General features: G+C 59.3%; 51 protein-coding genes and 1 tRNA gene (2 of these 52 cut by a window edge). 31 read left to right on the top strand and 21 right to left on the bottom strand.

All coding sequences use genetic code 11. The annotated features are described in order from the left end of the window. From ACZ5D1_RS01255 to ACZ5D1_RS01220, 8 genes are all read left to right on the top strand, one after another. Nucleotides 1-518, top strand: the 3' portion of a protein-coding gene (locus ACZ5D1_RS01255) for a TIGR00282 family metallophosphoesterase (protein ID WP_011366382.1). 262 nt of this gene lie to the left of the window's left edge; the window shows 518 of its 780 coding nt (coding positions 263-780); the start codon falls outside the window, past its left edge; it ends in the stop codon at nucleotides 516-518. Between the two features lie 105 nt (nucleotides 519-623). Further along, a complete protein-coding gene (gene tyrS, locus ACZ5D1_RS01250) occupies nucleotides 624-1817 on the top strand; it encodes a tyrosine--tRNA ligase (protein ID WP_273194770.1) in 1194 nt (397 codons plus the stop codon). Between the two features lie 282 nt (nucleotides 1818-2099). Then, nucleotides 2100-3569: a carbon starvation CstA family protein gene (locus tag ACZ5D1_RS01245; protein ID WP_011366380.1), complete on the top strand. Its 1470-nt coding sequence runs from the start codon at nucleotides 2100-2102 to the stop codon at nucleotides 3567-3569. A gap of 276 nt (nucleotides 3570-3845) precedes the next feature. After that, nucleotides 3846-7631 (top strand): DUF748 domain-containing protein, encoded by a 3786-nt coding sequence (locus ACZ5D1_RS01240; protein WP_011366379.1) that lies wholly within the window; start codon nucleotides 3846-3848, stop codon nucleotides 7629-7631. A 436-nt stretch (nucleotides 7632-8067) separates the two neighbouring features. Then, the gene (locus tag ACZ5D1_RS01235; protein WP_011366378.1) at nucleotides 8068-8667 is read left to right on the top strand and encodes an RrF2 family transcriptional regulator; all 600 of its coding nucleotides are present in this window, start codon (nucleotides 8068-8070) and stop codon (nucleotides 8665-8667) included. A 164-nt stretch (nucleotides 8668-8831) separates the two neighbouring features. Further along, on the top strand, nucleotides 8832-10073 hold the full coding sequence (gene sqr / locus ACZ5D1_RS01230) for a type III sulfide quinone reductase, selenoprotein subtype (RefSeq protein WP_011366377.1): 1242 nt from the start codon (nucleotides 8832-8834) through the stop codon (nucleotides 10071-10073). 15 nt (nucleotides 10074-10088) lie between these two features. Beyond that, complete coding sequence (locus tag ACZ5D1_RS01225) at nucleotides 10089-10757, top strand: DUF1641 domain-containing protein (RefSeq protein WP_011366376.1); 669 nt, start codon at nucleotides 10089-10091, stop codon at nucleotides 10755-10757. Nucleotides 10758-10839: 82 nt separating this feature from the next. Then, entirely contained in the window at nucleotides 10840-11196 is a 357-nt protein-coding gene (locus ACZ5D1_RS01220) for a response regulator (protein WP_011366375.1), read from the top strand. A 202-nt stretch (nucleotides 11197-11398) separates the two neighbouring features. Here the strand turns inward: ACZ5D1_RS01220 and ACZ5D1_RS01215 are convergent, their stop codons facing one another. The 5 genes from ACZ5D1_RS01215 to ACZ5D1_RS01195 form a co-directional block, all read right to left on the bottom strand. Then, nucleotides 11399-12115, bottom strand: a complete 717-nt coding sequence (locus tag ACZ5D1_RS01215; RefSeq protein WP_011366374.1) for a tetratricopeptide repeat protein — start codon at nucleotides 12113-12115, stop codon at nucleotides 11399-11401. A gap of 460 nt (nucleotides 12116-12575) precedes the next feature. After that, on the bottom strand, nucleotides 12576-14513 hold the full coding sequence (locus ACZ5D1_RS01210; RefSeq protein ID WP_464555647.1) for a methyl-accepting chemotaxis protein: 1938 nt from the start codon (nucleotides 14511-14513) through the stop codon (nucleotides 12576-12578). A 414-nt stretch (nucleotides 14514-14927) separates the two neighbouring features. Further along, complete coding sequence (locus ACZ5D1_RS01205; protein WP_011366372.1) at nucleotides 14928-15998, bottom strand: aminopeptidase P family protein; 1071 nt, start codon at nucleotides 15996-15998, stop codon at nucleotides 14928-14930. Then, complete coding sequence (locus tag ACZ5D1_RS01200) at nucleotides 15998-17356, bottom strand: protoporphyrinogen/coproporphyrinogen oxidase (protein ID WP_027182530.1); 1359 nt, start codon at nucleotides 17354-17356, stop codon at nucleotides 15998-16000. The genes ACZ5D1_RS01205 and ACZ5D1_RS01200 overlap by 1 nt, the downstream gene beginning before the upstream one ends. Before the next feature lie 94 nt (nucleotides 17357-17450). Then, the gene (locus tag ACZ5D1_RS01195) at nucleotides 17451-19199 is read right to left on the bottom strand and encodes a glycosyltransferase family 2 protein (RefSeq protein WP_464555643.1); all 1749 of its coding nucleotides are present in this window, start codon (nucleotides 19197-19199) and stop codon (nucleotides 17451-17453) included. 139 nt (nucleotides 19200-19338) lie between these two features. On the opposite strand from ACZ5D1_RS01195, the gene ACZ5D1_RS01190 reads away from it, so the two are divergent. The 3 genes from ACZ5D1_RS01190 to ACZ5D1_RS01180 are packed head-to-tail and all read left to right on the top strand — an operon-like array spanning nucleotide 19339 to nucleotide 21403. Next, nucleotides 19339-20367: an aminoglycoside phosphotransferase family protein gene (locus ACZ5D1_RS01190; RefSeq protein ID WP_464555641.1), complete on the top strand. Its 1029-nt coding sequence runs from the start codon at nucleotides 19339-19341 to the stop codon at nucleotides 20365-20367. Further along, nucleotides 20343-20663 (top strand): ATP-binding cassette domain-containing protein, encoded by a 321-nt coding sequence (locus tag ACZ5D1_RS01185; protein ID WP_464555639.1) that lies wholly within the window; start codon nucleotides 20343-20345, stop codon nucleotides 20661-20663. The genes ACZ5D1_RS01190 and ACZ5D1_RS01185 overlap by 25 nt, the downstream gene beginning before the upstream one ends. Next, nucleotides 20597-21403 carry an ABC transporter ATP-binding protein gene (locus tag ACZ5D1_RS01180; RefSeq protein ID WP_464555637.1) on the top strand — a complete coding sequence of 269 codons (807 nt, stop codon included), beginning with the start codon at nucleotides 20597-20599 and terminating at the stop codon, nucleotides 21401-21403. The genes ACZ5D1_RS01185 and ACZ5D1_RS01180 overlap by 67 nt, the downstream gene beginning before the upstream one ends. Here the strand turns inward: ACZ5D1_RS01180 and mutY are convergent. After that, nucleotides 21400-22506 (bottom strand): A/G-specific adenine glycosylase, encoded by a 1107-nt coding sequence (gene mutY, locus ACZ5D1_RS01175; RefSeq protein WP_011366367.1) that lies wholly within the window; start codon nucleotides 22504-22506, stop codon nucleotides 21400-21402. The genes ACZ5D1_RS01180 and mutY overlap by 4 nt on opposite strands. Before the next feature lie 116 nt (nucleotides 22507-22622). Here mutY and ACZ5D1_RS01170 point away from each other — a divergent pair, with 116 nt between their 5' ends. Continuing rightward, nucleotides 22623-24539 (top strand): sensor domain-containing protein, encoded by a 1917-nt coding sequence (locus ACZ5D1_RS01170; RefSeq protein ID WP_464555635.1) that lies wholly within the window; start codon nucleotides 22623-22625, stop codon nucleotides 24537-24539. A 66-nt stretch (nucleotides 24540-24605) separates the two neighbouring features. On the opposite strand, the gene ACZ5D1_RS01165 is transcribed toward ACZ5D1_RS01170, so the two are convergent. Further along, nucleotides 24606-26258: an FAD-dependent oxidoreductase gene (locus tag ACZ5D1_RS01165; protein WP_011366365.1), complete on the bottom strand. Its 1653-nt coding sequence runs from the start codon at nucleotides 26256-26258 to the stop codon at nucleotides 24606-24608. A 160-nt stretch (nucleotides 26259-26418) separates the two neighbouring features. Here ACZ5D1_RS01165 and ACZ5D1_RS01160 point away from each other — a divergent pair, with 160 nt between their 5' ends. Together ACZ5D1_RS01160 and ACZ5D1_RS01155 are read left to right on the top strand one after the other, a co-directional pair. Next, a complete protein-coding gene (locus ACZ5D1_RS01160) occupies nucleotides 26419-26928 on the top strand; it encodes a peptidylprolyl isomerase (protein WP_011366364.1) in 510 nt (169 codons plus the stop codon). Between the two features lie 381 nt (nucleotides 26929-27309). Then, a complete protein-coding gene (locus ACZ5D1_RS01155) occupies nucleotides 27310-29019 on the top strand; it encodes a Na+/H+ antiporter NhaC family protein (RefSeq protein WP_464555634.1) in 1710 nt (569 codons plus the stop codon). A gap of 194 nt (nucleotides 29020-29213) precedes the next feature. Here the strand turns inward: ACZ5D1_RS01155 and ACZ5D1_RS01150 are convergent, their stop codons facing one another. From ACZ5D1_RS01150 to ACZ5D1_RS01135, 4 genes are all read right to left on the bottom strand, one after another. After that, nucleotides 29214-29669 (bottom strand): hypothetical protein, encoded by a 456-nt coding sequence (locus ACZ5D1_RS01150; RefSeq protein WP_464555632.1) that lies wholly within the window; start codon nucleotides 29667-29669, stop codon nucleotides 29214-29216. 42 nt (nucleotides 29670-29711) lie between these two features. Further along, entirely contained in the window at nucleotides 29712-30098 is a 387-nt protein-coding gene (locus ACZ5D1_RS01145) for a hypothetical protein (RefSeq protein ID WP_464555631.1), read from the bottom strand. A gap of 123 nt (nucleotides 30099-30221) precedes the next feature. Then, nucleotides 30222-30710: a YchJ family protein gene (locus tag ACZ5D1_RS01140; RefSeq protein ID WP_455696480.1), complete on the bottom strand. Its 489-nt coding sequence runs from the start codon at nucleotides 30708-30710 to the stop codon at nucleotides 30222-30224. Nucleotides 30711-30738: 28 nt separating this feature from the next. Then, nucleotides 30739-31104 (bottom strand): NifB/NifX family molybdenum-iron cluster-binding protein, encoded by a 366-nt coding sequence (locus ACZ5D1_RS01135; RefSeq protein WP_011366359.1) that lies wholly within the window; start codon nucleotides 31102-31104, stop codon nucleotides 30739-30741. A gap of 193 nt (nucleotides 31105-31297) precedes the next feature. Between ACZ5D1_RS01135 and ACZ5D1_RS01130 the strand changes: the two genes are divergently transcribed. Next, complete coding sequence (locus ACZ5D1_RS01130; RefSeq protein ID WP_011366358.1) at nucleotides 31298-31702, top strand: PilZ domain-containing protein; 405 nt, start codon at nucleotides 31298-31300, stop codon at nucleotides 31700-31702. Between the two features lie 51 nt (nucleotides 31703-31753). Then, nucleotides 31754-32185, top strand: a complete 432-nt coding sequence (gene arfB, locus ACZ5D1_RS01125; RefSeq protein ID WP_011366357.1) for an alternative ribosome rescue aminoacyl-tRNA hydrolase ArfB — start codon at nucleotides 31754-31756, stop codon at nucleotides 32183-32185. Nucleotides 32186-32349: 164 nt separating this feature from the next. On the opposite strand, the gene ACZ5D1_RS01120 is transcribed toward arfB, so the two are convergent. Next, nucleotides 32350-33330 (bottom strand): hypothetical protein, encoded by a 981-nt coding sequence (locus ACZ5D1_RS01120; RefSeq protein WP_464555628.1) that lies wholly within the window; start codon nucleotides 33328-33330, stop codon nucleotides 32350-32352. Between the two features lie 496 nt (nucleotides 33331-33826). Here ACZ5D1_RS01120 and ACZ5D1_RS01115 point away from each other — a divergent pair, with 496 nt between their 5' ends. From ACZ5D1_RS01115 to ACZ5D1_RS01100, 4 genes are all read left to right on the top strand, one after another. Beyond that, on the top strand, nucleotides 33827-34225 hold the full coding sequence (locus tag ACZ5D1_RS01115; RefSeq protein WP_011366355.1) for a hypothetical protein: 399 nt from the start codon (nucleotides 33827-33829) through the stop codon (nucleotides 34223-34225). 194 nt (nucleotides 34226-34419) lie between these two features. After that, the gene (locus tag ACZ5D1_RS01110) at nucleotides 34420-35772 is read left to right on the top strand and encodes an ISNCY family transposase (RefSeq protein ID WP_011366651.1); all 1353 of its coding nucleotides are present in this window, start codon (nucleotides 34420-34422) and stop codon (nucleotides 35770-35772) included. A gap of 164 nt (nucleotides 35773-35936) precedes the next feature. Continuing rightward, a complete protein-coding gene (gene serS, locus ACZ5D1_RS01105; protein ID WP_011366354.1) occupies nucleotides 35937-37220 on the top strand; it encodes a serine--tRNA ligase in 1284 nt (427 codons plus the stop codon). Nucleotides 37221-37306: 86 nt separating this feature from the next. Next, nucleotides 37307-37382: transfer RNA gene (locus tag ACZ5D1_RS01100), tRNA-Lys, on the top strand. Nucleotides 37383-37762: 380 nt separating this feature from the next. Here ACZ5D1_RS01100 and ACZ5D1_RS01095 read toward each other — a convergent pair. Next, nucleotides 37763-38068 carry a Dabb family protein gene (locus tag ACZ5D1_RS01095; protein WP_011366353.1) on the bottom strand — a complete coding sequence of 102 codons (306 nt, stop codon included), beginning with the start codon at nucleotides 38066-38068 and terminating at the stop codon, nucleotides 37763-37765. A gap of 158 nt (nucleotides 38069-38226) precedes the next feature. On the opposite strand from ACZ5D1_RS01095, the gene ACZ5D1_RS01090 reads away from it, so the two are divergent. The 4 genes from ACZ5D1_RS01090 to ablB all read left to right on the top strand — a co-directional run bounded on the left by ACZ5D1_RS01090 (nucleotide 38227) and on the right by ablB (nucleotide 43725). Then, nucleotides 38227-39921, top strand: a complete 1695-nt coding sequence (locus ACZ5D1_RS01090) for an AMP-binding protein (protein ID WP_011366352.1) — start codon at nucleotides 38227-38229, stop codon at nucleotides 39919-39921. A gap of 494 nt (nucleotides 39922-40415) precedes the next feature. Continuing rightward, entirely contained in the window at nucleotides 40416-40898 is a 483-nt protein-coding gene (locus ACZ5D1_RS01085) for an adenosine-specific kinase (protein ID WP_011366351.1), read from the top strand. Nucleotides 40899-41459: 561 nt separating this feature from the next. Further along, complete coding sequence (gene kamA, locus ACZ5D1_RS01080) at nucleotides 41460-42824, top strand: lysine 2,3-aminomutase (RefSeq protein WP_011366350.1); 1365 nt, start codon at nucleotides 41460-41462, stop codon at nucleotides 42822-42824. A gap of 4 nt (nucleotides 42825-42828) precedes the next feature. Continuing rightward, nucleotides 42829-43725, top strand: a complete 897-nt coding sequence (gene ablB, locus ACZ5D1_RS01075; RefSeq protein WP_011366349.1) for a putative beta-lysine N-acetyltransferase — start codon at nucleotides 42829-42831, stop codon at nucleotides 43723-43725. Nucleotides 43726-43851: 126 nt separating this feature from the next. Here ablB and ACZ5D1_RS01070 read toward each other — a convergent pair whose 3' ends face one another. Next, nucleotides 43852-44424, bottom strand: coding sequence for a flavin reductase family protein (locus ACZ5D1_RS01070; RefSeq protein WP_027182539.1), 573 nt, complete (start codon nucleotides 44422-44424; stop codon nucleotides 43852-43854). A gap of 56 nt (nucleotides 44425-44480) precedes the next feature. Next, entirely contained in the window at nucleotides 44481-44669 is a 189-nt protein-coding gene (locus ACZ5D1_RS01065; RefSeq protein ID WP_148204092.1) for a hypothetical protein, read from the bottom strand. A gap of 91 nt (nucleotides 44670-44760) precedes the next feature. Here ACZ5D1_RS01065 and ACZ5D1_RS01060 point away from each other — a divergent pair, with 91 nt between their 5' ends. The 6 genes from ACZ5D1_RS01060 (at nucleotide 44761) to ACZ5D1_RS01035 (ending at nucleotide 49806) form a co-directional block, all read left to right on the top strand. Then, complete coding sequence (locus tag ACZ5D1_RS01060; RefSeq protein WP_011366347.1) at nucleotides 44761-45516, top strand: ABC transporter substrate-binding protein; 756 nt, start codon at nucleotides 44761-44763, stop codon at nucleotides 45514-45516. Between the two features lie 260 nt (nucleotides 45517-45776). Further along, nucleotides 45777-46445, top strand: a complete 669-nt coding sequence (locus ACZ5D1_RS01055; protein ID WP_011366346.1) for an amino acid ABC transporter permease — start codon at nucleotides 45777-45779, stop codon at nucleotides 46443-46445. 13 nt (nucleotides 46446-46458) lie between these two features. After that, nucleotides 46459-47226 (top strand): amino acid ABC transporter ATP-binding protein, encoded by a 768-nt coding sequence (locus ACZ5D1_RS01050; RefSeq protein ID WP_011366345.1) that lies wholly within the window; start codon nucleotides 46459-46461, stop codon nucleotides 47224-47226. Next, nucleotides 47226-47897 (top strand): amino acid ABC transporter permease, encoded by a 672-nt coding sequence (locus ACZ5D1_RS01045; RefSeq protein WP_011366344.1) that lies wholly within the window; start codon nucleotides 47226-47228, stop codon nucleotides 47895-47897. The genes ACZ5D1_RS01050 and ACZ5D1_RS01045 overlap by 1 nt, the downstream gene beginning before the upstream one ends. A gap of 160 nt (nucleotides 47898-48057) precedes the next feature. Then, entirely contained in the window at nucleotides 48058-49452 is a 1395-nt protein-coding gene (locus tag ACZ5D1_RS01040) for an FAD-binding oxidoreductase (protein WP_011366343.1), read from the top strand. A 51-nt stretch (nucleotides 49453-49503) separates the two neighbouring features. Continuing rightward, entirely contained in the window at nucleotides 49504-49806 is a 303-nt protein-coding gene (locus tag ACZ5D1_RS01035; RefSeq protein ID WP_455696474.1) for a DUF4911 domain-containing protein, read from the top strand. Nucleotides 49807-49985: 179 nt separating this feature from the next. Here ACZ5D1_RS01035 and ACZ5D1_RS01030 read toward each other — a convergent pair whose 3' ends face one another. The 5 genes from ACZ5D1_RS01030 to ACZ5D1_RS01010 all read right to left on the bottom strand — a co-directional run bounded on the left by ACZ5D1_RS01030 (nucleotide 49986) and on the right by ACZ5D1_RS01010 (nucleotide 55443). Then, nucleotides 49986-50807 carry a response regulator gene (locus ACZ5D1_RS01030; protein WP_464555622.1) on the bottom strand — a complete coding sequence of 274 codons (822 nt, stop codon included), beginning with the start codon at nucleotides 50805-50807 and terminating at the stop codon, nucleotides 49986-49988. A gap of 86 nt (nucleotides 50808-50893) precedes the next feature. Further along, nucleotides 50894-52357, bottom strand: coding sequence for a deoxyribodipyrimidine photo-lyase (locus ACZ5D1_RS01025; RefSeq protein WP_464555620.1), 1464 nt, complete (start codon nucleotides 52355-52357; stop codon nucleotides 50894-50896). Beyond that, on the bottom strand, nucleotides 52357-53175 hold the full coding sequence (locus ACZ5D1_RS01020; RefSeq protein WP_011366339.1) for a response regulator: 819 nt from the start codon (nucleotides 53173-53175) through the stop codon (nucleotides 52357-52359). The genes ACZ5D1_RS01025 and ACZ5D1_RS01020 overlap by 1 nt, the downstream gene beginning before the upstream one ends. Nucleotides 53176-53265: 90 nt before the next feature. After that, a complete protein-coding gene (locus tag ACZ5D1_RS01015; protein ID WP_011366338.1) occupies nucleotides 53266-54156 on the bottom strand; it encodes a DNA polymerase III subunit delta' in 891 nt (296 codons plus the stop codon). Nucleotides 54157-54159: 3 nt separating this feature from the next. Further along, nucleotides 54160-55443 carry an adenylosuccinate synthase gene (locus tag ACZ5D1_RS01010; RefSeq protein WP_464555618.1) on the bottom strand — a complete coding sequence of 428 codons (1284 nt, stop codon included), beginning with the start codon at nucleotides 55441-55443 and terminating at the stop codon, nucleotides 54160-54162. A gap of 200 nt (nucleotides 55444-55643) precedes the next feature. Here ACZ5D1_RS01010 and ACZ5D1_RS01005 point away from each other — a divergent pair, with 200 nt between their 5' ends. Beyond that, a complete protein-coding gene (locus tag ACZ5D1_RS01005) occupies nucleotides 55644-57122 on the top strand; it encodes an MltF family protein (protein ID WP_027182544.1) in 1479 nt (492 codons plus the stop codon). Here the strand turns inward: ACZ5D1_RS01005 and ACZ5D1_RS01000 are convergent. Continuing rightward, nucleotides 57033-57265, bottom strand: the 3' portion of a protein-coding gene (locus ACZ5D1_RS01000) for a hypothetical protein (RefSeq protein ID WP_011366335.1). 127 nt of this gene lie beyond the right edge of the window; 233 of the gene's 360 nt are visible here — the last part of the coding sequence; its start codon lies beyond the right edge, outside the window; its stop codon occupies nucleotides 57033-57035. The genes ACZ5D1_RS01005 and ACZ5D1_RS01000 overlap by 90 nt on opposite strands.

Here is a 57265-nt window from a genome sequence, read left to right as displayed (position 1 = left end):
CCGCCAACTATCCTGCAGGCGCTCCGGGCAACGGGCTGACCGTCCGGCAGAGCGCGGACGGGCACAAAATAGCCGTCATCAACCTGCTGGGCAGAACATTCATGGAAGCTGTGGACTGCCCTTTTCAGTGCGCAGAGACGCTGCTGGCATCGCTGCCCGGCGATGTCGTCATACGCCTGCTGGACTTTCACGCCGAGGCCACCAGTGAAAAAAAAGCCATGGGCTGGTATCTGGACGGCCGCATAACCGTGCTGGGCGGCACGCATACCCATGTGCAGACCAACGACGCACAGATTCTGCCGCAGGGCACCGCATATATGACCGACCTTGGCATGTGCGGCGTGGAAAGCTCTGTTCTGGGTATGGATCATGCCTGCATTGTGGAAAAAATGGTCACCAGGCTGCCCCGCCGGTTTGTACCGGCCAAGGGCCGCGGCGGTCTGAACGGACTGCTGACGGAACTGGACCCCGCCACAGGCAAAGCCGTGCAGGTTGAAATTATACGCATTGAACCGTAAAAGCGTGCTGATGCGGGGCAGGTGCGCGGCAGACGGCGTCTTTGACATCAGTGCCGTTCTCTGCAACACCAGCCCGATCAAATACAACTACATGGAAGTGTGACAATGGACATGGATCAACAACTCAAGACGATTCTGCGCGGCAGTGCGGAGTTCATCGATGAAGAAGAACTGAAAAAGAAGCTTGCCAAAGGCAGACCGCTGCGCGTCAAGGCCGGATTCGACCCCACCGCGCCCGACCTGCATCTGGGACACACCGTCCTTATTCACAAGCTGCGTCATTTTCAGGAGCTGGGCCACACGGTCATCTTTCTCATCGGCGACTTCACCGGCATGATCGGCGACCCTTCGGGCCGTTCCGAAACCCGCCCGCCGCTCACCCGCGAACAGGTTCTGCAGAACGCCGAGACCTATAAAAAACAGGTCTTCAAAATTCTGGATCCTGAAAAAACCGAGGTGCGGTTCAACTCCGAATGGATGGACAAATTCGGCGCAGCCGATTTCATCCGTCTTGCTTCGCGATATACCGTTGCCCGCATGCTGGAACGCGACGACTTTGAAAAGCGCTATCGCAGCAACATGACCATTTCCATCCATGAATTTCTGTATCCCCTCGTGCAGGGCTATGACTCCGTGGCGCTTGAAGCCGATGTGGAACTGGGCGGCACCGACCAGAAATTCAACCTGCTGGTGGGCAGACATCTGCAGAGCCAGGAAGGTCAGGAACCGCAGTGCGTGCTCACTGTGCCCATCCTCGAAGGGCTTGACGGCGTCAAAAAGATGTCAAAGTCGCTGGGCAACTATGTGGGCATAGATGAACCGCCCGCCGACATGTTCGGCAAGCTCATGTCCGTTTCCGACGAACTGATGTGGCGCTATTACGAACTTATCACCACCAAAACTCTGGACGAAATTGCCGAGCTGCAGCGCAGGGTGGAAAGCGGCGAGCTGCATCCCAAAACAGCCAAGGAAGAGCTGGCCGAACACATCACCGCGCAGTACCACGGCAGCGATAAAGCCGCCGAAGCGCGTCAGGGCTTCAATGCCGTGTTTGCGCAGGGCTGTGTGCCCGACGACATGCCCGAGTTCTCGTGCTCCTGCGGCGAAGACAGTACTCCGCCGGCGTTTCTGGCCGATTCCGGGCTTGCCGGTTCACGCGGCGAGGCAAAACGCCTCATCAAACAGGGAGCCCTTTCGCTGGACGGCGAAAAACTGGACGACCCCAACACGCCCCTGACTGCCGGCGAGTATGTCGTGCGGCTGGGTAAAAAACGTTTCCTCAGACTTATTGTGCGCTGAGCAGCCTTTACCGGCAGCATATGACACAAAAAACGGAGCATCCGCCCATGGCGGATGCTCTTTTTTATGCACCGATGCAACTGACACCCCTTGACCGGCAATTCATCCCCTGCAAGTGCAATTCGTGCCTGCACGTTTGCAGCGCTCCGGAATAAGAGTATAACTTTCTACAATCAGACCATCGGGCACCGGACGGCTGGCCTGCCGCTGCAGCCCGTTTTCTGGCGGAGGAGGGATGCGCCCCCGCGCATCGAACCGGAGTTTTGAAAAAGGAGTGGAGTCATGCTGTACTTTTTTCTGGCTGTTGCAGCACTGCTGGTCGGCTACGCCGTATACAGCAAGGTAGTGGAACGCGCCTTCGGCGCGGATGAATGCCGGGCCACACCGGCCTGCACCATGGAAGACGGTGTGGACTATGTGAAGATGGATCCCAAAAAAATCTGGCTGATCCAGCTTCTGAACATTGCCGGTCTGGGTCCCATCTTCGGCCCCATTCTGGGTGCGCTGTACGGTCCCGCGGCCCTGCTGTGGATTGTCATCGGATCTATTTTCGCGGGTGCTGTGCACGACTACTTCGCAGGCATGATGTCGGTGCGCTACAGCGGCAAATCCATCCCCGACGCCGTCGGCTACAACCTTGGTTCTTTCGCCAAGCACTTCATGAACGTGTTCGCCGTCATTCTGCTGCTGCTTGTGGGCGTCGTGTTTGTTCTCGGTCCGGCAAAGCTGCTGGCAGTCAAGCTGGGCTTCGGCCTTGAAGGCGACGGCGCCGTGGCCACCGCCACCATGATCTGGACGGGCATCATTTTCTGTTACTACTTTATCGCCACCGTACTGCCCGTGGATAAAATCATCGGCCGGTTGTACCCCCTGTTCGCCGTGGTGCTGCTTATCATGGCGTTCGGCCTGACCATCATGCTCATCGCCAAGGGATACGAATTCTATCCGCAGGGTCTCACGCTTGAAAACCTGCATCCCAAAAACCTGCCCATGTGGCCGCTGATGTTCATCACCATCGCCTGCGGTGCCATTTCCGGCTTCCATGCCACGCAGTCTCCGCTGATGGCCCGCTGCGTGCCCGATGAAAAATGCGGACGCCCCATATTCTACGGCGCCATGATCGGCGAAGGCATCATCGCCCTTATCTGGGCAACTCTGGGCATGAGCTTTTTCCACACCCCCGGAGAACTGCAGGCCGTGCTGGATAACGGCGGCCCCGCAGCCGTGGTGGATACTGTATCCATGACCCTTATGGGGCCCATAGGCGGCTTCCTTGCCATCATCGGCGTGGTGGTTCTGCCCATCACTTCCGGTGACACGGCTTTCCGTTCCGCCCGTCTCATCATTGCCGACTTCATCAAGCTGCCTCAGAAGGCACCGGTCAAGCGTCTGTTCATTGCCGTGCCGCTGTTCGCAGTCGGCTACGCCATCACGCTCACGCCGTTTGCAGTCATCTGGCGCTACTTCGGCTTTTCCAACCAGCTGCTGGCCACCATCGTGCTGTGGGCGGGCGCCATGTATCTTGTCCGCCACGGCAAGGCACACTGGATGGCATCCATCCCCGCCACATTCATGACGGCAGTATGCGCAACCTACCTTGCCTACGCCAAAATCGGCTTCGGCCTTTCCATGGATATCGCACAGGTTTTCGGCATTGCCGTGGCTGTGCTGTGCGCCGGTTTCTTCCTGGTGAAGATCCGCAGCGTGCCCGTGGAGCCCGACGCCGCCGACGGTCCCGGCCGCATCGGCTGATCCGTCACAGCACTCAGAGCCCCCGCCGCAGCGGGGGCTTTTTTATGCGGCGCCGCATGCCGGTCCGACCACAGGCCCTGCCGATCACCCCGCGCAATTCCCTGCAGCCCTTGGGTGCCACGGCGCAACCTTTGCCGCAGCACCCAAGGGAAACGCGCAGCCTTCCGCCGCCCCGTTCCGTCAGCATCTCTTTTCGGGAAAAGCAGATACGCTTCTGGAAAAGAGCATCTGCTTGCGCTATGGTGCGGGCATCACGTCATATGACCGGAGGCTCCCATGAATCTGTCACAACGCTGGAACACCCTGCCGCGCAAAGCAAAACTTGCCATACTCTGGCTGGCCGGACTGCTTGCCGTCTGGACAGCCGGCGGTTTTTTTCTGGTACCGCACATCGCGCGCGACGCTGTGGAAAGCAACCTGTCGCAGGCTCTGGGACGCAACTGTTCCGTGGGCGGCATGTCGTTCAACCCGTTCACGCTTTCCGTCGAGCTGCGCGATACCGCCGTGCTGCGCAAAGACGGCTCCGGTCCGTTCATCTCCTTCCGCTCCGTCAGGGCGGCACCGGATATCACCACCATATTCTACCGGGCGCCGGTCATCCGCTATATATCCATCGACCGGCTGGCGGTGTCTCTCGAATTCATGGGCAAGGGGCAATACAACTTCTCCGACCTTATGCCTCCTTCCGCCGAAGCCCGGCCGGAAGACAGCGGGCAGGACGACGCGGTATTTCCTTTTGCCGTACGCAATTTCATGCTGACAAACAGCTCCATCGTCTTCCGTGACACGCCCCACGGCATCACCCACACCGTGACGGACCTCAATCTGCAGGTACCGTTCACCTCCAGTCTGGCCGGAGACAGGGACGCTCCCGTGGAACCGCGTATGAACGCCACCGTCAACGGCAATGCCGTCGACTTCGAGGGGCGCATAGTTCCTTTCGGCAACAAACTGCGCACCGACTTCATCTTTGCCGCAGACAACATCGAACTGAAGGATTACTGGCAGTATATTCCCGCCGGAATTCCGCTGGAACTCGCCAGCGGACGGCTTTCAACCGCTGTCAATTTCTCTTTCGCCGAACAGGCTTCGGGTTCGCTGCTGCATATCAGCGGCAACGGCACACTGGCCGATGTGGCTTTGTACGACGGCAAAAAGAAAGTCCTTGGTTTTGATGCATTCTCATACGACATCGGCAGGTTTTCCCTGTTTGAACAGCTGCTGCACGTCCGCAGCGCCGTACTGACAAAACCTTTTGCGGACATCACGCGCAGCGCGTCGGGGCAGCTGAACTGGCAACGCTATGCGGCGGCGCTGCTCACTCCTCCTGCTGCCGCGCAGGAAAACATGGCGCCGGTGCAACGTTCAGCAGCTGCCGCAAACGCCACCGTGCCGAAAAACACAGACGGACAGACCGCAAAGCAGGCAGACGGCTTCGGCTTCAGCATACAGCTTGATGCGGCATCGGTTACCGGCGGTTCGGTGGCCCTGCATGACAACATGGTCGAAGGCGGCTTCAACCACACCTTCGGCCCGCTGGACATAACACTGAACAATCTGAGCACAACCGGCGGCAAAGGCTCTGTGGGCATCTCTATGCAGGGAGCCGGAACCGCCGCGCTGAAAGGCACTCTGGGACTGAACCCCCTGAGCGGCGAGATACAGGCATCTCTGAACAACACCGACCTGCGTCTGTTCACCCCGTATATACATCAGGCACAGCCCCTGCTGCTGGACAGCGGCAGGCTGAGTGCCCGTGCCCGCGCTTCATTCAGCGCGGGCGCAACCCTGAACGCCACCGTGCAGGATGCGGGGATTACCCTTTCTGCACTGGAACTGCGCAAACAGGGCAATAAAACACCGAGCATCCGCATACCCGAACTGACCGTTTCCGGCGTGCAGATACGTCCGGACAGCCGTCAGGCACAGGTGGCGGATATCACGCTGCGCGACGGCTTTGTCCGCATGGTGCGGGAAAAAAGCGGCAGTATGGACCTGCAACGGCTGTTTACAGAACACAGCACGGCCGGAACGGCAGAGGACACCGCCCCGCAGGAAAACGACGGCAGTCCGTGGTCGTTCACCGTGCAAAAGGCCGCACTGCAAAACAGCGAATGTGTGCTGCTGGATGAAACCCTGCCCCGCGCCGCACGGCTGACGGTCACCGGCATCAATCTGGATGTGACGGGTGCCGGCAGCGATGCCGCCGCGCCGGTGGAGTTCAGTTTTTCCGGCAACTGGCTGCCGCACGGCAGGCTTGCCGCAGAAGGTTCCCTGACCCGCGACCCGCTGCGTGCCGACGTACGCTCCTCCACCCGCAACATGTCGCTGGCGGCCTTTGATCCGTACCTTGCAGCCGTCACCGACATGGTGCTGGCCAAAGGCGGTGTGGACAGCGACCTGCGCGTTTCCGTGCGGGGCAACGGCATGCAGGGCATCCGTGCCGGCGGCAGCGTGGCAGTAAGAGATGTACTGGTACGCGACGCCATGCACAAAGACGGCATCGCATCGCTGGGCAGTCTGGCCGTCAACGGCATCGCCTTTGACGGCGCGGCCGAAACTCTTTCCGCAGAGACCGTGCGCCTTGAAAAGCCGAAACTGGATATCCTGCGGGAACAGGACGGCATGCTGAACCTGCAGCGGGTACTGCGTGCCGGACCCGTGCAGGTCAACGCCACCGCCGTGGCAGACGCCACCGTTACCGCAGACGTAACCGGCATTCCGGAAGAAGAATCAGTGCTGCCGCAAACCGGTGCAGACGGTGATGTGCAGATGCGTGTGGCCGTCAATGCCACCATGCCCGGAGCACCGGCATCAGACAAAGACAGCGCATCCCCTGCCGGTCTGGAAAAGCACTTTTCAGACGTACGGCTGGGCGGCGCCTTCATCAGCGACGGCACGGTGCATTTCCGCGACGTCTCTGTTTCGCCGCCCTTTGAACTGACACTGGCCGGGCTCAATGCCACCCTCTCGTCAGTTTCCCTTTCCGCGGCTTCACGCCCCGACCTGAGGGTCGACGGCAGGCTGAACGGTGTTCCGCTGACACTGCAGGGAGCGCTCAACCCGCTGGTTTCACCACCGTATTCCGATCTGGCCCTGCGCATAGCCAACCTCGACCTTGTGGCGTTTTCGCCGTACTCGCTGCAGGGCATCGCCTATCCCGTCAAACGGGGCAGGCTGGATGTCGAATCACGCTTTAAAACCGAGGACTGGCTGCTTACATCCGACACCCGGCTGCATGTGGCACGGCTGGCGCTGGGAGAAAAAGACAGACGCCCCGACGCCCCCAATTACCCTGTGGAGCTGGGTATAGCCCTGCTGCGCGGCCCCGGAGGCGACATCGACATTTCGCTGCCGGTCCGCGGCCGGCTGGACGACCCCAACTTCCGGGTGGGCGGCATAGTGCTGCAGGCCGTGGTGAATCTGGTCATGAAGGCCATGACATCGCCCTTTGCGCTTATAGGCGGACTCTTCGGCGGCGGAGAAGATCTGGACTTTGTGGCAATGTCTGCCGGAAGCACCGCACTGGATGCCGCGGCAGAGCAGAAAATATCATCCATCGCCACCGCACTGGCCGAAAGGCCGGGACTGGAGCTGGAAATACAGGGGCTGGCCGACGCCGTACGCGACAGGCAGGCGCTGGAAAAAGCCGCCTTTGACCTGCGCATAAAAACCCGCAAATATCTGGACCTGCCGCGCAGCGAAAGGGCGGCGACGTCTCCCGCGGAAGTCATGGTGACCGCCGAGGAATATCCTGAATATCTGCGCTCCGCATACGAAGAAGAGCCTTCCGACGACCCTGAAGCCAAACCCACAGGGCTCTTCGGCATCGTAAAAGACCAGCCGGTTGAATTCATGGAGGCTTTTCTGCGCCGCAGCACCGCCGTAAGCGATGCAGACCTCGGCGCTTTTGCACTGGAACGGGCCAGAGCCGTGCGTCAGGCCATCCTTGCCCTCCGTCCCGATGTGGCCGGCAGGCTGCTGCTGGTACAGCCTGATATCACCGGCAGACAGGGCGGAAAAGCCGCACAGAAACCCGGAGTTTCGCTGACCTTGCGCTAGCAGCATCCGGCTGACACAAAACACCGCAGACAGGCGGCCCCGATGGGCCGCCTGTTTTGTATGCATCCGGCGCGGTGCAATGCATGCGTCTGTCACAGGGTGAGCGACCGCCCGCGTAATCTCCTCCTGTTCCGGTATATATTCAAGCCGGCAACGCTATAGCAGCACTCTCACACCCCCTGCAAAGCAGATTGAACACCCACTCAAAAAAAGACTTTTTTTCACAAATATCAATACCCTGCAATTTACTGACATTTTTTTAATCTCCTCCCTTGACAGGGGGGATTCGATTGTCTTAATCAGACCAAACAAGTCTGGATTTTGGGGGTCTGCTTTTGCTTAATCCAGACTGTATTAATCTAGATAAATTAAATCCGCTTTACACAATCCACGCCGCCGTCCGCGATGCCGGCATGGATGGAACCGGGAGAGACACATGCGCATTTCTGCATCGTCACACTACGCATCGAGAATTCTCGTCATGCTTACACGCCATGCCGACGAAGCCCCCATTCCTGCAGCCGCTCTGGCAGATCGTTCCGGTATCTCCATCAAGTTTGTGGAAAAGCTCATCCGCCCGCTGAAGCAGGCCGGTCTGGTGGAAAGTGTCCGCGGCGCCACCGGCGGTCACATGCTGGCCATGCGCCCTGAACAGATCAGTCTGGGCGATGTGGTACGCGCCATGGAAGGCGGCATAGACCTGACACACTGCTGCGACGATCCGGAACGCTGCCGTTCCAAGGAATCGTGCCGTACCCGCCAGATGTGGTCAGGCGTCAGCCGCGCCCTTGAACGCACACTGGACGCCATAACCCTGCTGGACCTGCTGAACGACCCCGCCCCCGAATGCACCAGCCTGCCCGAACCGCCCCAGAAAAACAGCCGCCCCGCCAAAGCACAGCAGGCGGAATCCGGTCCGCATACCGGCCGCGAAAAGCTGCTTTCTTCCCGCGGGATGAACACCGGGCGCTGCTGCGACACGCTGCTTACCGCCAAGGGGCAATGCTCATGCAGCCACGGCTGCCCTGCCCCGTAGCGGAACAACCATAAGGAAACGCTCGCCCGCCTTTTCCGCCGGGCGTTCGACAACGCCCACGGATATCCGGGGGCCGGAAGGATACCCGCCGCTCCATTTTGCCACTGGAGGGGCGTAACAAGATTACACGCTTCCTGACTGGAAGCGCCATAAAGGAGAACGGCATGAAAAAGTTGCTCATTCTTGGTGCTGGTGCCGGCGGTACCATGATTGCCACCAAAATGAGGAAAAAGCTGTCGGAACGCGAGTGGGAAATCACTATCATCGACCGCGACCTCACCCATCATTATCAGGCGGGCTGGCTGTTTGTGCCCTTCAGCATATACAACCTGAAGGACTGCGAGCGCCCCAAAAAGTCGTTCATTCCCCGTGGCGTGGAATTTGTGCAGGACACCATCGTCAACGTGGATCCTGTTAAAAAAGTGGTTACCTGCGAAAACGGCAAGCACACCTATGACTGGATCATCGTATCCACCGGCTGCCGTATTGCGCCCGAAGAAGTCGACGGCCTCATGGACGACTGGCACGGCGACATCCACGATTTTTACACACCCAACGGCGCAGTGGCCCTTGAAAAAAAGCTCAAGCAGTTCAAAAAAGGGCGTCTGGTTCACCATATCTGCGAAAGCCCCATCAAGTGTCCGGTTGCACCGCTTGAATTCGTCTACATGGCCGACTGGTACTTCACCAAAATGGGCGTGCGCGACGATATCGAGATAGAGCTTGTCACTCCGCTGACAGGTGCCTTTACCAAGCCGGTGGGCGCCCGCATTCTGGGCGAACTGTGCGACAAGAAAAACATCAAGGTGACCACCAACTATGTGGTGGACAACGTGGATGCCGAGCGCAAGGTCATCGAATCCGTCATGGGTGACGAAATCAACTACGACCTGCTTGTCTCCATTCCGCCCAACTTCGGCCCCACCTATGTGGTGGACAGCGAAATCGGCAACGAAGTCGGCTTCCTGGAAACCGACAAGGGCACTCTGAAGTCCAAGCGCTGGGAAAATATGTATATCCTTGGTGACGGCACCAACGTGCCCACCTCCAAGGCCGGCTCGGTCGCACACTTCGAAGCGGACATCGTCGCCGAAAACCTGATGGCGGACCTCACCGGTTCCGGCCACTACCACCATTTTGACGGGCACTCCACCTGCTTCATCCTGACCGGCTACGAAAAAGCCTCGCTCATCGACTTCAGCTACGATGTGGAACCCCTGCCGGGCATGTTCCCCTTCCCGGGTGTGGGCCCCTGCGAACTGCTGGCCGAAAGCCACATCAACTACTGGGGCAAGCTCATGTTCAAGTGGGTGTACTTCAACCTGATGCTGAAGGGTCACGACCTGCCTCTGGAGCCCAACATGTACCTGCACGGCAAGGATATTTCCCTGCTGCGCAAGAAATAGGTCGGGGGGTAAGACATGACCAACGAAGAACGCATTCTCGAAAAGCTCGAACGTATGGAGGAGCGCCTTGACGAGCTGCAAGAGCGCGGCACCGCCATGCGCGAGCTTGTCGAAGACATGAATCCCATCATCAAGCACATGTTCCTGCTGAGCCTTGAAACCTGTCAGGACCTGCAGGGTGATGTGAATCTGCATGATATAAAAGAACTCGGTTTCCGCGGGCTCAAAAGCGTGCGCAACATCAACTACACGCTTGATCAGCTTGAAAACCTGATCGACCTGTGGCGCACCATCCATCCCGGCATTGCGCCCACATGGCCCCATGTCATCGCAGGACTGGGCCGGTGGGAACAGGAAGGCGTGTTCAAAAAAATGGGTGCGCTGAAAAACGCCGGCGGCAACATTCTGGCCGCCAACAGCCCGGAAGACTTTGAGCGCATGGGCGAATCGCTTGTGTATCTCACCCGTCTGCTGCAGCAGCTGGCCGACCCCAATGTCCAGCGTTTCCTTTCCAACGCAGTGGAAATGCTCGGCGCGCTGGATATGGAAAAAGCCAAGCCCTGCGGCGTATTCGGCGTGGTGGGAGCTCTGGGTTCCAAAGAAGCCAAAGAAGGCCTCGGCGTGGTTGTGGAACTGCTGCGCAACCTCGGCAAACTGAAAGGACAGACTCCGGCGGCTGCCTGATTCTGCCCGCAGAACAACCAACCCCCGCCGTCCTGAGCGACGGCGGGGGTTTTAACCAGCATGCCTTGTGAAGGAAATAACAATGAGCAAGCGAATTCTTGTTGTGGACTGCAACACCGAAGAACGCCGGTCTCTTTGCGATGTGCTTTCCGCCAACGGGTATCAGGTGACCGTCACCGCGTGCACCCGCGAAGGGCTGGATGTCATACGCACACAAAAGCCGGATCTCGTGGCGCTGGAAATGGACATGCCCAGCCCCGGCGGAACCATTTTTTATGCCCGCATGCGGCGCGACCCTGAACTGCGACATACTCCGGTGGTCGTGGTGAGCAGCGTGGGACCGCGTCCCGCCGCCCTGCGCAAAGGGGTACCCGTGGTGCAGAGACCGGCTGCAACCGGTGTTCTGCTGGATACCGTATCCCGTGCCATGGCTGTGTGATACCGGCCCCGCGGCAGAACAGCTCTGCAAAGCAGTCTGCCCGTCAACCGTTACAGCATCGCAGGCGAGTCCGGCATGCGGCCCGTACAGCCGCAGCCGCCGCACCCGTACTCACCAGGACCGGAAAAGACCGGACTCGTCTGTGCCGCACCCGCCGCCCCGCCCGCGGACAAAAGGCGCAAAGCGCGGCACCGCCGGCGGCTTACGCCGCAGCAGCCAGTTCCGTATCGGCAGGATATACACGCAGCCAGCGGCGCATCAGTTTTTCCGCACGCTCAAGCTCTGCCTGCTGCATGCCCGCCTCAAGCGCGGCGCGCGCTTCGCGCGCCTTGGCCAGTCCCGCACGGTCTGCCAGCATAAACCACATAAGCGCACGGGTTTTGCTGGCGCGTACGCCCTGACCGTCACGACACATCACACCCAGCGAGTACATGGCTCTGCCGTTGCCCAGCGCCGCGGCCGACCCGAAAAGCCCCCGCGCCGCATGGCTGACGGCAGTCTCCGCAGCGGTGCCGCACAGACCCGAGCCGATACCGTACCGTGCTTCACCTCCCAGCACGCGCGCCCGGTGCAGAAACTGACGTTTGTTGTCCACCGCTTCGGGAGAAAGCAGCCTGTCGCGCCAGTCCGCCGCTATGTCATCATACAGCGGCTCATCATTAAAGCTGTACCGTTCCGCAAGACGGAAGCAGTCCGCCGCGCGGGTGAAATCCTGCCGCACACCCTGACCGTGATAGTGCATCACACCCAGCATGTTCAGGGCCTCGTGGTAACCGCCCCCGGCAGACCGCCCGAACCAGTCGGCTGCCTTGGCGTAGTCCTGCGCGGCTCCGCGTCCTTCGTAAAACATGGCTCCCAGATGAAACTGGGCATTGGTGTCGCCGGCCTCTGCCAGTGAGAAGAGTTCCTGAGATTGCATACCGTCCACCCTTGGTTTGGTGTGTAGTAAAGAACGCCCTTCCCGATGTGGTGCACCCTCCGTGCACCTTTCAGCATGTGAAGCGGACACTGCCGCTTCTGCCACGGCCTGCAATGCGCCGGCTTTGCGCGGTTGCCACTCCGCGCGGCGGTGGTTGCTTTCCGCCCCGGCAACACCCTGTGCGAGCCGCCTGCAAACTCATACCTAATCGGTATGATTTAATTCCTACCCACAGCGTAGGATATTGTCAACGCATCATCCCGACTTTTTTAGTCGGTGATAAATATTTTCCTGTCTGAAAAAGAAAAGCCGCGCCACACGCGGGTACCCCGCTGCCGGCAGCGCGGCACAAGCACGCCCCGCAACCGCACGACAGGGCCGGTGCCCCCCATGGAGACACCGGCCCTTTTTCCGTTTATCCCGGCGTGCTGCGCCGGTTGTATACACCCGCCGCTGTTTCTCAGCGGTTCAGTTCGGTTATCAGCCCGTCCAGTTCCTGCGCTGTCCGGGCCAGCCCGTCAGCGGAATCAAGCATGGCGTGCATACCCTCCGTGGTGGTGTCGGCCACAGAGTTCACCGCTTCCAGCGCCCGGGTTATCTGTTCCGATGCTGCGGACTGCTGTTCCGACGCGGCAGCGATGGACTGCGCCTGCCCGGCGGCATCATCGGCCAGACGGACAATTTCGCGCAGCGCCTCTGCCGACCCCGCGGCCAGCCGGTTGGCCTCATCCACCGATTCCACAGCCTCGGTCATGCTGGCCTGATTCTGGCGCGTGGCCGACTGAATGGTATGTACTCTCTCGGCCACTTCTCTGGTTGCGGCCATGGTTTTTTCGGCCAGTTTGCGCACTTCGTCCGCCACCACGGCAAAACCGCGTCCGGCATCACCGGCACGTGCGGCTTCTATGGCCGCGTTAAGCGCAAGCAGGTTGGTCTGGTCGGCAATTTCATTTATCACATCAATCACCTGACCGATGGATTGGGCATCGCGTCCGGAGCGGGCCATATCTTCCTGCAAGGCCTGAGCAATAGTGTTCACTCTGCGCATGGCTTCTTCCGAACGGGCCACCACACCAAGCCCCTGCTGGGCTTTTTCTCTCGTGACAGCCACCGCCTGCGACGCGCTGCCTGCATTGCGGGCTATCTCCACCACCGTGGCGGTCATTTCTTCCATGGCGGTGGCCGTTTCCGTCAGGCGGTCCTTCTGCACCTGCGCGCCGTCGGCAGCGGTCTGCGCCTGATGGTGCAGCCCTGCGGCCGACTCTGCAAGCCTGCCGGAAATCTCTGCGGTGCGTTCCGCCACCCCCTGCATTCTGCCGAACAGACTGCGCACCTCATGTTCTTTTCTCAAAGCTTCCTGCGTTGCGCTCTCGGCGCGCTGCGCCTGCTGCAACGCTTCGTGCTCTTTGCGGGCCACTTCCTGCATCTGGCTGCGCAGCCCGGAAACCATGGCCATGATATCATCGCGCAGACGGGCAAGTTCACCGCTGAATTCACCCTGCGGAACAGCGGTCAGATCTCCGCCGGAAACCGCCGCGGAATAGCGCTGCAACGCATCCAGTGAAACAACAATGGAACGCAGCAGCCACAGTACCAGCACCACCACAAACAATGTCGCCCCCACGCCCACGCCCAGCGTCACCATTTCCACACGGGCAACCATCTCTCCGCGCTGCCGCGCAAAGTTCTCGCGCAAAGCCAGTATGGACGGCTCGAGCTGCTGTCCCGCTTCCACCATCAAGGCGGTCTGACGAGCCTTCACCCCGTGCTGTTCCACATAGGCGTTGAAAGTACGCCGGTAGCCGCGCAGCTTGTCCAGCAGTTCGCTGTTTCCGGCCAGACCGCGCTCCAGTCCTTTCAGCAGGGCATCCACCCTGTCAACGTACAACTCTCCGCCGCGCATCACAAAATTCTTTTCCTGCCGCCGCAGCTGCAGCAGCACGACAAGCACATCTTTGTCACCCAGAGCATCCACGGCCGACTCAAGCTCTCTGGCCGCCATGATGAAATCATGCTCGATACCCGTTTCCAGATTACCCAGAGCACTGTGGGCCTGTACGGCGGCTTCAAAAGCTCCGGCATAAACACCCAGCCGGTCAAGAATGCGCTCTGTCTGCCGGGCGGCCTCGGGTTGCTGCGCAGCTATGCGCCGCAGGCTGTCTCTGATGGCTTCCAGACTCTGCCGCGCACTGTCCAGCGACTCGCTGTCCGTGCGCAGCAGGTAGTTCTTCTCCTGCCGGCGGACCTGCAGCACCTGTTCTTTGGCGTCCACAGCCAGCCTTTCCAGCGTCAGCACATTCTGCGTCAGGATGTTGCCTGTACGGTCCGCGGCAAACTGCGCACCGAATCCCGCAACACAAATACCCAGCAGCAATAACAACTTGTGTCGTATTCCCATATAGTTCCTCGCTCATCGGCCACGGACAACGGGACGCCGTCTTTGCCTGTCGATCGCTTTTGAACCATGCGAATGCCTGCGGTCGGCACGCCCGGGGACGTTCCATTATGTCGCAACCCTTGTCAGCATGCGGTGGCATTTACAGCCAGAAAACGTTGCACACGCGCAGACTGAACCGTTTAAACATAAAAGAAATCTTATACTGGGCTACTGCAAGCATCCGGCAATGTCTATAACCACCGGACAAAAAAGAAGGCTGGATACCGGAAAAGGTGTTTGCAGCCACCGCAGACCTGCGCCGAACCTGAAACATATTGAAACAAACAGAAAACCGGCCGGAAAACACACTCTGCGCGTTTTCCGGCCGGTTTTTCCGTCGGCAGTCAGATGCGGCACACACGCCGCAGAACAGCGCTACAGCACCCGCACACCATCCTCGGTGCAGTGGACCATATATTCCCAGCGGACACCGCCCCATACAGGAAAATACAACCCCGGTTCCACGGTGATGACCATGCCCGGTTCCAGACGGGCATCGGTGCGGTGGTTGACCGCGGGCGCCTCGTGCGTCTGCAGCCCTATGCCGTGGCCCAGCGAATGCGTGAATGCGGCTGCCACGCCGTGCCGTTCAAAAACGGCCAGTGCCATATTGTGCGCATCGGCAAGGGGCATGCCCGGGCGCATGATGTCGATGGCAACCCGCTGGGCGTGCTGCACCATGTCGCGGGTGCGCAGAAACTCGTCCGCAGGGCGGTCTCCCACCCAGAACGTACGGGTCTGGTCAGAACAGTAATCGTCCACACGGCAGCCCACATCCACCAGCAGGGGGCAGTTTTCATGCAGCACCGTGTCGTCGGGAATGGCATGGCACATGGCCGCGTTGGCTCCGGCCGCCACAATGCTGGGAAAAGCCAGCTCGGAGGCGCCGTTTTCACGGAAAAACTTTTCAATGTCCCACGCCACCTGCGCCTCGGTTCTGCCCGGATACAGCACCTGCGGCAGCCATTCCATCAACCTGTGGTTCAGGGCGCATGCGCGTTCCAGACGTGCGATTTCTTCCGGTTCCTTTATCACACGCAGCTTTTCAACCAGCCCGTCGGCCTTTTTCAGAGACAATCCTCCGGCGAACGAATCGTAAAACGCCATGCTGACGCAGGACGACTCGTATCCTATGGCACCGGAAAAACGTCCCTTTACAAACTCGCGCAGTCTTTCCGCGGCATTGCCGCTGTAAATGAAAATGTGCTCCCTGTCCCACAGACGGCGGGCCGCCTCTTCAAACCGCGGGTCGGTGCACAGCCAGTCCGGTCCGTCGGCTGTTATGAGCAGACGGCCGCAACTTTCATTTATCTGCGCGTCATGCAGTTCAAAACCGCTCAGGTAAAACCGGTTGGCATCCAGACTGACAAGCAGGGCGTCCAGCCCGTTTTCGCGCAGCAGCGGACGCAGGCGTTCGCGCCGCCGCGCATAATGTTCCGCGTTCATCACTTTTCCTGAATAGTATAAGTTGTTTCCGGCGTGCCCTGCACCATGCGCTCGGCCCACTCAACCCCCTGCATCACGGAATGATCCATGTTGGCCACTTCGTACTTCCAGCCCCCGAATCTGCCGCGGGAACTGATGCCGTGCTCTTCAAGCCACGGATGCAGAGTGCGCAGGGCGCCGTCACGCTCCAGCGTGGGCACAGGATAGCCGTAATCCACGGCTATGCTCCAGCGCGAGACTATCAGGTCGCGGTGCGCTTCGTCCAACATGGCGGTATTCACAAGTCCCTGCACCGTTTTGTCCATAAGGGACGAAAGATCTTCGGGCTTGTGTTCCGACCACGAGGTTTCGGCCATCAGGGCCCGCTGCCTGCCCGGCAACGCCACATTATTGGGTGAATAATTATGAAAATTGGTAAGGCGGTAATAGGGGCAGTCATCTTCGGGAAAATACATCCAGCAGGTGTCATCGTCGCGGGTGTCTTCAACCCCCACGCCCGCCACAAAAACACCGTTGCGGCTCAGCCTGCCCGCCGCATCGCGCAGCATGGTGTGCGGCGTGTCTATGCAGTCCAGCACCAGCCTGTCCAGCGGGCCGGTGTTCAGCATATACGAATAGCTGATGACATCACCGTCAGCAGTGCGCACGGTGCGCGCTGCAGGGTCCACCTGCACCACGGCGGTGTTAAGACGCACATGGCCGTCCAGCTGCGCACCCATGCGGTGAAAAATCTCTCCGGTACCGCCGTGCAGAGGAAAACGGAACATGTTGTTGGGGCCCCAGCTCACGTTATCCAGTTCCAGCACCAGATTTTTCAACACCATTTCAAGGTCGATGACGCTTACCCGTTCGCCTATCCAGTGATAGGCCATAAGCTCCGGCGGGGTGGCCCACACCTTGAAATTGTACGGCAGCATGAAATGCCGTGCTATACCTGCGCCGAACACATATTCAATCCACTGCCGGAAGTTGTGCGGCTGCACCTGTGTTCTGATATGCGGCAACAGCGCCTGCACGCATTCCCACTGCATGTCACGGGGCAGATGCCTGATGTTGTTCTGAAAGGGATACGGAATCCAGCGCTGCGCAATACGTACCCGCGCAATGCGCTGGTGTTCCAGATAGGCGTCACCCAGCAGAGACTCTATGAGCCGGTCAAAATAGTCGTAATGCGAAAAAACCACATGGCCGCCGATGTCCCATGTGAACCCCGCATCGTCGGTGAAGCTGGTGGCCAGACCGCCGCAGTAGGCGTTGCGTTCCAGCAGCAGAAAATCGTTTTCTCCCAGTTCGCGCAGGCGTCTTCCTGCTCCCAGCCCTGTGGGACCGGCACCGATGATCAGATATTTGACATGCATGGTTTGATGGCTCCTTGGTTCCGCCGCCCGCACCCCGCAGGCAATCTTGATGAAATATGCCCCAGATGCAGCCCCGCCGCAGCGGAAGAGGCACCTAACCGGCGTCTGCCAGCGTTTCAAGCAAATGCCGTTCCAGCATATCCAGTTCCGCCCGCCGCAGCCGGACAATGCTTTCGGGCGGATACATATTATGCAGTTTGTATTTATTGCCCGCCCCGTTGCCGTACTGCGCGGCGCTCATGCGGACCGCCTTGCCGGTACGCTTCATGTGCCGCACCGTCAGAAATCCCGTATAGCAGGCATGCCGCCCCTGTGTCGCCATGCGCAGGTCATGCTCCAGATCGTCATACTGCGTGGGCGAAAACATAAGCGAAAAATCGCCGGAATCCAGCAGGTCGGCGGTGCGGAACAGGTGACAGCAGCCGGTGACGGAAATACAGGGCCTGATGTAGTCGAACTGCCCCCAGTCCGTTACCTGCGCGTGCACGTCGGACACATTGAACGGACACGCCCGCACCGAGACCAGCGATTCACCGGCCAGCGCGCTGCGTTGCTCCGGCGTATCATCTGCGGAACCGGCCATGGTCAGATGCAGGTCAGCGGACTGCACGATGTACGGGGCAGCGGCGTCCACTATCTTGCCGCCCCAGACGGAAGCGGCCGGACGCACCTGCACCGCACGGGCCATATGCCCCAGCCAGTCTGCAGGCAGGGCCGCATCGTCGTCCAGATAGGCGGCAAAATCACACTCCGCGACCTGCGGCAGATGCATCAGCCAGTTGCGGGCGGCCGGTGCGCCGATGTTCACCGGCAGATGCACGGCATGCATTCTGTCGCCCAGTCTGTCCGCCCACGCGTCTATGACGGCGCCCGTGCCCTGTGCTCCGTCCGTGCTGCCGTTGTCCAGCGCCACAATGGTGTGCAGCTGCTGCGCGCTGTGCGCCAGATGGCTGAGGGCATCATCCAGATCGGCCGCCTTGTTATATGAATACAGCAGCGCCGCCACCCTGCCCAGCCCTGTGCTGCAGGCGGGCACATGCAGCCCGCCGCGCACGGCGTGCGCGCGCAGAGCCAGCGAAACATGAAAAGGACGCGCACGCAGCACATCCTGCCACAACCGCAGCGCCTCATGGCTGTGTCCCTGCAGCTGGCGGATATGCCCGAGCCTTGCGGCCACACCGCACAGCATACCGGCAGCGGTTACTTCTCCGGCCTGCGCATGCAGCTGCTCCAGCACGGCTTCCGCGGTATCAGCACGGCCCGCACACAGCCACAGCCCCGCACCGGCATAGGCAAGCACCGGCTGCAGTGCCTGCGGAGCAGTCGCCGCATACCGGCGCACATGCTCAAGGCTCCATTCCGCATTGCCGGTCAGTTCACCCACGGCGCACACCTGCTGCACCCACCAGATGTTATCCCCATGCTTTGCACGTTCGCCGTCAAGGTAGCGCATGCAGCGTCCGTAATCACCCTGCGCGGCCAGACGCTGGTAGTAACGCAGATTCTCCGGCACAGCACCGGACTGCTGCAGGGCCTGCAGCGCACTGCGCAACGCACCGGAAAGCCAGGGGCGCCCCTCCTGCCGGCGGGCGTGACCGTCCAGTTCCAGCAGCTGCCCGCCCAGACGGATATTCAGACAGTCATCCTCCCACGCTGCCAGCAGCAGCTCCCGTCCGGTATGCCACCAGAACATTCTGTCGGCCACCGGAGCCGTTTCCAGCGCGGAAAGCATGTCGGAAGCCGCCTGCAGAAGATGCAGACTGCCTGCACTGCCATGCAGCAGACGTTCTCTGAGAAAAGCGGGATACCGCATCCACATGGCGGCGCTGTGTGCTGAAGTCATATATCTCCCGATGGGCGGATGTTACACCGGCGGCATGTGCCGGACGGCGCATGCACGCGGACGCGGCAGGTTGTGAGCACGCAGCGATTAGCTTACTCTGTGCCGCGCATTTGCAAAAAGCATATAAAAAGGAGCCAGCATGAACCGTGCCACCACCTTAGCCGCATATCTGACAGAAAAAAACTGGATGAGCCAGCCCGTGAGCGCCGGGCAGGTCAGTTTTCTGGCCGCCGGTGAATACAATGAAAACTGGCTGGTACAGTGCGGCGGACGTGCGGCGGTGCTGCGCATCAACCACGGCAGCCAGCTGGGATTGCGGAACCAGTCGGAGTACGAATTTTCGGTACTGCGGCATGTGGCCTCCAGCGGCCTGACGCCGCAGCCCTATGCACTGGACCCGCTGCCGTGGAAACACGGCCCCGGCAAGGGTGCCATGCTGATGGAATATATTCCGGGCACACCGCCTGATTACCGCCTGCACGCGGCCGATGCGGCCCGCCTGTTCGCCCGGGTGCACGGCTGCCCTCTGCCGCCGCGGGGGGGCATGATCGCGCAGCCTGATCCGGTGCGCGACATCGCGCGGGAAAGTACAGGTCTGCTGCACCGCCAGCCGGACCACCCGCGCAGCGACATCCGTACACGGCTGCTGAACTACCGCGACACCGTCCTGCGTCTGGCAGACGACACGGCACAGCTGTTTGCCGGTGAACCGCAGGTCATCACCAACACCGAGGTCAATTCCGGCAACTTCATAGTCCTGCCGCCGCAGCACCCGCGCAGAGGCAACGAACAGGCCGGAATAGGCCTGTGCCTTGTGGACTGGGAAAAAGCCGTTATCTCGTACTGTCATCAGGATCTGGGCCATTTTCTGGTGCCCACCACCACGCGCTGGAAAACGGATTTCACCTTTGATGCGCAGAGCCGCACGGACTTTCTGCGTGCGTATCTGCAGGCACGGCACGGCAGCGTCGACGCAGACGCACTGGAAGCCCTGCACCTGCGCACCCGCGTACTGGAACGCACCATTCTGCTGCGGGCACTTTCGTGGTGCTTCATGGCATGGTATGAGTACAGCCGCGGCGACCGCACCCTGCGCAACGAATTCACATACGGCCGCATCACATCCTATCTGGAAAACATCGAATGCATATTGAAATACGGGGAATAAGCATACGCTACGCGGACAGGCCCGTGCTGGACAATGTGAGCTTTGCGGCACAGGCAGGCGACATAGTATCCATTGTGGGGCCTTCGGGCGTCGGCAAAACCACGCTGCTGCGCATCATCGCCGGACTGGAGCACCCCCATGCCGGAGAGGTGCTTTTTTCGGGTCTGCCCGCACCGGCACAGCAAAAAAAAGGGCACTCTGGGAAAAAGAACCGGAGCATCCTGCCATCATGGTGTTTCAGGACTATCTGCTTTTCCCCAACCTCACCGTGCACGACAATGTGGCCTTCGGACTGAAAGCGCGGCGCACGCCGCGGCCAGAACGGGCCAGACGGGTGGAGGAAATGCTGCATTTTTTCCAGCTGCATGAACTGGCCGGCAGATATCCGGTACAGCTTTCCGCAGGGCAGAAACAGCGCGTCGCCATCGCCCGCGCCATGGTGGTCAATCCCGCCGTGCTGCTGCTAGACGAACCGTTTGCCAACCTTGACCGCAACCTCAAACTGTCCACTGCGGAATTCATACGCAGCACACAGAAGACTTTCGGCACAACCACCATCAGTGTGACCCACGATCTGGAAGAAGCCTTTGCCATGTCCGACCGCATCGGGGTGATGCTGAACGGCAGGCTGGAGCAGTACGACACGCCGGAGAACCTGCACAACGCCCCCATTGCCGGCAGTGTGGCTGAATTTCTGGGACCCGTGAATGTGCTGGATGCCGCAGCCTGCCTGCAGCTGGGGCTGCCGCACGGTCCGGCCGGCATACGCGTGCGGCCCGAAGCGCTGCTGCTTGCCCCGGACCCTGCAGGGCCCGGCAAAGTGCTTGCCGTACGTTACGGCGGCCACCATGTGCGCTATACCGTACATGCGGCCGGTACCGGGCTGACCGTATATGCCATGCACGACACACTGAAACCGGGTGACAGGGTACGCATAGACATGACACGCGCCCTGCCTGACCCTGACCGTACTTCAGGTCAGGCTGAAACACCCCGCACGGCAGGGGGCTCCGGCGCAACGGGCACTGCGGACTAGCCGCCCTGCAGCCATTGCCACTGCAGGCTGCCGGCCATCATATCCACAAGTTTGCGGTGCCCCGCAGGCAGCGTATAGCCGTCCAGCTCGGCAAAACGCACCCAGCGGCTTTCCGTAGCCGCATGCAGTACGGGCACATCACTGCCGCCACGCAGTTCCAGCAGATAACAATGCAGTGTGGCGCGGTATGTGGTGTAGCCATGACGCACCACGGCTATCTTTTCCCGCGGAACAACGTCGAACTCCGTCTCTTCCATAAACTCGCGCCGCACGGCTTCCTCCGCAGTCTCCCCCTGCTCTATGCAGCCGCCAGGGAACTCCCAGAATCCTGCCCATACGCCCATTTCCGGTCGTTTCTGAATAAATATCCTGCCCTGATGCACCAGAAAGCCGGTGGCCACCTCGATAGGCACTATGGATTTGCGGGCGGTAAGCACCGGACGTTCCTGCACAATCCCCAGACGGAACGCCTCGCACCACTGCTGCACGGGACACAGCGGGCAGCGGGCTTTTTTTCCGCAGACCAGCGCGCCCAGCTCCATAAGAGCCTGATTGAACAGGCGGGCCTTGCCGCGGGGCAGCAGGCTCTGCGCCGTATGCCGCACAAAGGCCGCGTTTTCCTTTTCCTTTATGGGAGTATCAATGTCGAACAGACGCGAAAAAACGCGCTCCACATTGGCGTCCACAGCCACGGCATCCTGCTGAAATGCAATGGACGCTATGGCCCCTGCGGTGTAGTCGCCCACACCGGGCAACGCCCTGATATCTTCATACCGGCAGGGAAAAACCCCGCCGTGCTCCTGCATTATCAGACGGGCAGCCCTGTGCAGATTACGCGCGCGTGAATAATACCCCAGACCTTCCCATGCCTTCAGCACATCGTTTTCCGCAGCGCGCGCCACGGCGGCCACATCGGGAAAACGCCCCATCCAGCGGTTGAAGTAGGTCACGCCCCGTTCCATCTGTGTCTGTTGCAGCATTATTTCCGATACCCAGACGCGGTACGGAGTATAATCGCGGCGCCACGGCAGATCGCGCATATTCACGGAAAACCAGCCCAGCAGCGCCTGTACGAACCGTTCTTTATCATCATCATGTATCATGCCGGTCTTGTACCCTTACCGGACAGGCTTGAAAAGCTCTCCGCGGGCAGCCCGCCGCTATTCGCGCTGCACGGAAAATGTGCTATTATGACGGCAAAAGACAGGAGCCGCACCCCATGAGCATATACGGACACCCCTTTTTACTTCCGGCACAGGCCGCCGCTGCCTGCCTGACCCTGCTGGCAGCCGCGCCCGCGGTACCGGCCGCTCAGCGCACTGCGGACGTAATGGCCGGCACATGGACATACGGCGGCAGGCCCTACATGCTGCTGCTGGGCATACTGGTTGTCGTATCCGCCGGTATGGCGGTTACCGGCATGGTCCGGGCCAGAAATGCCGCCCGCCGCGCTGCGCAGATGGAAAAACTGCTCCGCCAGCGGCTGGGAGAAACAACCGAATGGGCCGACAGAGAACGCGAAATACGGACGCTCATGCACCATGCCGCCATCGGCATCTACCGTTCAACGCTTGACGGTTCGCGCTTTATCGAAGCCAACAAGCATCTTGCGCTGCTGTACGGCATGCATGATGAAAAAGAATTTCTGCGCACCGTCACGCCGCTGGATATGCACCCGTCGGGACAAAACCGGCAGGAACTCATGCAGAAGCTGCGCCGCGACGGCGTGGTCAGCAGGCAGAAAATCCTGCTGCGCGACAAATCAGGCAGTCTGCGGCACGCCATCACGTCCGCGCTCATAAGCTCCCGCAATGAAAGCATCTTCGGGCTTATCTATGACATGACGGACGAACACAACAGCAAAGAGGAAATGCGCCGCACCGGCGCCATGCTGCAGTCGGTCATTGATGCCATGCCCAACCCGTTCTTTTTTAAAAATGCCCGGGGCCGCTATAAGATTGTGAACCGCGCCTTCTGCCGGCTTGTGAACCGCCCTGCCGAAGCGCTGGTGGACCGTACGGTCGAAGCTTTCGCCTCGCCCGCCATGGCACAGATATACAACGATGCCGACGCAGTGCTGCTGACAGCGGCAGGCCCCGCCGTGCAGCGCTATGAAACCGTTGTCGAATCGGAAGAAGGCGGCACTGAGGTGCTGCTGTACAAAGAAAGCATATGCGACGATAACGGAACCATCACGGGCATAGTGGGCGCAGCGTTTGACATCACATCGCGCAAGGAAACCGAATCGGCCCTGCGGCAGGCGGAAGAGCGGTACCGCACCATTTTCATGCATGCTCTGGACGGCATTTTCACCTGCACGCCGCAAGGTCTCCTGCTGGAAGCCAACCCCGCTTTTGCGCGCATGTTCGGTTACGAAAGCCGTGAAACCCTGCTGGAAACCGCTCCGTCCGTCCGCTCGCTGTGGGCCGGCAGCCAGACACACGACGAAGTGATGGGCCTTTTATGCAACCGGCAGCAACTCACGGCGCAGCGTGCCGAGATGCTGCGCCGCAACGGCGAACACTTCTGGGCGGAAATAAACTGTCAGGCCTTTTATGACATGCAGGGCGAAGTGACACGCGTAGAGGGCGTCATCTCTGACGTGACGCACCATATGATGCAGGAACGTGAGCTGCGGACGCAGGCTTCAACGGACAAACTGACCGGCCTCATGAACCGTTACGGCTTTGATGAAGCCTTTGAGCGGCTGCTGGCGCAGGCGCAGCGCAGTACGCGCAAGGTGGGCGTGGCGTTCATTGATCTGGACGGGTTCAAGGAGATCAATGACAGATTCGGCCACGACACAGGAGACATGCTGTTGAAAGAGGTGGCACGCAGACTGCAGCAACGCGTGCGCGAAACCGATATAACGGCCAGACCGGGCGGTGACGAGTTTGCCGTGCTGTTGTGGGATGTGGGCGGAACCGAAGACCTGCGGCGGCTGGGGGAAAGCCTGCTGGACGCGCTGCGTCCGCCCTACCGCTGCGATGCAAATGTCTGTACGCTGACAGCCAGCATAGGGCTGAGCCTGTACCCCGACCACGGGCTGACCGCAGGAACCCTGCTGCGGCAGGCTGACCAGGCCATGTATGCGGTAAAAAACGCCGGAAAAAACGCTGTCCGGCTGGCTGTGTGACACACCATGGAAAACGGGCGGCAGCCTTTCTGTAAACCGGCCGCCGCCCGCAGGGATTCTCCGGACTTATTTCTTCCAGCGCGAAGACTGCAGGTCTTCAAATGCCGACAACGCCGCCGTGGCACCGTTGCCCACGGCTGTCACTATCTGCCGTATGCCGCCGGTCACATCACCGGCAGCGTACACTCTGGGGATATTGGTACGCATGGCACGGTCCACCGCTATGGTGCCGTCTTCATTAAGCGTGACCCCCAGTTCGGCAGCCAGAGCGGAATTAGGCACATGTCCCACGGCCACGAACACCCCGTCCAGTGCCACTTCGTGCACATCGCCGCTTTTGACGTTTTTCAGTCTGGCACCGGTGACCAGACCGTCAGTGCCCAGAATTTCCTCCACCACAGTGTCCCACAACACGGGAATCTGCTCGCGCTCCAGCGCATCCTGCAGCTGCTGTTCCGCCCTGAAGGCGTCGCGGCGGTGCACCACGGTGATATCCACACCCAGATTTTTCAGATGCAGCGCATCGGTCAGTGCCGTATTGCCGCCGCCCACAATGATGACTTTTTTACCCTTGAACATGAAACCGTCACACGATGCGCAGTGCGAAACCCCCTTGCCGAAGTAGGTATCCTCTCCCGGCACGCCCAGTTCACGCCACTGGGCACCGGTGGCAAACACAAGCGCACGCGCCAGATACACGTTTCTTGCCGTGTACACCTCTATGTTACGGCCTATCTTGATTTCCTCTATTTCTTCATGCTCCTGCACATGGGCATATTCACGGGTATGCGCGGCCAGCATCTCCACCAGATTCATGCCGCCCACATTTTTAAAGCCGGGATAGTTTTCCACCACGGGTGTCACCGCCACCTGTCCGCCCACAACAGCCTTGTCCAGCACCACGCTTTTCAGGCCGCTGCGTTCGGCATAGATACCGGCCGTCAGACCGGCAGGCCCCGCACCCACAATCACCAGATCAACCTTTTCCACGGGGTAGTCGCCTGTGCCCGCATCCTGTCCGGCTTCACGCACCATGCCGGAAGCGTCCTTCATGGTTACCAGTTCAACCGCAAAGCGCTCTTCAGGCATCAGCCCCACGGCGTCAAATTCGTCATTGATGTTGGTATGCGGAACCGAACCGACGCCGTACTTGCGTGAAAGCTCGGGAAATTCGTCAGAATTGACTGCCTCGGCACTGACCAGCTGAGGGCTGGCAATGGCGCATTTCACCGCGTTCACCACCTGCCCGGGGCAGTAGGGACACCCCGGCGACGAAAACACCCGGACGGTTCTTTTTTCTTCCAGCCGTTCAAGAATCCTGCCCACGTTTTCAGAAACAGCGGCCTTACCGGCGGAAACAAGCATAATGGCTTCGATGAACCCTCTGGCTTCTTCTCCCAGCGGTGCACCGGTAAACCGTATGGCGTAGGTTCCGGCATTGAGCAGCGTGCTCGGTCCCAGCGTGACGCCCAGCCGCTGAGCCTCGGCACTGTCCAGAGCATGCACGCGGGTGTCTATTTTATCGGCCAGTTCCGCAAGCTCCTGCGCAAACCGGACAGTGTATTCATTGTACTGGTTTTTTTCATCGCCGTCGGTAAAGACATCCAGAGTGACCTCACCGGGCAGTCCGGCAAACACACCGGCCAGATGCTTGCGTCCTTCTTCGGGTATAAGCCACCGGCGTTCTTCGCTGTTCTGTGCAGAATCATTTTCGCTCATGGAGACCTCCATTGCTTATATTCGTAACTGAAAGAATATGTTGCATGATTTACAGCTCAGCATACCACATCGGCAGAACGGTGCAAGGCCGCTTGCCTTTTTCCCGCAGGCGGGGCAAACACGGCGGATATTACTCCCATCATTCAAGGAAGGAACGCACATGAGCAATCCCATGGTGCTGCTGGAAACATCTTCCGGCGATATGCTGATAGAACTCTATGCCGACAAGGCCCCTGAAACCGTGAAAAACTTTCTGCGCTATGTGGAGGAAGGTTTTTACGAAAACACCATCTTCCACCGTGTCATTAAAAATTTCATGATTCAGGGCGGTGGCGTTACCATGCGCATGGAAGACAAAAAAGGCCACGAACCCATTGCCAACGAGGCAGGCAACGGCCTTAAAAACGTCCGCGGCACCATTGCCATGGCGCGCACCGCAGCCCCCCACAGCGCGACTTCACAGTTTTTCATCAACCTTGTGGACAACCCCGACCTTGACCATCAGGACGATTCCGATGCCGGATTCGGCTACTGCGTTTTCGGTGCCGTGGTTGAAGGCATGGACGTGGTTGATGCCATAGGCAAGCTGAAAACCAAACCCATGGGTGAGCACGATGATGTTCCCGTGGATTCGGTGGTCATCACCGGCGCAGGCCTTTTCGACCTGTAGGCAGGCACCTGACGGCAGACATCCGCCGCAGCGGTGCCGCAGCGCAGAAATACCGCCCCGCCTCAGCGCGGACGGTAACGGAAGCACTTCTGCCTGCGTGCATCCGCAGGCAGCCGCCGCACCTGATATCAACACCAAAGCCGCTTCATGCATGAAGCGGCTTTTTCTGTGTCCGCCATCTTCAGGGGGAGCTGCAGCGGACGACTTTTTTTGCAGCCCCAACCCCTTCTGCATACAGGCGTTCTAAAGAGTACCACTAAATATACGGTGTGTGCACTTGCACAAACAGTTGCCATGCACACCGTCTCTGCGCTACTGTCCTGCGCTGTATTTTTATTCATTTTCCGGAACGACCAGTACAACACTTGTGAAGGGGGTAGTATGCGTTCGTTTCTTACAGGCATTCCGGCGTCGCTTGCGGGGTTGCTGCTGTGCAGCATACCGGCGCTGGCCGCGGATGCCAGCCTGGGCCCCGTCAATGCCGAACGGTTCGGCATCTGGACGCTTATCCCGCCCGTTGTGGCCATCCTGCTGGCCTTCATCACGCGCAACGTGGTGCTTTCGCTGTTTATCGGTGTTTTCTCCGGCGCATTCATGCTGGAATCAAAAGGCTTTGACCTGTACTCCGGCATAGTGGACGGTTTTCTGCGTCTGTCGGGCGAAATTCTGACCTCGCTGGCCGACCCGTGGAACGCGGGCATCGTGCTGCAGGTGCTGGCCATCGGCGGCCTTATTGCACTGGTTTCGCGCATGGGCGGCGCAAAGGCCATTGCAGAGGCACTGGCACGCAAAGCCAGAAATGCCAAAAGCGCACAGATGTCCACATTTCTCATGGGCATAGTCATTTTCTTTGACGATTACGCCAACTCGCTGACCGTGGGCCCCATCATGCGCCCCGTCACCGACAAAATGAAAGTTTCCCGCGAAAAACTGGCGTTCATCATCGATGCCACTGCCGCCCCCATTGCCGGCATGGCGCTCATATCCACATGGGTGGCCTACGAAATAGGCCTCATCAAAGACGGGTTCGACGCCATCGGCCTGCAGGGCAACGCCTACGGCACCTTTGTGGAAACGCTGCCTTTCCGTTTTTACAATATTTTCATGCTGGTATTTGTGGTGGCGGGCATCTGGCTGCTGCGCGAATTCGGCCCCATGCTGAAAGCCGAACAGCGTGCGCGCACCACCGGCAAGGTGCTGGACGACAACGCCAAGCCCATGGTCGCCGACGAGGCAACCGACCTTGAGCCGGACCCGGACACCCCGCTGAGCATCTGGAACGCCATCATCCCCATCGGGGTGCTTATCGTCGCGGCGTTTCTGGGTTTCTACTTCAACGGTTACAACGCCATCATGGCAGGCGACAACGCTGCCCTCATTGCTTCCGTGAAGGAATCGCCCATGGGCTTTGCCTCGCTGCGTGACTGCTTCGGCGCCTCCGACGCATCGGTGGTGCTTTTTCAGGCTGCGCTGCTGGCAGGCATTGTGGCCATCACCATGGGGGTCAGCCGCCGCATCTTCACGCTGGAAGAAGCTCTTTCCACATGGGTTCAGGGCATCAAATCGCTCAGCATCACCGCCGTCATCCTGCTGCTGGCGTGGTCGCTTTCCGGCATGATCAAAGAACTGGGCACGGCACGCTATCTGGTGACCGTTCTTTCCGATGCGCTGCCGCCCTTCCTGCTGCCCAGCATCATCTTCATCCTCGGTTCGTGCATCTCGTTCGCCACCGGTACGTCTTACGGCACCATGGGCATACTCATGCCGCTGGCCATTCCGCTGGCATGGGCCATCACGCCGGAACACAACTATCTTATCATGAACATCGGGGCCGTGCTTACGGGGGCCATTTTCGGCGACCACTGCTCGCCCATTTCAGACACCACCATTCTGTCTTCCATGGGGGCCGCGTGCGACCACATCGACCACACGCGCACACAGCTTGTCTATGCCCTTACCGTGGGAGCCTGTGCGGTGCTGTTCGGTTACCTGCCCGCGGGCCTCGGCCTGCCGGTGCTGCTGGTGCTGCCTCTGGGTATCGCATCCGTGTTCATCATGACCCGTCTTCTGGGCACCCGCCTGCCGGAATAATCCGGCGGTCCGCCTTTCTGTAAAAAAAGCCGCCGGAACATTCCGGCGGCTTTTACACATTGTACGGTCTGCTTTTTTGCAGAAAAAAAAGGGCACACAAGGCTCTGCCGCCAGACAGCGGCACAGGCAGGGATACAGGCAGCGCGGCCGCCGTGAACCGCACACCCCGCGACAGAACAACCCCGGGCGGCGTTTCAGCGCCACAGCGGCAGCTGCGGCAGCCACGAACCGGAAACACCCGTCACTTCGGCGTTATCCAGCACCAGCACAGCGCCGCCGGCAGCCGTGGTGTACTGTGCAACAAGACTGCTGCCGCCGAAGATACCCGCGCATGTCACATGGTCGCCCACGCCCACTTTAAGCTCTCCCAGACGGTGCACCTGATCCTGCCGGATATACACCACCACCATGTCATCCAGCACCAGATACACTGAACGCATGAACGACTGGTCCAATCTGGTCACGGTACCGCTTATGTTCACCACCCGCCCTTCCAGATCGGCGGCATGCTGCCGGTGTGCCAGATAGTCTTCATGCAGACTGTGCGCATCGTAGCGGGGTATGGCCGTCTTTTTATGCAGGCAGCCGCCGGACACGAAAAGTACCGCCAGAAACAGAACTGCCGCTATGCGCAGCGCAATGTCGGGCATAATAATCTTCCTCGCATGACAGATATGGCGGAACGGAACACGTTACCGCCCGCCCAGACTGATACCCGGCAAAAGCAGCGGCTGCGCCCCTCTTTTGCGGGCGCGCACTCTGCGCCATGTTTCCGGACTGCAGCCGAACCTGAACGACCACAGTGCGCAGGTTTCCCGCGCAGCGCAGCGGCGCACCTCGGCCCGTTCTCCGCCGCTGCATGTCAGGCAGTGACAGCGGATTGCCTGCACGCCCGAACGTCCGGCCTGCGGCTGTTCCTCGCCCAGACGCCAGACATACAGCGCGCACGACGTATCGTCACAGCCGCGCACCATGGCGGCCGAACCGCCCTGACAGGCAATGCAGAACCGCCTGATGGCCCTGATGGGAGTTATTTTTGCCATACCGCTGGTGTATACGTTTTTACCGGTGCTTGTCATGTCCTGCCGCGGCAGGCGCAGGCGGGACCCCCCCTGCCGGACAAGGCAAAAGGCCGGAGCGTATTGCGCTCCGGCCCGGATAGGTGACGATGCTGCGTGAAAACAGCCTGAAACCGCTGCGGACTAGGCGCGGCCGCAGCACTTCTTGTACTTTTTGCCGCTGCCGCAGGGGCAGGGTTCGTTGCGGCCCACCTTGGGCTCTTCACGGCGCACGGTCTGGCTGTGCACATGACCGTCTTCATACAGCCAGCGGCCGTCCACCCGCACAAAGCTGCTCGTCTCGCGCAGAGTCTGGGGCACACCGCGCATGGTGTAATCCGCCTGAAACTCCACAATGCCTCTGTGGTCCTCTTCGCCGCCTTTTTCGGTACGCAGCACGGTAAGGGCAGTCCAGCGCATATGTTCCGACCACTGCCGGATTTCATCGGCCGAGGCTTCATCACGGATATCAGGGTGCGTTGTGGCTTCAAGATATTCATAAGCACCCACACAGTGCGCGCTGAAACGGGAACGCATGAGGGCCTCGGCCGTGGCGGCCTGGCTGGTTCCGGCAATAAGGGGCCCGCAGCACTCTTCGTACGTTCTGCCGGAGCCGCAATGGCATTGTGTCATAGTCGGTCTACCTGTTCTTCAAGTTATATTAATGCCCGTGGCAGCCTTCATGGCCGTGGGCATGGCAAATTTCCTGTTTGTCTGTCAGGCGGCCTTCAAGCCAGCTGGCAGCCACGTCCCGCACGGCACCCTGTGCGCCGCGCACCACCTGAATACCGTGCGACTCAAGCTTGTCCACGGCGCCCTGTCCCATGTTGCCGCCCAGCAGCACCTTAACGCCCTTTTCAACCAGAACAGGAACAATGTTGGATTTGCAGCCGCAGCCGGGAGGAGGGGTCAGGCGTTCTTCTTCCACAATCTGCCTGCTTTCGTCCACTGTCATGATGGTGAAATATTCGCAATGGCCGAAATGCTGATCCACGACGCCGTCGCGGGTGGGAAGTGCTATCTTCATTGTGTTTGTCTCCTTGCTGTTGTCTATGGATGAAAACTGCGGGAACTATAATCCCGCATCCTTCCAAGTCAATGACTACTGACACGGTATTCTTCTGATTATAATCCGCAGGCGTTTGTCAGGTCGGGCGTGCTCTGCTATGGTACGCACACACTCTCCCCCTGTCCGGTTTATTCAGAAAGGAGGCCAGCATATGACCCATCAAGAGGAAAAACGCCGCTTCACGCGGCTGCCGAAAGGCTTTTCCATAGAGGCCAGCATCCTGCAGTTTCCGTTCTCCAGCCAGCGGCGGGTGACCAGCAACTGCGCCGACATAGGCGGAGGCGGAGTAAGCTTTGAGTCCCCCGCACGGTTTGAACCCGGCGACAAGCTGCAACTGAAGGTTCACATTCCTACGCTGAACAAGTATTCTCCCGGCTTTTTCAAGGTATATGAAAACGACGCCGAGCAGTATCTGCAGGCCATCGGAGAAGTTGCGTGGGTTGACCGCAACGGCGCGGGATACACCACAGGTGTCAAATTCATCGATATCGACCCCGACGTCTGCAAGGCGCTGTGCGGTCTGGTGGAAAAAACGCTGAGAGATCAGGAAAAATAACGGCGCTTCCTGCACGGGCTTACCGGCACAAGCGCCATGCAGGATACCATTATGCTTGAAGTACAGCTGGATGACGGCACCAGCCTTGTCATCCCCGAAGATGAAATATCGTTCAGTGCCTCGCGGGGGTCAGGTCCCGGCGGTCAGCATGTCAACGTGACCGCCAGCAGGGTCACCGTACGCTTCAACGTTCTGCACTCCGCTGTCCTTGACCGGCGGCAAAAGGAACGTATTGCCTCGCGGCTTGCTTCGCGCATTTCGTCCGCCGGCGAACTGGCCGTTTCCTGCGCGGACGGACGCAGTCAGCATGCCAACCGCAGAACGGCCCTGCAACGTCTGGCAGCCCTGCTTACCCATGCGCTGCACACCCCAAGGCCCAGAACAAAAACGAAAACTCCGGCCGCCCAGAAACGCAAAAGACTGGATGACAAAAAAAAGCGGGCTCTTACCAAACGCAACAGGCGCAGTATAAGCGATATCTGAGCCGGACCGCAGGTGCCTTGCTGCCTGCGGTGTACTGCCGCCGCCAAGCCCGCAGCAGCAGCGGTACCGCAGGATGCCGATGGCGGCTGACAGCGGCCCGTCCCCCGTTGCATCACACGGCTGCCCGCAATAAAGCCCGCCGCCGGAATGTGCCTGTGCCCGGTTCACGGCGCCCGTTGCACCGCCGCTGTCAGGTCTGCCAGAAATTTATCAACATCTTTGTAACGCTCATTTTTCCTGCGCCCGACCACCAGTGCCACATCGGGAATCGGGGCCGCGAATATCCTGTTCATGTAGTGCATTTCATCAGGATACCGGTAAAACAAACGCCCTGCAGGGTACTGATGCTCTTTTTGCCAGCACTCGAACTCTGCACAAAAGGCCGGATGCTCCGGCGGCGTGACTGTCTCGAAAAAGTCACTGTCCACCAGCCTTGCCAGACGGTAAAGACCGTGGACTTCTTTTGCAAAGCACTTCATATACTTGCCAAAAACATACCCCGTCTGCATACGCTGATATCCGGCGCATGCCTGTTCCAGCGCTCCGCCGGCCGCCTTGTGATCCCGTCTGATAAGCGCCGCGAGGTACCCCACGACCGCAGTGTCAAAGACCGCACTCTTCTTTTTCAAAAAACTGTCGGCCTGTGCCAGCACCTCCGGCAAGTGTACCGACTCGCCGTAATACAGCACCTTGATCATGTTCATGGCCGGAGCCACATAAAACGGAGAGACCGCGAAAGGAAGGGAGGCAGGGAAAAAACGTGCAAACACTTCAAAGTCGTTGCAGGAAAACGCAGTCAGAAGGTCGAGAAGGAAATTGCAGTGGTCAGTGCCGCCGGCAGTTATTCCGCCCAGCAGCAGCTGACGTCTTGCCGTCTGAAACAGCACGTTGTTAAGCGTTTCACAACTACGCTCCTGAAACGCCGTATACAGCCCGAAATCGCCCAGCGCAGACGGCAACAGCCGGAGATACGCAGATGTTGCCGCCCCGCAAACCGTCTTGTCTTTCAGGTGCTCTTCATAAATACGATTCTGGTCGGCATACAGTTCGTCCCATGTCCGCACGGGATAATATTCACCAAACCGCGCAAAACGCTCTTCCGCGGCCTTGTTGTACAATGTTATAAACTGCTTCGCGTTTTTCATGCCTGATATTTCATAAAAGATTTCGCACAACCTGCATCGGCGGCAGGCGCCTCACACACGCCCTGTTATCCTCTGAATACAGCGCCGCCATATGCGCATCAAGATAAAATCAGCGCGGTTCCCGCGCCCCTGCAGTACAGCTGCATCGCTACACCCCGCAGCAGCCACCCGTAACATGACACACAGACTATGCCGCCGGTTGTGAAATTTCATCCGGTAATCCCCTGCACTGGTTGACCATTCACTGCATAAAAATAAAGCAACGCAAAAAACCTGTGGTCATGCACTTGTTTTGTGCGGTGCATGCGTGCTAACTCTCTTTTTTTGGTTGCATACACAACCAGTATCGGCATCAGCCACAGCCTGTCCGCAAAAACGGCGTTGACATACGCCAAAAGCCTGACAATATGGATACTAGGCCATAGACCCCTTTACGGGTTTTCAGTACCGCGGCACATGAAAACTGCGCACAGACGCAGTTGATAAGGAGCGACACATGGCCAAGACCAGCACAGTAAACGAAACCCCCACGGCGGAAGCCGCCGTCTTCAGAAAGCTGCTGCGCAATGCCAGCGCCGGCGGAGATTCCACCAGCCGCGTTCAGCGCGTCATGCTGGCGCTGGGGTATTCAGTATCCATGACTCCGGCCGGATTTCCCGCGTTTCAGCGCAACATGATGCACAAGGGCATTCCCGTCACGGTATGGGTCATGACCCGCGACACCTATTCCTGTCCTGTTTCTCTGATGGACCCTGTATTTGTGGGGCTGTACACCACCGAAGGCCCACTTGAGATGGTGAGCAACGAAGAATATCCCCGCCTGCTGGACTACCTGCTGAAGCACCACGGCAAGGCGCTGGGGGCCAACGCGGATACCACGGGTACTGGCAACTAGCAGACGCTTCCGGTCGTCCCGTCAGCCAGACGCGTCCGGCAAACGCGTCCGGCAGACACTTCCGGCAGGCGCACCGTCCGGGTCTGCACAGCCGGCCATATACCCGTGCAGACGGTTTTACCGTCTGCTGAGCGGCAGGTGTTACCGGACAATGATATTGTCACCCCTGTCTGGGACAATAGAAATGTCATCCCATGAAGACACGTGGTGACGTACTCATGAAGGCAGAGGAAGCGCGGCGAGCGTTTGTGATCAAGCAGGCAGTGGCCGGAGCGTTCACGGTTCGGGAGGCGGGAGAAGTCCTTGGTTTGAGCTACCGGCAGGTGATTCGACTGAAAAATCGGTATCGTAAGGAGGGAGCCGTGGGCCTTGTCCACAAAGGACGGGGCAAAGCGTCGAATCGGAGAATTGCCCAGGAAATCCGTAAGTTCGTTGCCGAGAAGGCGAAAAGTGACTTTGAAGGGGCGAGCTGTCAGCATATGGAAGAACTTTTCGCTTCCAGGTACGGGCTTGAGCTCAGCGCCAAAAGTATCGGCAGGATACTCAAGGAACAGGGCGTGGCGTGTGCGCATCGTCACCGAAGTCCGAAGGGGCGCAGATGCCGGGAGCGGAGCCGTCGGAGGGGAGATTTGGTGCAGATGGACGCATCTCCGTTTGATTGGCTCGGGGACGGCGTTATGCGCTCGCTGCATGGAGCCATCGACGACGCCACCGGAGAGGTCGTGGGGCTTTGGATAGAGAAAAACGAATGTTTGTCGGGCTACTTGCGTGTTCTGAGACAGATGCTTGAGCGCCACGGCGTCCCCCGGGCGATCTACGCGGATCGGCATACGATCTTCGTTTCCCCGAAGACGGGCAAGCTGACGATCGAAGAGGAGCTCCAAGGCAAAGTCGCGCCCCAGACCCAGTTTGGCCGCGTGCTGGAGACCTTGGGGGTGCGCTTCATTGCTGCCCGGTCGCCGCAGGCCAAGGGACGCATCGAGCGACTGTGGAGGACGCTGCAGAGCCGTCTCGTGATTGCTTTTCGCTTGGCAGGGATCCGTACCGTGGAGGCGGCGAACGACTTTCTGGGCACGTATGCGGAGCAGATGCACAATCCCAAGTTTGCCGGAGCTCCGGCCGAAGCGCAAAACGCTTTTCTGCCTGTTGTGGAAGGAACGAATCTCGATCTGCTGCTGGCGCGCCACGAGCAGCGCAAGGCCTGTGGAGATTCCACCGTAGCTTTCGGCGGGCAGAAGTACCGTCTTCAGGATAGTCGGGGCCGCACAAGACTGCTTCGGCGCGGCAAGGCGGTCACCGTGGTCGAAAAGCTTGATGACGAGCTCATGGCGCTGGCGGACGGAGAGGCCTTTGTCCTTGTCCCCGTTGTCACGGGAAAATCTTCGGAAGAACCGGCTTCTGAGGAAAAATCGTTGGCAAGAGGGGCCCAGGAACGGGAGCAGACCTCCCCTGCGGCAGAATCCTCATGGCACTGGTATCTTCACCCTCGTGAACCCATAGCGAGGGCGATTCATAACCCCCAGGAGACAACTCCGGGGACTTGGTAGGGGAACAACAACCATTGGTGGAAACCATGACATTTTTATTGTCCCAAACCGTCCCAAAAAGGTGACATTTTCATTGGCTGTTTACAGTCTGCTGAGCGGCAGGTTGACCCGTCAGTGCCTTGGGGCTATTCTCCCCCACTGCATTTCGCCCAAGGAGAATCCCCATGCTTGACCTTAAACTGCTGCAGAACAATCCCGAAGTGGTTGCCGAGGCCCTTGCCAAACGCAATTCGGGCATTGATATCACCCTGTTTACCGCACTTGACCAGCGCCGCAGAGAACTGCTGCTGGAAGTGGAAGCGCTGAAAAGCGAACGCAACAAGGCTTCCGGCGATGTCGCCCGCATGAAGCGCGCCGGAGAAAACGCCGACGCACTCATCGAAAAACTGGGCGCTCTGTCAGACCGCATCAAAACACTGGACGCTGAAACCGAAACGGTAAAAGCCGAAGTGCACCAGTGGCTCATTTCTCTGCCCAATATCCCGCACGAAAGCGTTCCCGCCGGAGCAGACGAAAACGACAACGTATTTCTGCATGCATGGGGAGAAAAGCCTTCTTTTGACTTCACTCCCAAAGAGCACTGGGAAATCGGCCCTGCACTGGGGCTTGATTTTGAACGCGGCAGCCGTCTGACGGGCAGCCGTTTCACCGTGCTGTGGCACTGGGCGGCAAAGCTGGAACGCGCCCTGACGGCATTCTTTCTGGACGTGCACACCCGCGAACACGGGTACATGGAAGTCTACCCGCCCGCCATGGTCAACGCCCAGACCATGACCGGCACCGGACAGCTGCCCAAGTTCGAGGAAGACCTCTTCAAGCTGCGCGATTCCGAGTACTATCTTATTCCCACGGCAGAAGTACCGCTGACAAACCTGCACAGCGGCGAAGTGGTGCCGGAAGAAAAACTGCCCATAGCCTATACCGCGCAGACACAGTGCTTCCGCTCCGAAGCGGGCAGCTACGGCAAGGATACCAAAGGCTTCATACGCCAGCATCAGTTCACCAAAGTGGAAATGGTGCGGTTTGCCCACCCTGAAAAATCGTTTGAAGAGCTGGAAAAACTGCGCAGTCACGCCGAAGTGCTGTTGCAGAAGCTGGGCCTGCATTACAGGGTTGTCACCCTGTGCAGCGGGGATATGGGCTTTTCTGCGGCAAAAACATACGATCTGGAAGTGTGGCTGCCCGGACAGGATAAATACCGCGAGATATCCTCGTGTTCCAACTGCACCGATTTTCAGGCCCGCAGAGCCAATATCCGCACCAGACTGGCCGATGCTAAAAAACCTGTGTTCCTGCACACGCTCAACGGTTCGGGGCTGGCTGTGGGCCGTACGCTGGTGGCCATACTGGAAAACTACCAGCAGGCTGACGGCAGTGTGGTGGTGCCCGAAGTTCTGCGTCCCTACATGGGCGGCGTGGCACTGCTGACTCCCGACGGACCTTTCTAGGCGCGGCCGGCAGACTGTCGACGATTTTTTTCATTTTTCCGCTTGACAGTTTTGCCCTCGCACCGTACAACGCATTCCTCACTTCGGGGGCGTTAACTCAGCCGGTAGAGTACCTGCCTTTTAAGCAGAGAGCCGCTGGTTCGAATCCAGCACGCCCCACCAAGTAAGCAAAGGTTGCGACACATGTCGCAACCTTTTTTCGTTTCCGGCTCCTGTCTTCTGCACCACCTGCATACGCCTGCCCGGCACACAGAAAAACAGGCGGCATCAGTTCCGGCAAACAGGTGGCAGACAACCGGCCCTGCCCGCGGCACCGTTCCTGACGCCCGTGCGGCCGCCCGCCCCCTGCGGAGCATTCCCGGACAAAAGCATCCGGCATTGCAGCACCGGGCATTGCAGCACCGGGCAGACGCCCGCAAGCTGCACAGCTCCTCCGTGCTCCGGACAGTCCTTCAAAAAGACAGAAAACTGCACCTTCCGCCCCATACAGACAACAATGCCCCGCAGGGCGGGGCATTGGCGGGTACCATCACAGCACCGCGTTATACTTCGTAATCAATGGCTTTGCGGCCGGAAACCACGGCCTTGATAAAGCCCACGCACTTCACATGCTCCGGGTGCTCCGCATATGCCTGCAGATCTTCCGCACTGGCATGCACGGTCTGCAGAATAACATCCACCTGTTCCGTTGTGGTCGCGGCAATGGCCGAAGACGCTTCAATGGCCATGAGCGACGGAATCCGGCCATCCAGTTCGCGCAGCATACGGATCATCTTTTCAGCATTTTCCGCTGCTGTGGCGCCTTCCGCCTCTTCCTTGAGCGTCCACCAGACAATATGCTTGATCATTTGTCACCTCTGTTTATGGGGGTTGCACTGCCAGTAACAGCCGGCAGAGTATGCGGCATGCCGCCGCGGGGTCAAGTATCGGGATTGCAGCCTTCGCCTGTTTCCCTTACACGAAGGGGGACCTTTTACCGGCCGTAACGACCTGCGGAGGCTATCAGATGCAGTCCCTTGAAATATTCACGCTGCGCCACGTGCTTGACCGGAGCGCAGAACTCTTTGCCGATCAACCGGCACTTTCCGCCGTGGGCGGCACACCTGTCACCTACAGCGAGTTTAAAGAACAGGTGGAAACCCTCAGCGGTCTGCTGATCGAACAAGGCATCGCGCCGGGCGATCGCGTGGCCCTGCTGGCGGAAAACAGCCCCAACTGGGGCATCGCTTTTTTTGCCATCACCACCATGGGCGCCGTGGCAGTGCCCATCCTGCCGGAATTCCATCCGGACGCGGTGCACCACATCATCCGCCACTCAGAATCAAAGGCGGTCTTTGTTTCTGAAAAACTGTTCAGCAAGGTGGAAGACGGGCATTATGACGAAACGCCGGTTTTCCTGCTGATGGAAACATTCCGTCCGGTGGAGCTGGGCACATCGCGCGACCTTGTGCGCGAATTCAAGGCCGCCGGTCTGCGCGAATTCCGCAGACTGAAAGAAAAAGCCATGCGGCTTGCCCAGATGGAACCGGCAGAGGTGAAAGAGGACGACGTGGCCTCGCTCATCTACACATCCGGTACCACCGGCCATTCCAAAGGTGTCGTGCTGCTGCACCGGAACATTGTTTTCGACGCCGACGCCGTCAAAAGCATTGTTCAGGTAGGCCCCGGCGACAGGCTGCTTTCCATCCTGCCGCTTTCACACACTTACGAATGTACGCTGGGGCTTGTGCTGCCGGTGCTCAACGGTGCCCACATCCATTATATGGACAAGCCGCCCACCGCCCGCGCACTTATTCCGGCCATGGGCAAAGTGCGCCCGACATGTATGCTTTCCGTGCCGCTTGTCATTGAAAAGATTTATAAATCAGCCATCCTGCCCAAACTGACAGGATCCTTTTTCAAACGCCTGCTGTACGGCATTGCTCCGGTGCGCAAAAAATTGAACGCCGTGGCCGGCAAAAAACTGCTGGAAACCTTCGGCGGCAAGCTGCGCATATTCTGCATCGGCGGAGCATCTCTGGCTCCCGATGTGGAGCAGTTCCTGCGTGAGGCGGCCTTTCCCTACGCCATCGGGTACGGTCTGACAGAAACCTCGCCCCTTGTGGCGGGGTCCGGTCCGGCGCACACGCGCTTTACATCCACGGGCTGGCCGCTCATCGGCGTGGAGGTGCGCATCGACGCCCCCGATCCGGCCACGGGAGAAGGCGAAATTCTGGTCAAAGGCCCCAATGTGATGCGTGAATATTACAAAGCGCCGGAAATCACCAAAAACACCTTCACCGAAGACGGCTGGTTCCGCACCGGCGATCTGGGCAAATTTGACGCCGACGGCTACCTGTACATCAAGGGACGGCTGAAAAATGTCATTGTCGGCCCCAGCGGCGAAAACATTTATCCGGAAGAGATAGAGGCGGTCATCCAGCAGTCGCCCTATGTGCTCGAAACGCTGGTCTATCGTCACGAAGGCAAGCTCGCAGCGCGCATCCACCTTGATTATGCCCGGCTTGACGAAGAGTACGGATCGCTGCCTGCAGCCAAAATGGCTAAAAAAACAGACGACCTGCTGGAAGAAATACGCACTGCCGCCAACCAGCAGGTGGCCAGCTTTGCGCGTCTGCATAAAGTGTTTGAGCAGACTGAACCTTTTGAAAAAACCCCCACGCACAAAATCAAAAGATATCTGTACGTGGAGCAGCAATAACTGCCTGCATCGGGCGGGGTGCCAACCACCCTGCCCGATGCATACCTGATGCCCGCCGCATGTCCGCAGCGCTCCGCCCGATATCCTGACTGATCTTCCGTCTGCCGGTCCGCCGGATGTATGGTGCAAAAACTTTTACTCCGGCATACGCTTCTCTTCGCCGGTTAAAGTTTTTATACGTCCGCGTCGCTGCACCCCGCAAACGCACCACACAATGAAACACCAATATAACAACATGATACAAGACAAAACAGCACGGCCACACATGTTGGCACGGCAGTTGCTATATACAAATTACCTTCTTTCTTTTGCGAACATTTTAACCGACTGAACGGCTTCCGGCGACGGAGGCCGTTTTTTCATGCCCCCGACAGGGCTTCCGTGCCTTCGGGTTTTCCTTGCGCTTTGGGCAGCACGCGGGCAGAACAGGGGCATTCTCTGATGCGGCCACATGCACCGCGTATTAACTTTCTCTGCTCTCATAAGGAGGCGCCATGCAGCTTCATACTGTTTCCGTAAAAAACCCCGAAAGCCTCAATATGATTCTGGGACAGTCCCACTTCATCAAAACCGTTGAAGACGTGCACGAGGCCATTGTGTGCACGGTGCCCGGAGCAAAATTCGGCATTGCCTTCTGCGAAGCTTCGGCAGACTGCCTTATCCGCTGGAGCGGCACAGACCAGTCGCTCATCGACCTTGCCGTCACCAACGCGCAGGCGCTTGGCTGCGGACACACCTTCATCATCTTCATGCGCGACATGTTCCCCATCAATATCCTGAACACCATCCAGCAGGTACCTGAAGTGGTCCGTATTTTCTGCGCCACAGCCAACCCCGTGCAGGGCATTGTCGCCGAAACCGATCAGGGCCGCGGCCTTATGGGCGTGGTGGACGGTTTTGCTCCCAAGGGTGTGGAAACGGAAGAGCATATCGCCAAGCGCAAAGGATTTCTGCGGACCATCGGCTACAAACTGTAACCGACCGCATGCACACAATCAGAAACCGGCTCCGGCCGGTTTTTTTTATGCCCTCCGGCGGCTTTCACGCACTTCGTTCTACAGGGCGGCCCCTGCCACCCCCAAACCGGCATAACGGCAACATGAACAGCATTAGCCCCGTAAAAACAGTACATTACCATCAAAAGCCTGCCTTAAAAGCAGAAAGCTTCTCCAGAATTCTCTGCACCCAACAAAAAAAGTCAGTATGCAACGAGCATACTATTACAATGCATACAACAAAAACATTGTCTTTATAAAAATTTTTATGACGCATAAAATGCATCAAGTATATAAAAAACAACATTACCGTCCGCGATTTGACAAAAAACTGACGTTCTGTATAGTAAAATAAGACATAAGCAGGAAAGAAAGACAAATCAGTCTTCTGAATGCGGCGTTTTGTTACAAGATATAATCCTGCACTGACTGGAAACTTGCATACATGCCGCACTCGGAAAGCGCCGCAGCGCTGCCCGCAGGCAGCCCCGCCGACACGCGGCCAGACGCAACAAGACGGCCCTTGTTGCCGCGCCACCATCCATGAAAGAGCTCAACGAACGTCAACGCGAAGTAGTAAGCATGCTGGGCAACAGCACTTCCACCTCCGGCTGGGAAGACTGGAAATGGCATGTCCGCAATTCCATCCGTACTGTCGAAGCAGCGGAAAAAATTCTCGGGGTCACCTTCAGCGATGAAAAACGCGCTCTGTACAAGCGCACGCTGGACAAATTCCCCATGTCCATCACCCCCTATTATTTTTCGCTCATCGATCAGGAAGACTACGAAAGCGATCCCGTTTTCATGCAGGCTTTTCCGGATATACGCGAACTGAACGTAAGCCCGCACGACATGGCAGACCCGCTGCACGAAGATGAAGACAGCCCCGCACCGGGCATTACACACCGTTACCCCGACCGCGTGTTGTTTCACGTTTCCAACCTGTGCTCCATGTACTGCCGCCACTGCACCAGAAAGCGCAAGGTTGGCGACAGGGACTCGGTGCCGGACCGCGGACAGCTGAAACAGGGCATTGAATACATCCGCCGCACCCCCGCCATACGCGACGTGCTGCTTTCCGGCGGCGACCCGCTGATGCTCTCTGACGAACGGCTGGACTGGCTGCTGGGTGAAATACGCAGCATCCCGCATGTGGAAATTATCCGCATCGGCAGCCGCATGCCCGTGGTCCTGCCCTACCGCATCACCGACGGGCTGCTTGCCGTACTTAAAAAACACCACCCGCTGTGGCTGAACACACATTTCAACCACCCGAGAGAGCTTACCCGCACATCACGCCGGGCACTGGCCCGCATGGCGGATGCAGGCATTCCGCTGGGCAACCAGAGTGTTCTGCTGGCGGATGTGAACGACTGCCCCCGCCTTTTCAGAACTCTGAACCAGAAGCTGGTGCAGAACAGAGTGCGCCCTTACTACATGTATCAGTGCGACCTGTCCGAAGGGCTTTCCCACTTCCGCACGCCGGTGGGCAAGGGTATCGAAATTATTGAAAGCCTTGTGGGACATACCAGCGGCATGGCTGTTCCGACCTATGTCATAGACGCCCCCGGCGGTGGCGGCAAAATACCCATGATGCCCAACTACGCCATATCTCAGGGCGTAAACAAAGTGGTGCTGCGCAATTACGAAGGCGTCATAACAACATACACCGAACCGGACAGCTATGAGCCATCCTATTGCGACCGCGACTGCCGGTCGTGCCATCTGACGCTGAAAGAAGACGACGCAGACGAAACCGGCGCCATAGGTATAGAAAAGCTGCTCTCGGACTGGGACGACACAACCAGCCTTACACCGGAAAACAACGAGCGCCTGGCCCGTCGCGATGCCCCTGCGGACAACCCCGCGGACGACGGCGCTGCGCCTGCGGTGCAGGCAAAGGGGTGACAGCATGCAGACAAGCCTGACCGAATTTGTCACCGAGACACGCCCCGTGTGTCCTCCCGATGCGGAACAGCCCGACGAAGTGCGCACCGTCGGCCGTTCCGTCATACAGCACGGCCCGCTGAACGACAGAGTCTATCTGATGAAGGTGGACCCTGACGAAGCCCCGCAGCTTATCAGAAAAGTATACGGCCTTGCCGAGGAACACGGGTATTCGAAACTGTTTGCCAAGGTTCCCCAGAAGGCTATTCCGCTGTTCACGCAGCACGGATTCACCAAAGAAGCCTGTGTGCCCGGCATGCAGAACGGAGACGGCGACATATGCTTTATGAGCCGCTTTCTGCGGCTGTGGCGGCAGAAACCCGCCGACAGTGCAAAAATGCGCTCAGTCTTGCAGATAGCCGCTGCCAAACCCCCTCTGCCGCCGTCCGCACTGCCTGCGGGATATGAACTGCAGGAAATGCGGCCCCGCCATACGCGGGAGATGGCGGCGCTGTATGCCCGCGTCTTTCCCAGCTATCCGTTTCCCATCCACGAACCGGACTATCTGGAGCACTGCATGAAAAACGACGTGCGCTTTTTCGGGGCAATGGCCGGTGACGGCATTGCGGCGCTGGCTTCCGCCGAAATGGACACCGCACATGCCAACGCCGAAATGACAGACTTTGCCACGCTGCCCGCCCACCGCGGCAAACGCCTTGCGCGTCACCTGCTGGCGCACATGGAAAAAGCCCTGCCTGAAAACGGCATACGCACGGCCTACACCATCGCCCGTGCCGTTTCTGCGGGCATGAATGTGACCTTTGCCCGCTGCGGCTACCGCTATGCGGGCACACTGGTCAACAATACAAATATCGCCGGACGCATAGAGAGCATGAACGTCTGGTTCAGGCAGCTTGCATGACGTTTGCCGCCCGCGCTTCGCGGTGCCTCCGGCACTGCTGCGCAGCAGCGGCACCGCGTGCAGCCGGAACACAAACCGCCCGGGAAAAATTATTCTCCGGGGCGGTTTACCATATGGTGCAGCAAGCTATTTTTTCAGCGTCTTGCCGGCGCTGAAAGCCTGTCCCAGATACTCGCCCACGGCATAGTAGCCGCGCGTCACCGGTGCAAAAATGACCGGATCAACCTTGCGGATATCAGGCATACCGTCTTCGCCCAGGCAGGTTTCATCCACTTTGACGTCCAGTATTTCGCCTATGAACTGGGTATGCAGACCGATGCTGTGCGAATGAGTCAGTGCGCACTCGATGACCAGAGGAAACTCCGCCACATAGGGTGCATCCACAAATCCGCCTTTTTCGGGAGTCAGCCCCAGCGTTTCAAACTTGTTTTCGGTCTCGCCGCTGACCATGCCCGCATAATCGGCATGAGCCATATACGCCGAGGAAGGTATGGACACGGTGAACGCCCTGCGGGCCAGAATGGCGCCGTGCGAATAGGTTGCGGGACGCAGCGAAACGGCAAGACTGGGCGGCTTTGAGCAGCAGATGCCTGCCCATGCCGCAGCCATGATATTGGGGCGGTCCTGCGCGTCATAGGTGCCCACACAGAAAAGCGGAGCAGGATATGCAAGCGTCTTTGCGCCGAACGATTTCTTCATGGGTATACTCCTGACTGGATTTCGGCCGTTACCGGCGGCCGTTATACGCAAGCCGGCTAAATGCCGGTTTGCTGCATTGTGCCTGCCCCGCGTCCGTGTGGCAAGCCGCTGCCCTGCAAACGCAAAATTGACAACACCGGCAGCCGCAAACCGGCGCACGACGTTTCATTTTGCCATTTTTGTATTTTTGCAACTTGCAGGGTGTGCCGCTTTCTGCTAGCGACAAACTGTTGTTGTCTCGGCATTACGGGAACTTCCGCTCTCAAGGAAGTGGTCACTCCCGTCCGGCTTCGTGCCCGCAGTCAACCCTTTCCAACCCCGAAGAAGGATACGAGCATGTTGAGGAAGTTCACCATCATGGCAGCAGTGCTGGCGCTTTCGCTGGCCTTCGCAGGAACCGCTTTTGCGGGCAAGACCCTCATCAACGGCATTGACGCCAACTACCCGCCCTTTGCCTATGTGGACAAAGACGGCAAACCCGCAGGCTTCGACGTGGACGCCATGGAATGGATTGCCGCAAAAATGGGATTCACCGTAAAGCACAAGCCCATGGAATGGTCCACCATCGTACAGAGCCTTGTCTCAAAAAAAATCGACATGGTCTGTTCCGGCATGAGCATCACCGAAGAGCGCGCCCGTCAGGTCAGCTTCTCCGACCCGTACTGGACCGTGGCGCAGGTATTCATCGCCAAAAAAGGCTCCGGCCTTACCGTGGAGCAGGTATTCACCGGCGGTAAAAAGCTGGGCGTGCAGTCCGGCACCTCTGAAGCCGACTGGCTGGACAAGGAAAAACCCAACAAGCCCGAGTGGAACTACACCGTCCGTTTTTACGATTCCGCACCGCTGGCCATTGAAGATGTGATCAACGGCCGCATAGACGCCGCCGCCATGGACATCGCCCCTGCGCAGGACGCCCAGCGGGTGAAGCCCATTGAAGTGGTGGGTTCCTTCACCGATCCTGAATATTTCGGCATAGCCGTACGCAAAGAAGACAAAGAACTGCTGGAAACCATCAACAAGGGACTGGCACTGCTGAAAGCCGACCCCTACTGGGAAGAGCTGAAAGCCAAGTATCTGGGCGAAAAGCACTGATGCCGTAATGCTCTGCCGCATGTTCCGGCCGGTTTACCCGCCGGAACATGCGGCAAAACAGCTATCGCCTTCCGGACGAAATTTCTGTATAGCGGACAGGCGCCGGACGCACCGATGCAGGCCGCGCCCGACGCACACAGCCTGTCAGACCCGCGGCACCGGCTGCCGCCGGCATCAGCCGTCCCCCGACGGACGGCCGCTCACGGCGTACCGCACGCACATGCGGCACGCCACACTTTTTCCAACTGGTAATAAGACTGATGATGCAACAACTCACAACCGTACTCGAAGCCATGCCCTACATCCTGCAGGGGGGGCTGGTCTCTCTGCTCATTGTGGCCGGCGCCATGATGCTGGGGCTGGCCATGGGCATACCCATGGCAGTGGGACAGGTGTACGGTTCGCCTTTTCTGCGCAGGCTCATCGGCCTGTATGTATGGTTCTTCCGCGGCGTTCCCATTCTGGTTCTCATGTTTCTTTTCTATTTCGGCGTGTTTGAACTGCTGGGCCTGAACCTGAGCGCCATTTCCGCCACGGCGCTGGTGCTGGGCATGACCAGCGCCGCCTACCAGTCGCAGATTTTCCGCGGTTCCATACAGGCGCTGCCCGCAGGGCAGCTTAAAGCGGCACGGGCCATGGGCATGAGCGATTCTCAGGCCATACGGGCCGTTATACTGCCGCAGGCGCTGCGCCTTTCCCTGCCGGGCTGGTCCAACGAATATTCCATCATACTCAAAGACTCGGCTCTGGCCTATGTGGTCGGCGCCATGGACATTTTCACGCGTACGCACTTTGTGGCATCGCGCACCTACGAGCATCTGCCGCTGTTCATCGCGGCCGGCGCACTGTATTTCGTCATCACCCTGACCGGCGTCAAACTGCTTGCCGCACTTGAGAAAAAAGTCCGCATTCCGGGCTACACCACATAAGGAATTTTAACCCATGACAGCAGCCAAAAGCCCCATCCTGCGTGTGGAAAACGTCTGTAAGCAGCTTGGCGGCAAAGAAATACTCAAATCTGTCACCCTTTCCGTCAACAAGGGTGAACTCAAGGTGCTTATCGGCCCTTCCGGCGCAGGCAAATCCACCCTGCTGCAGTGTATCAACTATCTCATTCCGCCGGACAGCGGTGATGTGTATCTGGAAAACCGCAAGGTGGAACTGCACCGCAAGGCCGAGCTGTACGAACTGCGCCAGCAGGTAGGCATGATTTTTCAGGATTTCAACCTGTTTGACCACCTGACCGCTGCGGACAACGTTTCCATTGCACTGCGCAAGGTCAAGGGCATGAGCCGTAAGGACGCCGCCGCAAGGGCCATGCAGGAACTGGAACGTGTGGGGCTGGTCGAGCGCGCATCACTGTACCCTGCCGAGCTTTCCGGCGGGCAGAAGCAGCGTGTGGCCATAGCCCGCGCGCTGGCCATGGATCCCAAGGTCATCCTGCTGGACGAGCCCACTTCGGCACTGGACCCCGAACTGGTGGGCGAAGTGCTCACCGTTATCCGCGATCTGGCGCGCGGCGGCATGACCATGATCATGGCCACACACCAGATGGATTTTGCACAGGCTCTGGCACACGAAATCCTCTTCATGCAGGACGGTGCCATCATTGAGCAGGGAACCCCGGCGGAACTGCTGGCCGAAGGCGCCAACACACGCACGCAGGATTTCTGCAGCAGGCTTTCCAACCTGTGCGAGGAGCTGTGCTAGTGCTGGACAGCTTTTATACCGACCAGCTGTTTCCCGCGCTGAACAGAGGTCTGCTGATGAGCTTTCTGCTCATTGTGCCTTCCGCGCTGCTGGGACAGCTTACCGGCATAGCCGTTGGTACGCTGCGTGTCTTCGGGTCCGCGCCGGTTAAAAAAATAATGAATGCCTACACGGCGGTATTCCGCGGTGTTCCGCTGATGGTACAACTTTTTGTGCTGTATTTCGGCCTGCCCAACGTGGGCATTTATCTTGAACCGTACACAGCCGCGCTGGCAGGCTTTGTGCTGTGCAGCGGTGCGTACAATTCGGAATATGTGCGCGGCGCCCTGCTTTCCATCAGACAGGGCCAGATAAAAGCCGCTCAGGCTCTGGGCATGAGCAAATTCAAAACCATTTTCTGGATCGTCATTCCACAGGCGTTCCGCCGCGCCCTGCCCGGCTGCGGTAACGAGGTGATCTACCTCATCAAATACTCCTCGCTGGCGTACATCATCACCTGCATTGAACTGACCGGCGAAGCGCGTGCCGTGGCCACCAAGACCTTCCGCTTCACCGAAGCGTTCATGGTGGTCGGCATGTACTATCTGGCACTGGTGACCGTTGCCACGTGGATACTGGACAAGCTTGAGCAGCGTCTGTACATCCCCGGTTTCGGACGCAGCAAAAAATAACCCTCCGTTCCGCGCTCCGCGGGGCCGACCATATGCCGACACGACATAGCCGCCCCGCCGGAAAGGCGTGAGCGGCTTTTTTTACGCACAGGGCCAGCCCGTCTGCGGCAACAGCCCGGACGGCGGCCATATATCCGGCTGCCCGCACGGAGAAACGCAAATGACCTGCACCACCACACCCGACCTTGACCGCATTGCTGAAGAGCTTACAGCCATTCTGGGGCCGCAGGGCGTACTGACCGCCCCCGGAGAACCCTATGACCGCGATTCTTCGCCTTTCACAGCCGCACCGGACATCGTGGCACTGCCCGAAACGACCGAACAGGTCAGCCGCATAGTCCGGCTTGCCAGCCGGCTCGGTTTTGCCCTCATTCCCCGCGGGGCGGGCACCGGCACCGCCGGCGGCTGCCTGCCGCTGAGCGGCGGAGTTGTGATATCGCTGGAACGCATGAAGCGCATCATCACGCTGGATACCCGAAGCCTGTACGCACATGTGGAAGCCGGAGTGATTACCGGAGAGCTGCGCGATGCCGCAGCCGGACAGGGGCTGTTTTTTCCGCCTGATCCGGCAAGTCTGGACACCTCGACCATAGGCGGCAACGTGGCCACCAATGCCGGCGGCCCCGCCTGCGTCAAATACGGTGTCATGCGCGACTATGTGCTGGGTGTCGAAGCCGTCATGCCCGACGGCGAAGTGATACAGGCGGGAGTACGCACGCGCAAAGGCGTTGTGGGCTACGACATGGCGCATCTGCTTACGGGGTCGGAAGGCACGCTGGGTATCATCACCTCCGTATATCTGAAGCTCATCCCGCTGCCTCCCGCCACGGTGGGGCTGGCAGCCGTGTTCCCTTCGCTGCCCGATGCCATGCGCACAGTGGCCGCCGTGCTGGGACGCGGGCACCTGCCCAGCGCCATTGAATTTCTGGACCATAAATGTCTGGGGCTTGTGGGTGACAAGCTGCCCTTTTCCGTGGAAGACAAATCCGCCTCGCTGCTGATCATCGAACTGGACGGACGGACGGAAGCCATCACACCGGAAATCGACATGGTGGCGGCCATATGCACCGAGCACGGCGCCACGCACCTGATGCCCGGCGGCACAAGGAAGGAACGCGACACCATCTGGAACGTACGCCGCGAAGTTTCCACACGCATACGCGAACATGCGGCACGGTCCTTCTCGGAAGATGTGGTAGTGCCCATCGGCAGCATAGCCTCATTCATTGCCGAGGTTCCCGACTTTGAAAACCGGTTCGGGCTGGATATATTCGCCTTCGGCCATGCGGGCGACGGAAACATCCACCTTATTCTCACCGTGCCCCGCGCGGCACGGCCGGACACGCAGGCACCGCGTCTTGAAGACGGCATAGAAGCCGTTGCCCGCCGCGTACTTGAACTGGGCGGCACCATTTCCGGCGAACACGGTGTGGGCGAAGCCAAAAAACACCTGCTGCCGCTGGAAATAGCACCGGCGTCACTGCGGCTGCAGCGCGGCATCAAACAGCTGTTCGACCCCTGCAACATCATGAATCCGGGCAAGGTCTTTCCCTAGCCTGTATATTTTCCGGAGCTGAACGTGGCAAAACACAGAAGACGAAAACCAATGCCCCCGCTGCCGCCCCCGCGGTTTTCCCGCCGGCTGTACGTGCATGTGGCGCCGGCGGATGTCGGCATGTTCCGGTTTCTGCTCGAAGCGCAGGACAATCTGGGCTACATGAGCGTCATCAACAAGTTTGACGGCGTGCTGCAGGTGGTCTTTTCGCCCCATCAGGAACGCGAAATGCGCGATTTTCTGCAGGGCATGCAGCAGACAATCGCCTTTACCATCAGCGAACCGCCCGCCTGCGGTCCCATTGCAGCACACCATACCCCGCAGGATGCGCAGGCCGACCCGCGCACCCGGTAACGATATGAGGCACCGCCGCAACGCGCTGCCGTGCAGATAAAACCACCACGGACTGTGCAGACAAAAACGGGCATGGTCCGGCTGTGCGGCCACATGCGCAAGAAAGGCTTCCGCATACAAAAAGACGCGCTTCCGGTCACGGAAGCGCGTCACAAAAATACAGGCGCACGCGGGGCAACTCAGGCCCGCCCTTTTCTGAAGGCCATCAGCTCACGCATCATATCCAGCTTGTCCATGGTCTGATTCACCCGCCAGTAAAATTCTTCAACTTCGAACGGCTTTGTCAGAAAATCGCTGGCACCGTTTTTTAAAAAACGGGCGGTGAGCGGGCCGGAACCCGCAGCGGATACCCCGATAAGCCCCATCTCGTCCGGTCTGTACCGCTGGCGCAGTTCGCTGACCAGCTCGACCCCCGTCATGCGGGGCATATTGTCATCGGTAATGACCAGCCCGATGTTGTTACCGGCTTCGATAATTTCCAGCGCCTCGCGACCGTTCTCGGCCTGAAGCACCTGAAAGCGCTGCACTTCAAGCAGGTGCGCCATCTGATGCCGTGCCGTGCGCGAATCATCCACCACCAGAGCCCGCACCCACTGGTTACGGAACACCCGCACCAGCGCCGCCACCATGGGATCCATGTCGCGGACGCTGCCTTTGAGAAAATAATCCACCACACTGCGGTCAAAAAACCGTGCCCGCACCCCTTCGTCGAAAGACGCCGTAAGCACCACACTGGGTACCCCCGCGGCAATGCAGGCATCGGCAGCTTCGCCGTCGGGCGCATCGGGCAGATTAAGGTCCACCACGGCAATGAAAAGCCCTTCTTCGGGATTAGTGCCGGCCAGAGCACGGCGGGTTTCCAGAGCATCCCGGGTTTCCTGCAGCGAAGATGCCGTCACCACGCGGAAGGGGGTCAAGGTTTCAATATGATTCTGGATTATCCGTGTCTGCACGGGGCTGTCTTCTACCAGCAGCACCGTACGGGCAACCTGTTCAGCCATGATGCACTCCTTGATACACACGGTCCGGACATGATTGTCCGCGCCGTGCAATGACGGGTAAGTCCTGCCGCCGCTCCTGCGAAGCACTACAGCAGCAGGCCCTGTGCCGGTTTCCGCCGGCCGCCCCCGCGGGAGACGGGTTCCGGAACAGGGTGATTTTCAAGCGCCGCCACAGCGGCCACATAACCGTCCACATCAAATTTGGACCGTGCTCCGTTATAGCTCATGAAACGGATGGTGCCAAACACTTCGCGTTCGCGCCACGGCCTGTCGTGCACCCCGCCCACAGACCACGCCGCGCCTGCGTATCCGTTGGAGTCACGCCCGTCCAGCGACCAGCGGTCGTTCTGGCGGATGACAATGCGCAGCGCCTCTTCAGGCGACTCGGTCCATTCAAGAATTTTTTTGGCCCAGTACATGCGCATGTACCCGTGCATCTTGCCGGTAAGCACCATTTCCTGCTGCGCCGCATTCCACAGCGGGTCATGGGTGCGGGCCTTTTCCAGCTGCTGCTCATCGTACAGATACGGGCGGCGGTCTGCGCGGTGTCTGTCCAGCGTCTTCAGCGCCCAGTCGGGAAAAGCCTCCACGCTGTCGTAGGACGGTTCATACCAGCAGAAATTATCCGCCAGCTCACGCCGCACCACAAGTTCTTCCACAAAGGCAGCGGCCCCTTCGCCGTACGTGCCTCCGGCAGCAGTCCCCTGTGCCTGCATAACCTCCAGCACCGCGCGCTGAGCCGACAGCATGCCGAAATGCAGATATGGTGACAGATGCGAAAGCACCGGCATGAGCGGATTATTCCGTTCGGCGGCATAACGGTGCATACGCACCCTGATGAACGCCGTCAGTTCGGCCAGTGCCGCGTTCTCTCCGGGGGGCAGCCAGCCCGCCGGCTGCACTGATGCATCGGCCTGCAGACTGTCCAGCGCCGCCTGCCAGTCCGGACGCTGATACGCGCCTTTCCACGGCACGGCTGCGGGCTGCAGGGCAGGCAGCGGATCAAGGTATTCATCAAGCAGGCGGTGAATTTTAGGGCGTATGGTACGGGCCGCGTATTCACGTTTGTCAGAAGCACGCAGGCAGGGCACCACATTGCGGCTGTCCACCACATCCACGGCTATGTCCAGCTGCCTGGCGGCTTCCACCGCGCTGCGTATCCACTGCCGCTTGATGCGCAGCGTGTCAAAATCGGTCACCACGCGTGACGCGCCGTGCGCCTGTGCAAAGCGGACAACCTCCTCCGGCGGCGTACCGCGCAGAAGAAACAGCGGAATGCCCAGCTCTTCCAGAATACGGGCAGTTTCTTCCAGCCCCTGCAGCATAAAATGGAAATGCCGCAGTCCGGCATCGATAAACTGCGGCACAAGGCAGAACACCACGGCCAGAGGCGCTCCGTCGGCCGCGGCGCACTGCTGCGCATGCAGCAGCGCCCAGTTGTCACGGGCGCGCATCTCGCGGTGCATCCAGTACAGAACCGGCGCTCCCGCGGCATGTCCGCGGGCTTCTTGCGGCGGTACCGTGCTGTAACTCAGACGTCCAGAGTGCATTATCCCTCCGGCAGGGTATCCTGACAGGTCCGCAGGTCTTTCATCACTTCCAGCACGCTTACGGTCTGGTTAACGCGCCAGTAAAATTCCTCCACCTCAAACGGCTTGGTCAGAAAATCGTTGGCGCCGTTTTTCAGAAACTGCGCCGTCAGCGAACCTGACCCCGCGGCGGAAACGCCCACTATGGCGATACGGTCGACCTTGTAGCGGGCACGCACGGTCTTCACCAGTTCAAAGCCGTCCATGTTGGGCATGTTGTAGTCGGTGATTATCAGACCGATGTCAGGATTTTCCGCCAGCCTGTCCACGGCTTCCAGCCCGTCGGCGGCTTCCAGCACCTGAAAGCGCTGCACTTCGAGCAGATGGCGCAGGTGGGCACGAGACATGCGCGAATCTTCGACCACAAGGGCTTTGACAAACTGGTTTTTAAAAAGCCGCTCCAGACTGCGGACCATGGGGTCCATATCCTGAATGGTGCCCTTGAAAAAGAAATCGGCCACATTGCGCTCGATGAACCGTCTGCGGATATCCTCGTTGAAGGTGGCGGTAAGCACAACGGTGGGCACCCCGAAATCAAGGCACAGATCCACGCCCTCGCCGTTGGGGGCGTCGGGCAGATTCAGGTCTATGACCGCCACGAAAATACGCTCTTTGTGGGTGGTCAGCAGGGCTCTGGCTTCTTCCAGCGTATATGCAGCCAGCGTGTCAAACTGGCTGAGCGCCATTATCTGGTTGCGGATTATTTTTGACTGAACGGGGCTGTCTTCAATGATAAGCACCGTCTGGGCCGCATAAAGAGCTTCCATATCATTCATCATACCAAACCCTTGAGGGATATGCAGAACGCGGAAAAACCGGCCGCGCATACCCTCAACCATAGCGGCAGCACGTCCGGCAGGCAACGAAAATCAAGCGCGGCGGGACGTACGCGCCCATGCGAAAAGGCGCGTTGCCAGCCAGTCAAGGACAAGAGCGGGATTCACATTGTAAATGAGAGAGTCCTGACACTCCGCCAGCGCTTCATCCAGACGGCGCATGGCGGCGGTATCAAGGCGCGAGACAAGCAGGCGGGCAAACGAAGACGCCCCGCGGCCGGTGAGAGCCAGGGCAAGCTGGCGCTGCAGAAATGCCACCAGCTGCAACGCAGTTCCCTGATCGATGCTGCCCTTGGCACCGGTGCGGGCAAACCAGCCCTCTTCGCCTGACACAAAACCGGCAAGGGCATCGGCCCATTCCTGCACGGCAGGGTCGCAGGCGCCGCCGTCCGGCCAGGCCAGAGTCAGCACCCAGCTGCGGGAAACAAGAGTCGGCAGCAGACGCTCACGCTGCGGGGCCAGCAGAACAAAACTGGTTCCGGGACGGGGTTCTTCCAGCGATTTAAGCAGGGCATTGGCGGCCTCTATGCCCAGCGACTGAGCCTCGGCCAGCACAACCACACGGTAGCGGCCTCTGGGCGGTTCGCCCAGCACGGCACGCACGGCGCGCACATCATCAATCTTGATGGAACCCTGCGCACCGTCCAGATAAAACATATCGCGGTTGTTGCGCGTGGCAAACTGGGTGCAGACAGCGCAGGAAAGGCAGGGCGCACCGGTCCCCGCGCAGTTGAGACGCGCGGCCCACCACAGCGCCACGGCCTCGCGTTCGCGGGGGGTGCCGCCTTCCAGCAGCAGCACCTGCGGCACAGAGCCGGCAAGCCGCTCAAGATAGCCCCGCACCCTGTCGTGACGCGACGACAGGGCCGGGGCTATGATATCAGAGGCATGCGGCGCACAGAGCGTTTCACCCTGAGCGGACACGTCTTATTTCCTGTTGAGCGTCTGGTCGCGTTCGGGGCCCACGGAAATCATGGACACAGGCACGCCCAGCAGCTCTTCGATACGGCAGATATAATTACGGGCGGCCTCGGGCAGGTCTTCCCATGTTTTGGCTGCGGTTATGTCGTCATCCCATCCGGGCATGGTTTCATATACCGGTGCCACATGGGCAAGGCCGTTCTGTTCCTGCGGCGGATGCTGCAGACGCTGGCCGTTGTATTCGTAAGCCACACAGATTTTCAGTTCCTTCAGCCCGCTCATGACATCCAGCTTGGTCAGAGCTATGTCGGTGGGACCGTTCAGGCGCACCGATTCGCGCAGCAGGGCGCAGTCCAGCCACCCGCAGCGACGCTTGCGGCCGGTGGTGGCGCCGAATTCGTGCCCCACGCTCTGCATGTGGTTGCCGGCTTCGTCATCAAGCTCGGTGGGGAAGGGGCCTGCGCCCACACGGGTGGTGTACGCTTTTACTATGGCCACCACACGGTCCAGACGCGAAGCGGGAATACCGCTGCCCGCGGCGGCGTTGCCGGCCACGGTGTTGGAAGAGGTCACAAAAGGATATGTACCGTGGTCGATATCCAGATGCGTTCCCTGCGCGCCCTCGAACATGACGCCGGAATCATTTGCCCATGCATCTTCGATAACCGAAGACACATCGGTCAGATACGGCACCAGACGGCCGCCCACGGCCATCACTTCGTCGAACACCGCATCCACGGACATGGCTTCGCGCCCGTACAATGCCGTGAACAGGGCGTTCTTTTCCACCAGAGCGGCTTCTATCTTCGAGCGCAGCAGTGCGGGGTCGGCCAGATCGCCGGCACGCACGCCGATGCGCGACATTTTATCTTCGTAGCAGGGACCAATGCCACGGCCTGTGGTGCCGATCCTGCTTTCTTTGTTTTTAAAGTCCTCACGGGCGACATCAAGCGCCTTGTGATAAGGCATGATCACATGGGCCTTGCGGCTGATCATGAGCCTCTGGGGGCCCACGTCGATACCACGCTCTGCAAGGGCTTCCACTTCCTTCCAGAACACCACGGGGTCCAGCACCACTCCGTTGCCGATAAGGCACGTTTTGCCTTCGTGCAGAATGCCGGAGGGAATAAGGTGCAGTATGTAGGACTTGTCACCCACAATAACGGTGTGGCCCGCGTTGTTTCCGCCCTGGAAGCGGACGATGACGTCTATTTCCCGGGAAAGCAGGTCGACGATCTTACCTTTTCCTTCGTCGCCCCACTGTGCTCCCATGATTACCACGTTTGACATTTCCATCTCCTTGTGACATGCAGGTCGCCTTTCCGACGCAAAACAGGAGTTCGGCGCACGGCATAAGGGATCATTACCTACATGCCGCCAATAGAAAAGTCAAACGGATGGCCACCGGAAAAGGCCCCGCAACCTGCTTCGGACGGGCTCTCCTCTGTACGTTTCTCGCCTCGCATCCCGTCCGGACACGTCACCTTCTCATGAAACAATCACATACACGCATGGGCAAGCGCCTGCTCGCCGCACTGTCAGTGACGGTGCTGAGCATCCTGCTCTCATGCTCCGAGCGCGAAAAGCAGCCCGTGCAGCCCGACAACACGCTGCGCGTGGTGGCCCCGCACAGGGAACGTGTTTCCAGCGCTCTGTCCCCTTACGGCCCGGGTTACGAACATGAACTTGTTATGCATTTTGCCCGCCAGGCCGGCTATGATATTGAATGGATCGAAGCTTCCACCATGGAAGACGCCCTGCAGGCGCTGGCCGAAAGACGCGGCGACCTCATTGTGGGATACGGCGGCGACATAACCGCCGCTCCGCAGACAACAACCCGCCACAACGACGCGCCGCCGCCGTCACCTGTGGTGTCCGGCCCGGCGTACGGCCATTACAACCCGGTGCTGGTGCACAGCACGCGCCGCTACGGCCTGCGCCGCGGCAATGAAATGTGCGACACTCCGGTACTGGTCACCGCAGACCCCGAACTGGAAGAAATACTGGAAGCCAAGGCCGACACGCTGGAATGCGTGCCCATGACCGAGGCTTCACAAGACGTCTACCTGACGCCGATTCTCCAGTCGCTCGACACCAACAGCGCCCGGTTCGCCATGCTGGACAATCTGGGGTACAGCCTGTGGCAGCCATTTTACCCCGGAGTGCGCACCGCCAAGGTGCTCACCCAGAAAATACCATACCGCTGGTTCTGGCGCGGCGACGACGCGCGTCTCAACGAGGCTGCGCTGTCTTTCTGGGCCCAGCGCGAAAACGACTCTCTGCTGGACGACATGCAGGAGCGGTATTTCGGCTTTCTGCCGGAAGAGGTGGACCGCTATGACGTGGCACTGCTGCGCCGCGCTCTGGAAAGCAAAGTACCGCAGTATGCACAGGCCATCGGCAATGCGGCCAGAGAACAGAGCATCGATCCGCTGCTGCTCATCGCCGTCATCTATCAGGAATCACGCTTTGACGCCGACGCACGCAGCAAAACAGGTGTGCGCGGCCTGATGATGGTAACGCAGGACACCGCCCGGCTGCTGGGCATCAACCGCCTTGACCCGGAGCAGTCCATACGGGGCGGCGCCCGCTACCTGCGCATGCTGTGGGATTCGCTGGAAGACATGGAGCTTGACCCCTGGAACCGCTGGTTTTTCACACTGGCGGCATACAATCAGGGGCCCGGCCATCTGTTCGACGCCATCAAGCTCAGCCGCGCCCGCGGCGGCACCGGCCGCACGTGGCGCGAACTGAAAGAGGTGTATCCTCTGCTTGCATGGGAACGCTGGTACAGCCGCACCAAGCACGGCTACTGTCGCGGGTTCGAGGCGGTAGCCTATGTGGAGAACATCCGCTTCTACTATTACATCCTCAACGGATTACTCACTCTCGCGCGGCCTGAAACTGAGGATCTTGGCCCTCTTCTGAGCGGGCTGCCCCCCGACTGGCCCGTCGGCGCCGGAACGTGACGCTCCCTCGAACAGGCTGATATCGCCGTCGTAACCGGAAAGCGGCGGCAGTCCGTCATCGGGGCGGGCCATTTCGGACATATGGCTGTTATGCAGCTGGTTTTTCCAGCGCACGGCCTGCACCATGCCAAAGGCGATGGCCG

This window comes from Oleidesulfovibrio vietnamensis (assembly GCF_055388115.1).
Note: the sequence above shows the minus strand (reverse complement) of the source record. Positions and strands in the feature narration are given on the sequence as shown.

Excerpts from the sequence above, each read along its gene's own strand:
- ablB (WP_011366349.1), top strand. The coding sequence starts at position 42,829 with ATGCAGACAAGCCTGACCGAATTTGTCACCGAGACACGCCCCGTGTGT.
- ACZ5D1_RS01130 (WP_011366358.1), top strand. The coding sequence starts at position 31,298 with ATGACCCATCAAGAGGAAAAACGCCGCTTCACGCGGCTGCCGAAAGGC.
- ACZ5D1_RS01155 (WP_464555634.1), top strand. The coding sequence starts at position 27,310 with ATGCGTTCGTTTCTTACAGGCATTCCGGCGTCGCTTGCGGGGTTGCTG.
- ACZ5D1_RS01090 (WP_011366352.1), top strand. The coding sequence starts at position 38,227 with ATGCAGTCCCTTGAAATATTCACGCTGCGCCACGTGCTTGACCGGAGC.
- ACZ5D1_RS01070 (WP_027182539.1), bottom strand. The coding sequence starts at position 44,424 with ATGAAGAAATCGTTCGGCGCAAAGACGCTTGCATATCCTGCTCCGCTT.
- ACZ5D1_RS01005 (WP_027182544.1), top strand. The coding sequence starts at position 55,644 with ATGAAACAATCACATACACGCATGGGCAAGCGCCTGCTCGCCGCACTG.
- sqr (WP_011366377.1), top strand. The coding sequence starts at position 8,832 with ATGAAAAAGTTGCTCATTCTTGGTGCTGGTGCCGGCGGTACCATGATT.
- ACZ5D1_RS01135 (WP_011366359.1), bottom strand. The coding sequence starts at position 31,104 with ATGAAGATAGCACTTCCCACCCGCGACGGCGTCGTGGATCAGCATTTC.
- ACZ5D1_RS01200 (WP_027182530.1), bottom strand. The coding sequence starts at position 17,356 with ATGCATGTCAAATATCTGATCATCGGTGCCGGTCCCACAGGGCTGGGA.
- ACZ5D1_RS01065 (WP_148204092.1), bottom strand. The coding sequence starts at position 44,669 with ATGCCGAGACAACAACAGTTTGTCGCTAGCAGAAAGCGGCACACCCTG.
- ACZ5D1_RS01185 (WP_464555639.1), top strand. The coding sequence starts at position 20,343 with ATGCATATTGAAATACGGGGAATAAGCATACGCTACGCGGACAGGCCC.
- ACZ5D1_RS01205 (WP_011366372.1), bottom strand. The coding sequence starts at position 15,998 with ATGAACGCGGAACATTATGCGCGGCGGCGCGAACGCCTGCGTCCGCTG.
- ACZ5D1_RS01060 (WP_011366347.1), top strand. The coding sequence starts at position 44,761 with ATGTTGAGGAAGTTCACCATCATGGCAGCAGTGCTGGCGCTTTCGCTG.
- ACZ5D1_RS01180 (WP_464555637.1), top strand. The coding sequence starts at position 20,597 with ATGGTGTTTCAGGACTATCTGCTTTTCCCCAACCTCACCGTGCACGAC.
- ACZ5D1_RS01150 (WP_464555632.1), bottom strand. The coding sequence starts at position 29,669 with ATGCCCGACATTGCGCTGCGCATAGCGGCAGTTCTGTTTCTGGCGGTA.
- ACZ5D1_RS01140 (WP_455696480.1), bottom strand. The coding sequence starts at position 30,710 with ATGACACAATGCCATTGCGGCTCCGGCAGAACGTACGAAGAGTGCTGC.
- ACZ5D1_RS01085 (WP_011366351.1), top strand. The coding sequence starts at position 40,416 with ATGCAGCTTCATACTGTTTCCGTAAAAAACCCCGAAAGCCTCAATATG.
- ACZ5D1_RS01215 (WP_011366374.1), bottom strand. The coding sequence starts at position 12,115 with ATGCAATCTCAGGAACTCTTCTCACTGGCAGAGGCCGGCGACACCAAT.
- ACZ5D1_RS01210 (WP_464555647.1), bottom strand. The coding sequence starts at position 14,513 with ATGGGAATACGACACAAGTTGTTATTGCTGCTGGGTATTTGTGTTGCG.
- ACZ5D1_RS01240 (WP_011366379.1), top strand. The coding sequence starts at position 3,846 with ATGAATCTGTCACAACGCTGGAACACCCTGCCGCGCAAAGCAAAACTT.
- arfB (WP_011366357.1), top strand. The coding sequence starts at position 31,754 with ATGCTTGAAGTACAGCTGGATGACGGCACCAGCCTTGTCATCCCCGAA.
- ACZ5D1_RS01170 (WP_464555635.1), top strand. The coding sequence starts at position 22,623 with ATGAGCATATACGGACACCCCTTTTTACTTCCGGCACAGGCCGCCGCT.
- ACZ5D1_RS01145 (WP_464555631.1), bottom strand. The coding sequence starts at position 30,098 with ATGACAAGCACCGGTAAAAACGTATACACCAGCGGTATGGCAAAAATA.
- ACZ5D1_RS01030 (WP_464555622.1), bottom strand. The coding sequence starts at position 50,807 with ATGGCTGAACAGGTTGCCCGTACGGTGCTGCTGGTAGAAGACAGCCCC.
- ACZ5D1_RS01035 (WP_455696474.1), top strand. The coding sequence starts at position 49,504 with ATGCCCCCGCTGCCGCCCCCGCGGTTTTCCCGCCGGCTGTACGTGCAT.
- ACZ5D1_RS01020 (WP_011366339.1), bottom strand. The coding sequence starts at position 53,175 with ATGATGAATGATATGGAAGCTCTTTATGCGGCCCAGACGGTGCTTATC.
- ACZ5D1_RS01040 (WP_011366343.1), top strand. The coding sequence starts at position 48,058 with ATGACCTGCACCACCACACCCGACCTTGACCGCATTGCTGAAGAGCTT.
- ACZ5D1_RS01095 (WP_011366353.1), bottom strand. The coding sequence starts at position 38,068 with ATGATCAAGCATATTGTCTGGTGGACGCTCAAGGAAGAGGCGGAAGGC.
- ACZ5D1_RS01225 (WP_011366376.1), top strand. The coding sequence starts at position 10,089 with ATGACCAACGAAGAACGCATTCTCGAAAAGCTCGAACGTATGGAGGAG.
- ACZ5D1_RS01110 (WP_011366651.1), top strand. The coding sequence starts at position 34,420 with ATGAAGACACGTGGTGACGTACTCATGAAGGCAGAGGAAGCGCGGCGA.
- ACZ5D1_RS01235 (WP_011366378.1), top strand. The coding sequence starts at position 8,068 with ATGCGCATTTCTGCATCGTCACACTACGCATCGAGAATTCTCGTCATG.
- mutY (WP_011366367.1), bottom strand. The coding sequence starts at position 22,506 with ATGATACATGATGATGATAAAGAACGGTTCGTACAGGCGCTGCTGGGC.
- ACZ5D1_RS01220 (WP_011366375.1), top strand. The coding sequence starts at position 10,840 with ATGAGCAAGCGAATTCTTGTTGTGGACTGCAACACCGAAGAACGCCGG.
- serS (WP_011366354.1), top strand. The coding sequence starts at position 35,937 with ATGCTTGACCTTAAACTGCTGCAGAACAATCCCGAAGTGGTTGCCGAG.
- ACZ5D1_RS01160 (WP_011366364.1), top strand. The coding sequence starts at position 26,419 with ATGAGCAATCCCATGGTGCTGCTGGAAACATCTTCCGGCGATATGCTG.
- ACZ5D1_RS01025 (WP_464555620.1), bottom strand. The coding sequence starts at position 52,357 with ATGCACTCTGGACGTCTGAGTTACAGCACGGTACCGCCGCAAGAAGCC.
- ACZ5D1_RS01050 (WP_011366345.1), top strand. The coding sequence starts at position 46,459 with ATGACAGCAGCCAAAAGCCCCATCCTGCGTGTGGAAAACGTCTGTAAG.
- ACZ5D1_RS01115 (WP_011366355.1), top strand. The coding sequence starts at position 33,827 with ATGGCCAAGACCAGCACAGTAAACGAAACCCCCACGGCGGAAGCCGCC.
- ACZ5D1_RS01245 (WP_011366380.1), top strand. The coding sequence starts at position 2,100 with ATGCTGTACTTTTTTCTGGCTGTTGCAGCACTGCTGGTCGGCTACGCC.
- ACZ5D1_RS01055 (WP_011366346.1), top strand. The coding sequence starts at position 45,777 with ATGATGCAACAACTCACAACCGTACTCGAAGCCATGCCCTACATCCTG.
- tyrS (WP_273194770.1), top strand. The coding sequence starts at position 624 with ATGGACATGGATCAACAACTCAAGACGATTCTGCGCGGCAGTGCGGAG.
- ACZ5D1_RS01195 (WP_464555643.1), bottom strand. The coding sequence starts at position 19,199 with ATGACTTCAGCACACAGCGCCGCCATGTGGATGCGGTATCCCGCTTTT.
- ACZ5D1_RS01165 (WP_011366365.1), bottom strand. The coding sequence starts at position 26,258 with ATGAGCGAAAATGATTCTGCACAGAACAGCGAAGAACGCCGGTGGCTT.
- ACZ5D1_RS01190 (WP_464555641.1), top strand. The coding sequence starts at position 19,339 with ATGAACCGTGCCACCACCTTAGCCGCATATCTGACAGAAAAAAACTGG.
- ACZ5D1_RS01120 (WP_464555628.1), bottom strand. The coding sequence starts at position 33,330 with ATGAAAAACGCGAAGCAGTTTATAACATTGTACAACAAGGCCGCGGAA.
- ACZ5D1_RS01010 (WP_464555618.1), bottom strand. The coding sequence starts at position 55,443 with ATGTCAAACGTGGTAATCATGGGAGCACAGTGGGGCGACGAAGGAAAA.
- kamA (WP_011366350.1), top strand. The coding sequence starts at position 41,460 with ATGAAAGAGCTCAACGAACGTCAACGCGAAGTAGTAAGCATGCTGGGC.